Source organism: Desulfofundulus sp. TPOSR, from assembly GCF_011393055.1.
Taxonomy (GTDB): Bacteria; Bacillota; Desulfotomaculia; order Desulfotomaculales; family Desulfovirgulaceae; genus Desulfofundulus; species Desulfofundulus kuznetsovii.
In genome coordinates this window covers 518,649-562,040 of sequence record NZ_JAAOEF010000004.1, presented here as the reverse complement: position 1 = coordinate 562,040, position 43,392 = coordinate 518,649, and the positions used below count along the sequence as shown (strand labels likewise).

General features: G+C 53.8%; 48 protein-coding genes and 1 pseudogene (1 of these 49 cut by a window edge). 34 read left to right on the top strand and 15 right to left on the bottom strand.

The genetic code is table 11. The annotated features are described in order from the left end of the window. Nucleotides 1-384 precede the first annotated feature (384 nt). Nucleotides 385-1,509: a hypothetical protein gene (locus G7K71_RS18455; RefSeq protein WP_166349565.1), complete on the top strand. Its 1,125-nt coding sequence runs from the start codon at nt 385-387 to the stop codon at nt 1,507-1,509. After that, a complete protein-coding gene (locus tag G7K71_RS18450; protein ID WP_166349562.1) occupies nt 1,506-2,363 on the top strand; it encodes a DNA double-strand break repair nuclease NurA in 858 nt (285 codons plus the stop codon). Before G7K71_RS18455 ends, G7K71_RS18450 begins: the two co-directional genes overlap by 4 nt. 36 nt (nt 2,364-2,399) lie before the next feature. On the opposite strand, the gene tnpC is transcribed toward G7K71_RS18450, so the two are convergent. The 3 genes from tnpC to tnpA form a co-directional block, all read right to left on the bottom strand. Beyond that, nucleotides 2,400-3,968 carry an IS66 family transposase gene (gene tnpC / locus G7K71_RS18445; protein ID WP_166349647.1) on the bottom strand — a complete coding sequence of 523 codons (1,569 nt, stop codon included), beginning with the start codon at nt 3,966-3,968 and terminating at the stop codon, nt 2,400-2,402. 109 nt (nt 3,969-4,077) lie between these two features. Further along, the gene (gene tnpB, locus G7K71_RS18440) at nt 4,078-4,434 is read right to left on the bottom strand and encodes an IS66 family insertion sequence element accessory protein TnpB (protein ID WP_013821897.1); all 357 of its coding nucleotides are present in this window, start codon (nt 4,432-4,434) and stop codon (nt 4,078-4,080) included. Beyond that, complete coding sequence (tnpA, locus tag G7K71_RS18435; RefSeq protein ID WP_166349559.1) at nt 4,428-4,754, bottom strand: IS66 family insertion sequence element accessory protein TnpA; 327 nt, start codon at nt 4,752-4,754, stop codon at nt 4,428-4,430. Before tnpA ends, tnpB begins: the two co-directional genes overlap by 7 nt. A gap of 133 nt (nt 4,755-4,887) precedes the next feature. Between tnpA and G7K71_RS18430 the strand changes: the two genes are divergently transcribed. The 5 genes from G7K71_RS18430 to recA all read left to right on the top strand — a co-directional run bounded on the left by G7K71_RS18430 (nt 4,888) and on the right by recA (nt 12,941). Next, nucleotides 4,888-6,171 (top strand): IS110 family transposase, encoded by a 1,284-nt coding sequence (locus tag G7K71_RS18430; protein ID WP_166343398.1) that lies wholly within the window; start codon nt 4,888-4,890, stop codon nt 6,169-6,171. A 743-nt stretch (nt 6,172-6,914) separates the two neighbouring features. Next, nucleotides 6,915-8,630, top strand: coding sequence for an ATP-binding protein (locus tag G7K71_RS18425; RefSeq protein WP_166349556.1), 1,716 nt, complete (start codon nt 6,915-6,917; stop codon nt 8,628-8,630). Nucleotides 8,631-9,245: 615 nt separating this feature from the next. After that, nucleotides 9,246-10,505: a group II intron reverse transcriptase/maturase gene (ltrA, locus tag G7K71_RS18420; RefSeq protein ID WP_166349644.1), complete on the top strand. Its 1,260-nt coding sequence runs from the start codon at nt 9,246-9,248 to the stop codon at nt 10,503-10,505. 152 nt (nt 10,506-10,657) lie between these two features. Next, nucleotides 10,658-11,728: a helix-turn-helix domain-containing protein gene (locus tag G7K71_RS18415; RefSeq protein ID WP_166349553.1), complete on the top strand. Its 1,071-nt coding sequence runs from the start codon at nt 10,658-10,660 to the stop codon at nt 11,726-11,728. A 136-nt stretch (nt 11,729-11,864) separates the two neighbouring features. Then, nucleotides 11,865-12,941: a recombinase RecA gene (recA, locus tag G7K71_RS18410; protein WP_166349550.1), complete on the top strand. Its 1,077-nt coding sequence runs from the start codon at nt 11,865-11,867 to the stop codon at nt 12,939-12,941. Nucleotides 12,942-12,955: 14 nt separating this feature from the next. Here the strand turns inward: recA and G7K71_RS18405 are convergent, their stop codons facing one another. Then, nucleotides 12,956-13,594: a LexA family transcriptional regulator gene (locus G7K71_RS18405; RefSeq protein ID WP_165859269.1), complete on the bottom strand. Its 639-nt coding sequence runs from the start codon at nt 13,592-13,594 to the stop codon at nt 12,956-12,958. Between the two features lie 165 nt (nt 13,595-13,759). Between G7K71_RS18405 and G7K71_RS18400 the strand changes: the two genes are divergently transcribed. Next, nucleotides 13,760-13,987: a helix-turn-helix transcriptional regulator gene (locus G7K71_RS18400; protein WP_166349547.1), complete on the top strand. Its 228-nt coding sequence runs from the start codon at nt 13,760-13,762 to the stop codon at nt 13,985-13,987. A gap of 290 nt (nt 13,988-14,277) precedes the next feature. Here the strand turns inward: G7K71_RS18400 and G7K71_RS18395 are convergent, their stop codons facing one another. Then, nucleotides 14,278-14,592 carry a hypothetical protein gene (locus tag G7K71_RS18395; RefSeq protein ID WP_121450786.1) on the bottom strand — a complete coding sequence of 105 codons (315 nt, stop codon included), beginning with the start codon at nt 14,590-14,592 and terminating at the stop codon, nt 14,278-14,280. A gap of 17 nt (nt 14,593-14,609) precedes the next feature. Next, nucleotides 14,610-14,840, bottom strand: coding sequence for a helix-turn-helix domain-containing protein (locus G7K71_RS18390; RefSeq protein WP_121450787.1), 231 nt, complete (start codon nt 14,838-14,840; stop codon nt 14,610-14,612). Between the two features lie 85 nt (nt 14,841-14,925). On the opposite strand from G7K71_RS18390, the gene G7K71_RS18385 reads away from it, so the two are divergent. Continuing rightward, nucleotides 14,926-15,150: a helix-turn-helix transcriptional regulator gene (locus tag G7K71_RS18385; protein WP_166349544.1), complete on the top strand. Its 225-nt coding sequence runs from the start codon at nt 14,926-14,928 to the stop codon at nt 15,148-15,150. Between the two features lie 7 nt (nt 15,151-15,157). Here G7K71_RS18385 and G7K71_RS18380 read toward each other — a convergent pair whose 3' ends face one another. Together G7K71_RS18380 and G7K71_RS18375 are read right to left on the bottom strand one after the other, a co-directional pair. Then, nucleotides 15,158-15,592, bottom strand: coding sequence for a hypothetical protein (locus tag G7K71_RS18380; RefSeq protein WP_166349541.1), 435 nt, complete (start codon nt 15,590-15,592; stop codon nt 15,158-15,160). Nucleotides 15,593-15,595: 3 nt separating this feature from the next. Beyond that, on the bottom strand, nt 15,596-15,844 hold the full coding sequence (locus G7K71_RS18375; RefSeq protein WP_166349538.1) for a helix-turn-helix domain-containing protein: 249 nt from the start codon (nt 15,842-15,844) through the stop codon (nt 15,596-15,598). A gap of 36 nt (nt 15,845-15,880) precedes the next feature. On the opposite strand from G7K71_RS18375, the pseudogene G7K71_RS18370 reads away from it, so the two are divergent. Next, nucleotides 15,881-16,054, top strand: a pseudogene (locus G7K71_RS18370) (helix-turn-helix domain-containing protein); the annotation flags it as partial. 7 nt (nt 16,055-16,061) lie between these two features. On the opposite strand, the gene G7K71_RS18365 reads toward G7K71_RS18370, so the two are convergent. Together G7K71_RS18365 and G7K71_RS18360 are read right to left on the bottom strand one after the other, a co-directional pair. Beyond that, nucleotides 16,062-16,454 carry a hypothetical protein gene (locus G7K71_RS18365; protein WP_166349532.1) on the bottom strand — a complete coding sequence of 131 codons (393 nt, stop codon included), beginning with the start codon at nt 16,452-16,454 and terminating at the stop codon, nt 16,062-16,064. A gap of 3 nt (nt 16,455-16,457) precedes the next feature. Continuing rightward, nucleotides 16,458-16,781, bottom strand: a complete 324-nt coding sequence (locus G7K71_RS18360) for a helix-turn-helix domain-containing protein (protein ID WP_166349529.1) — start codon at nt 16,779-16,781, stop codon at nt 16,458-16,460. 162 nt (nt 16,782-16,943) lie between these two features. On the opposite strand from G7K71_RS18360, the gene G7K71_RS18355 reads away from it, so the two are divergent. Further along, nucleotides 16,944-17,156 (top strand): helix-turn-helix domain-containing protein, encoded by a 213-nt coding sequence (locus G7K71_RS18355; protein WP_243175099.1) that lies wholly within the window; start codon nt 16,944-16,946, stop codon nt 17,154-17,156. Between the two features lie 143 nt (nt 17,157-17,299). Here G7K71_RS18355 and G7K71_RS18350 read toward each other — a convergent pair whose 3' ends face one another. Continuing rightward, nucleotides 17,300-17,611 carry a helix-turn-helix domain-containing protein gene (locus G7K71_RS18350; RefSeq protein WP_121450792.1) on the bottom strand — a complete coding sequence of 104 codons (312 nt, stop codon included), beginning with the start codon at nt 17,609-17,611 and terminating at the stop codon, nt 17,300-17,302. 152 nt (nt 17,612-17,763) lie between these two features. Here G7K71_RS18350 and G7K71_RS18345 point away from each other — a divergent pair, with 152 nt between their 5' ends. After that, nucleotides 17,764-17,979 carry a helix-turn-helix domain-containing protein gene (locus tag G7K71_RS18345; RefSeq protein ID WP_121450793.1) on the top strand — a complete coding sequence of 72 codons (216 nt, stop codon included), beginning with the start codon at nt 17,764-17,766 and terminating at the stop codon, nt 17,977-17,979. A 91-nt stretch (nt 17,980-18,070) separates the two neighbouring features. On the opposite strand, the gene G7K71_RS18340 is transcribed toward G7K71_RS18345, so the two are convergent. Then, nucleotides 18,071-18,439: a hypothetical protein gene (locus G7K71_RS18340; protein ID WP_166349520.1), complete on the bottom strand. Its 369-nt coding sequence runs from the start codon at nt 18,437-18,439 to the stop codon at nt 18,071-18,073. A gap of 232 nt (nt 18,440-18,671) precedes the next feature. Here G7K71_RS18340 and G7K71_RS18335 point away from each other — a divergent pair, with 232 nt between their 5' ends. The 3 genes from G7K71_RS18335 to G7K71_RS18325 all read left to right on the top strand — a co-directional run bounded on the left by G7K71_RS18335 (nt 18,672) and on the right by G7K71_RS18325 (nt 21,256). After that, a complete protein-coding gene (locus G7K71_RS18335) occupies nt 18,672-19,199 on the top strand; it encodes a hypothetical protein (protein ID WP_166349517.1) in 528 nt (175 codons plus the stop codon). Nucleotides 19,200-19,415: 216 nt separating this feature from the next. Beyond that, nucleotides 19,416-19,604 (top strand): hypothetical protein, encoded by a 189-nt coding sequence (locus tag G7K71_RS18330; protein WP_166349514.1) that lies wholly within the window; start codon nt 19,416-19,418, stop codon nt 19,602-19,604. A 2-nt stretch (nt 19,605-19,606) separates the two neighbouring features. Beyond that, complete coding sequence (locus tag G7K71_RS18325) at nt 19,607-21,256, top strand: recombinase family protein (RefSeq protein ID WP_166349511.1); 1,650 nt, start codon at nt 19,607-19,609, stop codon at nt 21,254-21,256. A gap of 253 nt (nt 21,257-21,509) precedes the next feature. On the opposite strand, the gene G7K71_RS18320 is transcribed toward G7K71_RS18325, so the two are convergent. Both G7K71_RS18320 and G7K71_RS18315 read right to left on the bottom strand, forming a co-directional pair. Beyond that, on the bottom strand, nt 21,510-21,743 hold the full coding sequence (locus G7K71_RS18320) for a DUF2922 domain-containing protein (RefSeq protein WP_013824350.1): 234 nt from the start codon (nt 21,741-21,743) through the stop codon (nt 21,510-21,512). A 445-nt stretch (nt 21,744-22,188) separates the two neighbouring features. Next, nucleotides 22,189-22,413 (bottom strand): DUF1659 domain-containing protein, encoded by a 225-nt coding sequence (locus G7K71_RS18315; protein ID WP_013824349.1) that lies wholly within the window; start codon nt 22,411-22,413, stop codon nt 22,189-22,191. A 274-nt stretch (nt 22,414-22,687) separates the two neighbouring features. On the opposite strand from G7K71_RS18315, the gene metK reads away from it, so the two are divergent. From metK to G7K71_RS18220, 19 genes are all read left to right on the top strand, one after another. Continuing rightward, a complete protein-coding gene (gene metK / locus G7K71_RS18310) occupies nt 22,688-23,878 on the top strand; it encodes a methionine adenosyltransferase (RefSeq protein WP_166349508.1) in 1,191 nt (396 codons plus the stop codon). Nucleotides 23,879-23,981: 103 nt separating this feature from the next. Further along, complete coding sequence (locus tag G7K71_RS18305) at nt 23,982-24,470, top strand: hypothetical protein (protein WP_166349505.1); 489 nt, start codon at nt 23,982-23,984, stop codon at nt 24,468-24,470. Nucleotides 24,471-24,538: 68 nt separating this feature from the next. Further along, nucleotides 24,539-26,227, top strand: a complete 1,689-nt coding sequence (locus tag G7K71_RS18300) for a diguanylate cyclase (RefSeq protein ID WP_243175169.1) — start codon at nt 24,539-24,541, stop codon at nt 26,225-26,227. A 20-nt stretch (nt 26,228-26,247) separates the two neighbouring features. After that, nucleotides 26,248-27,150, top strand: a complete 903-nt coding sequence (locus tag G7K71_RS18295) for a ComF family protein (RefSeq protein ID WP_166349499.1) — start codon at nt 26,248-26,250, stop codon at nt 27,148-27,150. A gap of 365 nt (nt 27,151-27,515) precedes the next feature. Then, nucleotides 27,516-27,854 (top strand): P-II family nitrogen regulator, encoded by a 339-nt coding sequence (locus G7K71_RS18290; RefSeq protein ID WP_166349496.1) that lies wholly within the window; start codon nt 27,516-27,518, stop codon nt 27,852-27,854. A 294-nt stretch (nt 27,855-28,148) separates the two neighbouring features. Next, on the top strand, nt 28,149-28,949 hold the full coding sequence (gene modA, locus G7K71_RS18285; RefSeq protein WP_313885029.1) for a molybdate ABC transporter substrate-binding protein: 801 nt from the start codon (nt 28,149-28,151) through the stop codon (nt 28,947-28,949). A gap of 37 nt (nt 28,950-28,986) precedes the next feature. Next, nucleotides 28,987-29,667, top strand: coding sequence for a molybdate ABC transporter permease subunit (modB, locus tag G7K71_RS18280; protein WP_166349490.1), 681 nt, complete (start codon nt 28,987-28,989; stop codon nt 29,665-29,667). A 2-nt stretch (nt 29,668-29,669) separates the two neighbouring features. Continuing rightward, nucleotides 29,670-30,338: an ATP-binding cassette domain-containing protein gene (locus tag G7K71_RS18275; RefSeq protein ID WP_166349487.1), complete on the top strand. Its 669-nt coding sequence runs from the start codon at nt 29,670-29,672 to the stop codon at nt 30,336-30,338. A gap of 524 nt (nt 30,339-30,862) precedes the next feature. Further along, nucleotides 30,863-32,245, top strand: coding sequence for an ammonium transporter (locus G7K71_RS18270; protein ID WP_166349641.1), 1,383 nt, complete (start codon nt 30,863-30,865; stop codon nt 32,243-32,245). A gap of 60 nt (nt 32,246-32,305) precedes the next feature. After that, nucleotides 32,306-32,644 (top strand): P-II family nitrogen regulator, encoded by a 339-nt coding sequence (locus G7K71_RS18265; RefSeq protein WP_166349484.1) that lies wholly within the window; start codon nt 32,306-32,308, stop codon nt 32,642-32,644. 235 nt (nt 32,645-32,879) lie between these two features. Continuing rightward, nucleotides 32,880-33,707, top strand: a complete 828-nt coding sequence (nifH, locus tag G7K71_RS18260; RefSeq protein ID WP_072867214.1) for a nitrogenase iron protein — start codon at nt 32,880-32,882, stop codon at nt 33,705-33,707. A 394-nt stretch (nt 33,708-34,101) separates the two neighbouring features. Further along, nucleotides 34,102-34,419: a P-II family nitrogen regulator gene (locus G7K71_RS18255; protein ID WP_013824335.1), complete on the top strand. Its 318-nt coding sequence runs from the start codon at nt 34,102-34,104 to the stop codon at nt 34,417-34,419. Nucleotides 34,420-34,512: 93 nt separating this feature from the next. After that, nucleotides 34,513-34,875 carry a P-II family nitrogen regulator gene (locus G7K71_RS18250; protein WP_013824334.1) on the top strand — a complete coding sequence of 121 codons (363 nt, stop codon included), beginning with the start codon at nt 34,513-34,515 and terminating at the stop codon, nt 34,873-34,875. A 113-nt stretch (nt 34,876-34,988) separates the two neighbouring features. Then, the gene (locus tag G7K71_RS18245) at nt 34,989-36,449 is read left to right on the top strand and encodes a nitrogenase component I subunit alpha (RefSeq protein WP_013824333.1); all 1,461 of its coding nucleotides are present in this window, start codon (nt 34,989-34,991) and stop codon (nt 36,447-36,449) included. After that, the gene (locus tag G7K71_RS18240) at nt 36,440-37,918 is read left to right on the top strand and encodes a nitrogenase component 1 (RefSeq protein ID WP_166349481.1); all 1,479 of its coding nucleotides are present in this window, start codon (nt 36,440-36,442) and stop codon (nt 37,916-37,918) included. The genes G7K71_RS18245 and G7K71_RS18240 overlap by 10 nt, the downstream gene beginning before the upstream one ends. Nucleotides 37,919-38,142: 224 nt before the next feature. Next, the gene (locus G7K71_RS18235) at nt 38,143-39,501 is read left to right on the top strand and encodes a nitrogenase component 1 (protein ID WP_166349479.1); all 1,359 of its coding nucleotides are present in this window, start codon (nt 38,143-38,145) and stop codon (nt 39,499-39,501) included. 125 nt (nt 39,502-39,626) lie between these two features. Then, nucleotides 39,627-40,442: a radical SAM protein gene (locus tag G7K71_RS18230; RefSeq protein WP_166349476.1), complete on the top strand. Its 816-nt coding sequence runs from the start codon at nt 39,627-39,629 to the stop codon at nt 40,440-40,442. A gap of 88 nt (nt 40,443-40,530) precedes the next feature. Further along, complete coding sequence (locus G7K71_RS18225; RefSeq protein WP_243175097.1) at nt 40,531-41,370, top strand: homocitrate synthase; 840 nt, start codon at nt 40,531-40,533, stop codon at nt 41,368-41,370. Between the two features lie 129 nt (nt 41,371-41,499). After that, a complete protein-coding gene (locus tag G7K71_RS18220) occupies nt 41,500-42,984 on the top strand; it encodes a methyl-accepting chemotaxis protein (RefSeq protein ID WP_166349474.1) in 1,485 nt (494 codons plus the stop codon). Between the two features lie 79 nt (nt 42,985-43,063). On the opposite strand, the gene G7K71_RS18215 is transcribed toward G7K71_RS18220, so the two are convergent. Next, on the bottom strand, nt 43,064-43,392 hold the 3' portion of the coding sequence (locus tag G7K71_RS18215) for a Uma2 family endonuclease (RefSeq protein ID WP_166349471.1). 244 nt of this gene lie beyond the right edge of the window; 329 of the gene's 573 nt are visible here — the last part of the coding sequence; its start codon lies off the right edge, out of view; it ends in the stop codon at nt 43,064-43,066.

Genomic DNA, 43,392 nt, shown 5'->3' with positions numbered 1-43,392 from the left:
ATTTGTCAAAATTGCCCGGGAAGGTTTTAATTTTTATGCAACACTAGTGCCCCCGTGCATTTATGCTAGATCTTCAGATAGGGAACAACGCTTTAGTGAGGTTTTGTCCTGGGATGAGGACAGAGACAGTTGGCGGAACCTGGCGGCAGCACAAGCTTTATTGCTACCGGAGGGTTACCGAACTACTTTCGGTTGTATTCAGACAATATCCTGTTAGCGTGTGAAATGACAAGCGGTGGGCTGCCATGCCGGCCGCTTTCTTTTTTGGCTTTTGAAAAATCATAAAAGTCTCCTTGGAGGAAAATTTATGTTTTTGACGAATTATTCCAGAAAGGGGGTTGCGGCGGTTTTTGCCGAGCGTTCATGAAAAAGGTTTCTCCAGTTTTGTTGAAAGCAGAAAACTCTTTGGCGGAAATCCTTCCATGTCAAAAAAGACTTTCGGTTCTTCTTGTATGGCCTCGATTTTATAGCCAGTTCCCCCCTTTAGGACTTCTAAAACTTGCGAGTTACCATCGATCTCGCGGGGACATAGTAGTTCTTGTGCGCCCCCCAGAAAAGGCGGGAATCGATCCAGATATTGTATATGTGACATCGCTTTTTACTTACGGGTGGAAAGCTGTAAAGGAGGCTGTTACGTTCTACCGTAGACAGCATCCTAAAGCTCTTTTTGTTTTGGGCGGTATTTACGCTTCATTACTTTCCGATCATGCTGCTGAAGAGATTCGCCCGGACGTAATTTGGAAAGGTATCATCCCGGAAGTGGAAGACCTTCTTCCAGATTATAGCTTGATCGAAGGATGGACTGCAAGCCTGGTCTTCAGTTCGCGGGGTTGTATCAGGCGGTGTCCTTTTTGTGCGGTTCCTATTTTGGAACCAGATTTTGAGGCGAAACCGTCAGTAAAACATCTTGTGTTGCCGGAGCACAAATCAATTATTCTACTGGATAACAACTTTCTAGCCTCTTCCTATTCGGGTAAAATTTTAAATGAATTGGCAGAACTGAGAAACTCTAAAAAATATCGCTATAAAATAGATTTTAACCAGGGCATTGATGCTCGTCTTATAACTTCTGATGTTGCTCTAGCTTTGGCAAAATTGAACATTCCCTTAATACGTCTTGCCTACGATAGTATTGTTCAGAAGGAAGCGGTGGGCCAGGCAATTAAATTGCTTACAAATGCGGGGATAAGAAAGCGCAACATCCTCGTTTATGTAATGTTTAATTATATGGATACTCCCGACGATTTTTTCTGTCGTATTAAACATCTATTTGACTGGGGCGTGGTGGTTTATCCAATGCGTTATCAGCCTCTAGATGCTCTTGAAAAAGATAGCTACGTTGCGCCGGAATGGACACCGGAACTCCTGGAGATGGTAGCTGATGCCAGACGGGTTTTGGGTGTTAACGGTACTTGGCCTCCTTATGAGGGGCTTAAACGAAAATTTTTGAACGCGAAAGACCTTTTTATCGCCCTCGAACTTAGAGCACAGAAAGGAGTGGTTGTTTGATTGACAGCGTTTTCGTCAAACTTCAGGATTCTGCAAAGATTTTAGTGGAGCGCCTGGAAGGGGGAGGGCTTAATTTCGTTTCTGCATCTCTTACGGATGAACCTTCCATTGAAGCGGAACCGCCGGACCCGGACAGGATGCGTGATGATGTTATTTTTTCTGACGGAAGACATGAATGTTGTAATGTTGAACGATCTTACGAGCCGTACATAGAAGTGGGACCACCTCTTTACGCTGATGAGGAGAGTGTTTTTGTCTATTTCTTGGATGGTTCTCTTCAGACATGTTATTGGGGAGATATTATTGCACAAGGATATTCATACCCTGTTGTAGCTTCCCAGATGGCCGTTGGCGTAGTTTCTCGTGATGGGAAGGCACTGAAAAGTGTCGCTCTTGAATATCGATTTTTTGCTATATTTCCATTTACAGAATCATACCCGGTTTGGAGTGACCTGGTTTCTGTTCCGAGCTTTTTGGAACCTGTGTGTCTTGAAAGAGACCCAGGCCCCTCTAGGGACCTCAGAAGTGTACTGGCAGGAAAAGCCCGGGAGCGCCTTCACCACATAGAAGCAGAATTGGCTTCAATACTTGCGCGTGCTGATGATGGGTGGTTGGTAATAGACGGCGATCTAAGGGATAGGCGTTTCCAGAAGATACCTAATGTCATAGGTCTTGCAAAGTCCTTTAGCTTAAGGCCAGTTGTGACTCTTCGGGAGATGGCAAAAACTTACAATCTTCCGAGGTTACTGCGTGAACTTCCTGTTGGATGGAGAACTCCTGTGCTGGTTCAGCAGAAGGGAGACTATCGGGATCTGGTATTTTGGTACCTTCGTCTATGGGTAAGCGTAAAATAAACCCCACCTTGCAATCAGGTGGGGACATAATCTGGCTTATTTATTAACCCTGCAGACAGGGGGTAATGAATCGGACCAGGGGAGCAACTGATCCAGGGCGTTACTGTCTTTAGGGTCCAGGTTGGGAAGTTTTTCAAAAAGATAACTGAGGTACTGGAAAGGATTCAACCCATTCTCCTTTGCCGTTTCTATGATGCTGTAAGTAATAGCGCTGGCCCGGGCACCCCGCGGAGTATTGGCAAACAACCAGTTCTTGCGGCCAATGACAAAGGGTTTGATCGACCGCTCACTCCGGTTGTTATCCAGTTCCAGGCGTCCATCCTGCAAAAAGGCAATGAGTTTATCCCACTGGCTCAGGCAATAGTTAACTGCCTGACCAAAGGAACTTTTGGGCAGTACCTGTGTTTTCTGGGTTTTAAGCCATGCCCGAAAAGCATCCAGCACGGGGCGGCTGCGCACCTGGCGGGCCTGATAACGCTCCTGGGGCGTTGCATCTTTCAAGTCGCGCTCAATGGCAAAAAGTTGGTTACAAAATTCCAGCCCCACCTGGGCGGCCACTGCTTTATTGCGTTTATCTTCCGGCAGGGCCTTTAACGCTTCATCAAACTTGCGCCGGGCATGGGCCCAGCAGCCCACCAGGGTGACATCCGGCAGTTCGTTGTAGCCGGCGTAACCGTCAACGTGCAAGTAGCCTTTAAAACCTGCCAGGAACCGGCGGGGGTGCTTGCTGGCCCGGGTGGTCTGGTAGTCGTAGAGAATAATGGGAGGACCGTCCCGCCCGGTGCGGTAGAGCCAGAGGTACGATTGGGTTTCAGCAGCCCGGCCCGGCTCGCGGAGGACCTGCAGGGTTGTCTCATCGGCATGCAGGATATCCCGCTCAAGCAGGTGTTCATGCAGGCGATCGTAGATCAGGGCCAACCAGTTGTTCGCCCCGTACAGCACCCAGTTGGCAAGCGTCTGCCGGGACAGCTCCACCCCCAGGTGGGCAAACTGCTGCTCCTGGCGGTACAGCGGCAGACCTTCCCCGTATTTCTGGTTCATGATGTAAGCCATAAGCGAGGGGGAAACCATACTTCCGGGAAATACAGGAGCCGGCATGGGAGCGGTAACAATGGGGGTGGTTAGCTCGTTGCGCTCGCAATGGCGGCAGGAATAAACGTAACGCACATGCTTGACCACTTTTACCTGGGCCGGGATGATCTGCAGTTCCTGTCGTACTTCGGTGCTCATTTCATGTAAAGGACCACCGCAGCACGAACAGACCCGCTCTTCTTCCGGCAGGCGGTACTCAACCGTTTCCACCGGCAGGTTATCGAGCACCATCTCCCGGCGGCCACGCTGTTTGCGGCGCTGGTAGGTGATGGTTTCGACAGCCGGTTCGGGTGAAGCCGGCTGGGCTTCCACTTCCGCCTCATTAAAAAGCGAAAGCTGCTGGTAGCCAGAAGCGGTCCGTTCGCTGGAAACACCGAATTGCCGGTGTTTGCTCAAGCGAAGCTGCTCCATAAACCAATTCAGTTTAGCGGTCAGCTCGGCATTCTGTTGTTCCAACCATCTGCACTGCTCTTCCAGCTGTAGACAGCGGCTTTGCAGCTCTTCTATATTCATGGCAGCGATAGATTGCGAAGTAGTGTTCATGAATAAAAGATTCGACGAAACCCGTCGAATCCCTCTAGAATCAACCACAAAGTGAAAATATTTCTTTCTGCTGCTTTATTTATATTACAGTGCGTGCTTTTACCTCGGGATGAGCTTTAGGCTGTTCTATCGATAGGCCGTCGAGCAGCCAGCGCAGTTCCCGGCGGCTAATGGCAATAGTTGAAGAAGTGCTTCTTTCCGGCCAGGGGAATTTACCTTTCTCCAGCCGGCGGTAATAGAGCCAAAACCCATTGTGGTCCCAGTGGAGAATTTTAATTTTGTCCCGCTGCCGGTTACAGAAGACGAAAAGGCAGGAAGAGAAGGGGTCCAGCTCAAACCCTTCCTTGACCAGCACGGCCAGCCCGTCGATGGACTTGCGCAAATCGGTGGCACCGCAGGCGAGGTAAACCCGGTTGATACTAAATTCATTTAGCATAACGCTACCAGCACCTTAACTACCTGAGAAAGCAAGGCTGGATCAAAGCCGGGTTTTACCTCGATGTTGGCCGGTCCTATTTTGACCAGTAAAGTATGGTCCTCTTCTATAAATGACTGGTTGCTTATTTCCACCGGCAGCCACCGGTTTGATTTTCCTGGGGTAACTCCGTTCCGGTCTTTAAACTTTCGCAGCCAGTACCATAACTGCCTGGGGCTGATGCCTTCATGGGCGGCGCACCATTCTCTGACGCTTTGCCCACTCATCTTGTATTCGGCTATTCGGGTTTCCCATAGCGCTTCCCGTTCGGCTTTGGTCATAAGAAAAAATCCTCCTCATCGAGCTTATTTTCTGAGCATTCCTGTAATCCTTATCAAAGGGGTTGATCAACAAAAAGACCTCCTGGTACAACAAGGTTAGAGCAAACACCAAAAGTACCGGAGGTCGAGGTTAATGACGAAACGAAACAAAAACCTAAAAGAAATTCGTAGCGTCCACACCCTCATCGTGGGCGTCGACATCGCCAAAAGGACCCACTGGGCCCGCACGCTGGACGGGTCAACAGGCATCGAAGTGGGCAGCGCCTTCTCTTTTCAGAATAGCATAAACGGCTTTTCCCGTCTACTGGGTAGAATGCACCGGGTCAAAGAACAAATCGGCGCGCAAAACATCGTCGTGGCCATGGAGCCTTCCGGCCATTACTGGAAACCCCTGGCCAGCTACCTGGTCAATGCCGGCATCCCAGTAGTTATCGTCAATCCTTACCACGTCAAAAAGCAAAAAGAACTCGACGATAACTCGCCCACCAAAAACGACCGGAAAGACGCCCTGATCATCGCCACTTTAACCTGGGAAGGACGCTTTTTCCACTGCTATCTACCCAAAGGGATCTGGGCGGAACTCCGGGGGTACACCCAAAACCGCCACCAGCAAAAGGCCAAACTAAACGCCGCCCAGAACAACCTGGTGGCGATCCTGGACGAGCGCTTTCCCGAATATCCGCAGGTTTTTAAGAACCTTCTAGGGAAAGCCTCCCTGTACATCCTGACCCACCGGCCCTTCCCGGCCGACCTAAAACAGCTCACGACAGAAGAGCTGACCGCTGAACTTAAGGCAGCCAGCGGCGGGAAAGTGGGTCAAAAACGGGCCGTTCTTTTACTGGCTGCCGCCAATGAATCCATCGGCGTGCCGGAAGGTTTAGATGCTGCCCGTCTGCGCCTGACCCAGTGCCTGGAAGAAATCTTCTTCTGGCAAAAGCAATTGCTCCAAACCGAAGCGGCCATGGAAAAGGCCCTGGCCAAAACCGGCTTAGCCGAGTACCTTTTGAGCATCCCCGGGATCGGAGTCGTCACTGCCGCCAGCTTCTTAGGGGAAGTGGGGGATTTCACCCGGTACGAAGACTGGCGCCAGATCCGCAAACTGGCCGGTTACAACCTGACTATCAACCAATCCGGGGATTCCAAAAAAGGGGTTACAAAGATCTCCAAGCGGGGCCGGGCGGGGTTGCGGAGCATCCTCTACCAGGCTGCCCTGGTCCTGGTGGCCAAAAACCCTCAGTTTAAAGCGCTCTACCGTTACCTGGTGACCCGGCCGCAAAACCCGCTGAAAAGCAAGCAGGCCCTGGTAGTGATCGCCTGCAAACTCCTCCGGGTAATGTTCACCTTAGCTAAAGAAAAACGCCTGTACGACCCGGAGAAGGTTTTGGGTAGCTACCGCCGGCAGCAACTGGCGGCCTAGAAGGCTTGTGGATATGCCGCTCGTATGGACTTGCGGGAGGCCTCCTGCCACTTAAGAGGAGCCTGGAGGTTTAGGCATGGTTTATCTTCCGCCTGTCCACAGGGTCCACACTCGCTTGGACAACGCTAAAGCGTTGCCCACATATCCACAAGCCCGACGGCGTAAAGGAATCATCATGAGGCAAAAATCTTGGGTGGGGGAAACCGAAAAAACCTCCGTTAGGGCATGACCCTGCTTCTGAGTAACGGTGCCCCACCCGCCCCCATTATGCTGAACGAAGGAATGTAAGGGCATTGACCCCGGGAGACATGATAGGGTAAGCAGGGGGCGAACAGGTGGGTTAGACCACCCAAGATAAATTTTAAAAATGGCAGATTGAGTAAGCTTTTTAAAGTATCAATGAAAAATATTGAGATAGGAAGATTATCCCTTAAACTTGGGTATTGTGCCAAGGTGGGTTGTGTTTGACGCTTACGTCTATGGCCTGTAGAGTGTCTTGATAATTATATCCAAGGTGTAGTGAAAGTGGAAACTGTTCTGCCAGGACCATGGGATGAATCAAAAAGTTTACTAGTTCAGAGATTAAGCCGGGCTCTTCTCGCAGAAAGACTTCCTTGCCTTTACCCGGAGAAGAGGTGGCATTCACATATTTATCCAATTCGCGCTGCGGAAATGTTAGTGAAGAATTCATTACTGCCGCCTTTGGTTATTCGACAGCTACTTCAAGTAAGGGGGTAGGAATTTTGGCAGAGCGAGAATCCATTGGTAAGGTTTCTTCCATCGAAAGAGACCCAAGTACTTCGTCATCGTTTTCTTTTTGGGTTAAAAACGGTGTTCTGATTAACCCGTTTGACTATGTTTCTGTTAAAAACCACGAAGATTCCCGTACCATTGGGGTCGTTAAGGAAATCTCTGCTCCTACCGATGCTCAGACGCACCTTTCCAATTTTGTTGGTTCCAATTTTGGGGACCCTGGTGCGGAAGGCAATACTAGAAGAATCACGACCATTGTTGCAACTGCCCATGTGGTGGCTAATACTGGTGTAAACACTCCTTATTCTAGGACCGGCGCAAAGCCTGTGTGGTATCCGGTGCTCAACGATACGCCCGTTTCTTTCGCTACTGAAGAGGAGATAATGTTTGCTCTTGGTATGCATGACATCCCTTCCGAAGTTATTCTTCCGGCTGGTGCAATTGTTCGTTCAAGTGGAGACCCCCTGCCTCTATTCCTCGACGGGCGCTACGTTCTAGGTCCTGAAGCTGCTCACGTCAACGTTTCAGGAACATCAGGTCTTGCTGCTAAAACTTCCTACCTTATGTTTCTTCTTAAAGCGGTTATACACCGTTTCGGGAAAAACACCGCTGCGGTAATTTTTAATGTTAAACAGCGTGACCTTCTTTACATTGATGAACCGCCAGCTTCTGGTTTTTTAGAAGAATACGACAATAAGCTTTATGAATTACTAAAGGTGTCGCCGGAGCCCTTTAGTGACGTAATTTATTATCTTCCTTGGGGTCATCGTAAGGCTTCCGATGTTTATGAAGATCCATCTAAGAAGAAAGTATTTTACTATGCTTATACCCTGAAAGACGTTTATGATGAACTTAACTTGCTTTTTTCCGATATCGATGATCCCCAGTATACTTTGGAAAGCATTACAAGCTATATTGCTTCGAGTTATCCTGACAAAAAGTTAAAATTCCTTAAGGATGTCTGTGATTATGATGGAAAGCCGATTTATAAAAAAGATACAATAGTTGAAACTTGGAATCAGTTGAAATGGTTTGGAGGCTATCCTGCAGAAACAGTAGGCTCTCAGCGTGAGAACGTTATAAAACGCTTTAAGCGGCACTTGAGTCGTTGTACTAACGCTGATATCTTTGTTGAGAAGAGAGAAGCGATTGCTCTTCGTTCCGAACTCGAAGTAAAGTACCTTGGTGAGGAAGTCAAGACATTGCTTATACCCGGACGAATTCTTGTCATTGACATTGAACCCTTTGAGGGAAATTTAGGTGTCCAGGGTTTCATAATAGGTGATGTGGTACATAGGTTAAAAGAGGCATGTAGGGAAAATAGGGATGCGATCCCTGAGCACGTTATTATCCTCGTTGATGAGCTTAATCGCTATGTACCTACAGGTTCAAAACTCAGTGCTCTGGGAAGGGAAATTGTCGATCTGGCTCGGGTTGGTCGCGCCGAAGGAATAACCCTTTTCACCGCCCAACAATTTAGATCCGATATTCATCATCAGGTTTATGAAAATTGTTCGACGAGTTTGGTGGGTATAACCGGTACGACAGAACTTTCACGTCCTGCTTACGAAATTTTTGATAAGCAAACTAAAGCAGTTATCACCAACCTGTTTCCTGGGGAAATGATTCTGGCGAACCGAAGACTAAAGCAGCCTGTTAGAATTGATTTCCCCAAGCCGCCATACAGGCGCCAGGATACGAGGTAAGCCACTTTCCATTTTAAGTAAAACCCTGCGTGATAATCACGCGGGGTTTTTTTGTGTGCGCCCGGCATGGGCGTTAACTTGGTGGTGAAAGTCCACTGCAGGCGAGGCAGCACGAGTCTGCTAGCCAAAGGCAAGGGTGTCCATCGCGAGGTGGAATCCGAAGGAAGCCGGCGGCAAAACCACGGCCCGATGAACAAGAACCCCATAAGAGGCTAAGCCGTTCGGATGAGCTGGCACAACACAGCGAAATCCCAGGCTGCCAAGGGACGGCGGAGTATATGGGGCGGGCGCGGGGTGAAGGTTAACGCTCTTACCCGGGGAGGCCTGCCGGATAAGCCAGGTAGAGCTGGTAACCCGTGTCGAGAGGCACGGCTGAACCGGCAGGAGTCAGCAGAGGGCATAGTACCCTGGGGGTCATGAACTCCAGGGGAAGGCCCGAACATCAAGTCAGAGGTGAGACCGGTGCGTTCGCGAGAAGGGCGAAGACAGCAGAAAACCCCGGAAGGGGCCTGCCCGCGGGAGGAAGTGGTGAAGCCACGGGGGACCGCGGGAGGGCCGAGTCCTTCTCCGGCACAAGGCGGGGCGACACCTCGCGGGGGTCAGGATAGCGGCCTGATGGAACAGGTGGTGGCCAGGGAGAACATGCTGGCCGCCCTGAAGCGGGTAGAGAGAAACGGAGGCGCGCCCGGCGTAGATGGCATCCCGACCGAACGGCTTCGGGACCAAATTCGTGCCGAATGGCCGCGCATCCGGGAGGAACTGCTCACAGGTACCTATAGACCGATGCCCGTGCGCCGGGTCGAAATCCCGAAACCCGGGGGAGGCAAACGGCTATTAGGGATACCTACCGCAATGGACCGCCTGATCCAGCAGGCTCTCCTGCAAGTATTGACGCCCATTTTCGACCCGCAATTTTCAGAGGCCAGTTACGGGTTTCGGCCCGGAAGGAGAGCCCATGACGCGGTAAGGAAAGCGCGTCAATACGTGGAAGAGGGATACGAATGGGCCGTGGACCTGGACATAGAGAAATTCTTTGACCGGGTAAACCACGACATTCTCATGGCCCGAGTGGCCCGGAAAGTGACGGATAAGAGGATACTTATACTTATTCGCCGTTATCTCCAGGCAGGTGTCATGATGAACGGAGTGGTCATAGAGACGGCGGAAGGGACGCCGCAGGGTGGACCCTTAAGCCCGCTCCTGGCCAACATCCTGCTGGACGACCTGGACAAAGAACTGGAAAAGAGGGGCCACAAGTTTGTCCGTTATGCAGACGACTGTAACATCTACGTCAAAAGCAAGCGGGCGGGAGAAAGGGTCATGGCCAGTATTCGTAAGTTCCTGCAGGAGCGGTTGAAGCTCAAAATCAACGAACAAAAGAGCGCGGTAGACCGGCCGTGGAAACTGAAATTCCTGGGGTTTAGCATGTACAAGGCCAAGGCAGGGCGAATCCTTATCCGCCTGGCACCGCAAACCATCAAACGGGTGAAGATGAAAATCCGGGAGATAACTTCCCGGAATAAGCCCGTAAGCATGGCCGAGCGCATAGAGCGGCTAAACGCCTACTTGGGCGGATGGATGGGCTACTTTGCCCTGGCCGAAACGCCCAGCATTTTCAGGAACCTGGAAGGCTGGATGCGGAGGAGGCTGCGCATGTGCCTCTGGAAGCAGTGGAAGCGAGTGCGGACAAGGTACCGCGAGCTGCGTGCACTGGGACTGCCTGAATGGGTGGTACATGGATTCGCCAACGCTCGCAAAGGGCCATGGCGGATGGCCTACGGGCCAATGAATAGAGCCCTGGGCAACGCCTACTGGCAGTCCCAGGGCCTGATGAGCTTAACCGAACGCTATTCTTATCTTCGTCAAGCTTGGTGAACCGCCGGATGCGGACCCGCATGTCCGGTGGTGTGAGAGGACGGGGGCTAGCCGCCCCCTCCTACTCGATGGGCTTCCGGGAGGGAGGTCCAAAACAAAAATGCCATGCGCTCCTGCAAGCGTATGGCAAAAGAAAGGAGTTTCTTAAGGCTATGATAGTGGAAACCCCGGGCGTTGTCAAGCAGGAAAATGGAAATCCGAACCGTTTTTACGAACTTTACGGCAGGACAATTGCCGAGCAGGGTGTGGCTCCCATTCCCACCGCTTTGTTCCGTTACCAGAGGGAATTGGGACTTTCCTTCCAGGAGGTGGCTTTTATCTGCCACCTTTTGAGCTACCGGTGGACCGTTAAGGATCCTTATCCCTCCATCAGGGAACTCAGCAAGTTAACCGGCGTGAGTGAAAAGACCCTGCATTCCTATAAAAAAAGCCTGGTTGAAAAGGGACTGATCGTTGTCCGCAACAGGTACGATTCCAGCAACGGCCAGCTGAGCAATGAATATGACCTGGCACCTGTTTTTGAAAAACTGCAGCAGATTATTCAAAACGAGGGGGAAGAAACTCCTGATTCCGGACAGGGGTGTGTAAAAAATACAGACCCCCCTCTTACCCGGGTGGATCATGCCGGGGGGTGTGAAAAAATTTCACACCCCCCACTTTCCGAATTTCAGAGGGGGGTCTGTAAAAATTTCACCCCCCCTCTTACCATGGGTTCAGACGAATTAAATAATAATATATTTGTTGTTGTTGATGTTGATCATGGTACCATTGATGAAGACCAAAAACCGGGAGATAATGTGCCCGCAGACAACCGCGGCGAAACGCCGGGTGAACCTGTAACGAGTACCCATCCCTGCCTTAACGCCGCTGTTCTGGGGGAGTTGCAGGCGGCAGTGCTGGTGGCCACCGGTGCCCGGGTGCCTTCAGAGTTCCTGGAAGAACTCCTGCTGGAGTTTCCAAAAGAAAAGATCAGGGAGAAAATCAAACTTATCAGTGAAATGGGTAGCGGTACGGAAATCAGGAACGTCCCCGGCCTGCTGGTTGCCGCACTCAGGGAAGATTACAGGCACGAACCCGGGCGGCCGCAGGGCCGTGTCGAAAAGAATAAATCAAAAATAAAGAAAGCGGAAAGTAAAACGGAGAAAGCGGAAACTAAAATGGATCCCGAGGAACACGAGAAGCTGAAAAAACGGGAATTGCTGAAATCCCTTTATCTCTCTTGAGTTATCTGGTTTTTCGTTAGTTTATGGATTTTTCCATGTGCTACCGTAACTTATCACCCCCATGGCAACATTTTCCTTGCATCAGAACGGGCTTTGTTTTATAATCCAGTAAAACATATGTTTGGGGGTGCGCGAAATGGCAAGAGCGGAGAAAGATAAGCCGGCCACCAGGGAGGAAGTGCTTGAAAACGCTTTAAAGGGGATCAGGCAGAAATATGGTGATGGGTCCATCATGCGCCTCGGTGAAAACCCGAGAATGAACGTGGAAGCGATACCCACCGGAATACTGTCTTTGGACATTGCAACCGGCATTGGTGGCCTGCCGCGCGGACGCATTGTTGAATTGTTCGGACCGGAGTCCTCGGGTAAGACCACCGTTGCCCTGCATGCCATAGCCGAAGCGCAGAAAGCGGGAGGTACCGCGGTATTTATAGACGCGGAACATTCGCTTGACCCGCTGTACGCCAAGAAACTCGGGGTGGACATTGAGAACTTGCTCGTTTCACAGCCCGATTATGGGGAGCAGGCTCTGAACATTTGCGAGGATCTCATCGAAAGCGGCGCGATAGACGTGATAGCGATAGATTCCGTGGCGGCCCTGGTGCCAAAGGCGGAAATAGAAGGGGAAATGGGTGAACTCCAGGTCGGCCTGCAAGCCCGTCTGATGTCTCAGGCATTGCGCAAACTCGCCGCCATTGTCAACAAAACGAGGACTTTGGTTATATTCATCAATCAGTTGCGGGAAAAAGTGGGCGGGGGACACGGCAACTTCAACTCCATTCAGGAGACAACACCAGGCGGCAGGGCGCTCAAATTTTACGCCTCCATGCGCCTGGAGGTGAGGAAGAAGGAAAACATCAAAGACAAGGAAGGAATAATCGGGAGCAGAACCTTGATCAGGGTGGTCAAAAACAAACTTGCGCCGCCATTTAAGGAAACGACCGTAAGCATGATCCATGGTGAAGGGATTTCCAGGGAGTGGGATGTGCTGGAAATGGGGGAAAAGTTGCACATCATACAGAAATCCGGCACGTGGTACTCTTTCAACGGCGAGCAACTGGGCCAGGGCATGGAGAACGCGAGGAAGTTCTTAAAATCGTACCCGGAAGTAACGGCCCAGATAGTTGAAAAAATAAAAGCCGCTATTGCCGGCGGTAATGAAATGAAGCCTTTAGAAAACAAGGTTATCCCGTTGGTAAAAGACCCGGAGTAGCTCCGGGTTCCTTTTTACGGTTCAAATTCCACTTTTATCACCCTTCCGAGTATTCGTACCTCATCAATCCGGTATATCTGCGGCTGATATTTGGGATTATCCGGGTAAAGAATGACGGCTTCCTCAAGAAATTTTACCCGCTTAAGGGTGGCTTCCTCATCGTTCACAAGGACAACGGCTATCTGGCCGTTGTCCACCGTTTCCTGGCGGCGTACCAGCACTATGTCTCCGGGATAGATGCGGCTGCCGATCATACTGTCTCCTTTAACCCGGAGATAAAAATATTCCCCGTTTTTTACTTCTTCGGCCGGCACTTCCACCCAGTCGATAATGTTCTCGTCTGCATATATGGGCTCCCCGGCCCGGATAACACCGAGGATGGGTATTGATACCGTAGGGCCACGAGGCCAGCCATCTATGTCTTCGATGATTTTATCCACCGGCCGGGGGTCATTGGTTCTTCCGAGCAAGTAATCAATAGATACACCGAAAAAATCGGCCATCTGTCTTAGGGTCTGTTGACTGGGCTGCTTTCGCCCTGCTTCGTAATGAGCGATCATACTTTGGCTTAAATGAAAAAGCTTTCCTAATGCTTCTTGAGAAAGGTTTTTTTTCTCTCGAAGCTCTCTTAACCTCTTACCAAAAATGGTCACAATAATCACCTATACAAATTCTAGTATTACCATTCGTCATGGTAAAGTCATATTACCATTAGAAATATTATTGTAAAAAGGCATTGACTAAATTACCCAAGGTAATTATAATTAAGACCAAGAGAGGCATTACCTTGAGTCATAACAAAGGCAGGTGAAAAGATTTTGAAAAATGAACGATTGATAGATTTAAGAGTAAAAGCTGGTCTCACACAAGAACAAGTGGCTGAAGCGATAGGCATTTCTCAAAGTATGATTGCTCACATTGAGGCCGGAAGACGGGAACCAAGGAAACATATCAAAGTTAGACTGGCAAAATTTTTCGGAGTGTCCGTGGAATGGCTTTTTTATGAGCAGTTTGATTACCTTAAGTCATGTTCAGCGGGCACGTAAGTAATACTTCTGCGAAAACATGGAATGACCTTCCAGAGAGCAAATAAATATAGTCTCCTGTCCCCGGCCGCTGTAAAGATGGCGGCAAGGGAGAGGGGATTACCCTGACCCAGGAGCGCAGTGCAACGCAGTTAACCAGTTAACTAGACCCGGCGGAGGGAAAACGCCGGGAGGATGCACCAGCTAAAAATTATCGCTGAGGAGCCTAAACAACCTGCATCGCAGTGAATAAGAGGTGGACATGACCGGGGTGAATAAGAGGTGGACATGACCGGGCAGGAAACACGCACCTACTTCGCCAGCTTCTCCAGCCTTGCGACCCTGGCAACGAGATAACGGGTGTCTGTTTCGATGCTGTCCAGGCGTTCATCGAGGTGTTTTTGCAGTCGTTCGATCTGGTCGCCCCTCAATGCGAAACCGTCAAAGAGGGCACGCACCTTGTCGATAACTTCGTTTTCGAGGCGAAGCCCTAGCTTGTCCACCTTGTTGTCCACGTTGTCGAGGCGGGTTGCTAGATGGAGCTGGCCCTCTTCAAGAGAATCGAGACGTTTATTAATCTTTCCAAGCTGCTGAAGCACGAGGCTCTGGAATTCCTCATTGGTCATGGCTATTCTCCTTTCGCTTACGATTTGTGGCTTTTGGGGTTGTCAGTCCGGCCAAGCAAGAAATCGATGCTGACGTCAAAGAAGTCGGCGAGGCGGATGGCCGCGTCAAAGCTGATGGGTTGTTTGCAGTTTTCTATGTCACTCAGCGAACTTTTACGCATACCGATGGCTTGACCAACTTGCTCAAGGGTGAGATTGTTAGCTTTCCTTAATTGCCTGAGTCGCGCCGAAAAAACTTTGGAAATCATGGAACAACCTCTTGACAGTTCGGATATCCCGAACTACAATAAAGTTAGGGTGGTTCGGAATATCCGAACTAACTGGAGTGGTACTATGGGACTTCGTCATAATCTCATTAAAGCTAGAACAAATAAAAATCTAAAACAGGTAGATGTAGCAAGATATCTCGGTTTGGCTAAATCAACTTATTGCGAAATCGAGCATGGCCACCATAATCCCTCCTGGGAGGTGGCCCAGCGCCTGGAGAAATTCTTCGGCATTCCGGCCGGCGAGTTGTTAGCTATAAGCCGGGACGAAGCCGGACCCGGTGGAGAGTGAAACCGACCTATTTGGCCCGCCTTAATTCCTGGATTACAAACTCCTGTTGGGCTGTTTTTCTTACCAAGTAGTTGATGTCCAGGGCCATAACATCAAGGCGTTCGTCGAGGTGTTTCCTTAAGCTCCCAATTTGATCGCCTCTAAGATTGTAACCGTCAAATAGGGCGCGGATCTTGTCGATGATTTCTTCCTCGATACGAAGTTCAAGCCTGTTTAAATGGGAACCAAGTTTGTCCATCCGCGTTTCTATCCTTTCCATGCGTCCGGCAAAGTTACGCTGGCCTTCTTCCAGGTTGCCGACACGCCTGGCAAGTTCCTGCTGGCCTTCTTCCAGGCCGGCGACACGCTTGACAAGTTCCTGCTGGCCTTCTTCCAGGCTGCCGATACGCTGGTTAAGAACCTTAAGTTCGCCCAGGATTTCTTTAAGTAGCTGTTCGGGCATGGATCATTCTCCTTTCCAGGATTTATGGCTGTGCGGATTATCGGTGCGGCCAAGCAAGAAATCGATGCTGACGTCAAAGAAGTCGGCGAGAGCGACAAGAGTATCAAGTGACGGGAGATTAACGCAATTCTCAAACTGACTTATGGCCGCTTTACTTTTTAAGTTGAGCGCTTCAGCCAGCTTTTGCATAGAAACATTGTTTTGTTTACGGAGTTGCTTCAAGCGAATGGCAAATGTTTGTCGGTTGAACATTAAAAACCCTCTTGACAGTTAAGTGTTGGGCTATCTGCAGAAAAATTGGCACAGCTACTTGGCGTCAGCAAAGCAATGATAAGTCACTACGAAAACTGCCGGCATGACCCTTCTGCTGAAGTAATTATCCGTATGGAGAAATTCTTCGGCATTCCCGCCAGTGAGTTGCTGGTTATAAGCCGGGACGAACCCGGACCCGGTGGAGAATGAAACCGACTTATTTGGCCCGCCTTAATTCCTGGATTACAAACTCCTGCTGAGCTGTTTTTCTCACCAGGTAGTTGATGTCCAGAGCCATAGCATCCAGGCGTTCGTCGAGATGTTTCCTCAAGTTTCCAATTTCATCGCCTCTAAGATTGTAACCGTCGAAGAGAGCGCGGATCTTGTCGATGATTTCTTCCTCGATACGAAGTTCAAGCCTATTTAGACGTGAATCCAATTTGTTTATCCGGGTTTCCATTCTTTCCATGTGCCCGGCGAGTTCCTGCTGGCCCTGTTTCAGGTCGCCGATACGCTGCTCCATGTTGCCGACGCGTTGCTCTATATTGCCGACACGCTGATTCAGGGCCTTCAGTTCACCGAGGATTTCTTTCAGCAGTTGCCCTGACACGGATTATTCCCCTTCCGTTTGATTATCTTTCGCCATTTCCTTCATGACGGAGATGATCAACTCGCGTTGCAAAGGGGTAAGTTTTCGGGCTACGTCTATCATCTGACGGATGTCCGGCGGCAGCTCCGGGGCCTGGTCGGCAAAAAACTCGGCCAGGGTGATGCCCAGGGCGGAGCAAATGCGTTTGAGGGAATCGACATCAGCAGCCCTGGTATTATTCTCAAGCCGATTTATAACAGGCTGGGAGATGGATGTCAGATCGGCAAGTTCTCTTTGGGAAAGCTTTTTAGCTTTACGAAGTTGTTTGATACGTGCACCGACATTCATTTTGCACCTATTCCAAAAAAGAATATCTGTTTAATCCTATCTTACGGGCTTGCATGGTGCAAGCCAATATGTAGAAAAATATTATTCTAAATTAGAATCATCAGCATTGACATAAGAGGCAATATATTCTATATTAGAATCAAAAGGAAGGTGGACGTTTTGTTGAAGCATCAACTTCGTTATTTGAGAAACAAAAAAGGGCTTTCGCAAAAGGAACTGGCAGTGCTTACAGGTCTTCACCAATCCCAGGTAAGCAAAATTGAAAGCGGCAATCGTAAGGTAACCGCTGAAGAACTACAAAAACTTGCGGCCGCCCTGGGGGTAACCGTAGCCGAATTGCTGGACGAGCAACAGGCAAAGGCAGCGGGAGAGTGACTCAAAACAATATTTCTGTGAAAACATGGAATAACCTTCCAGAGAGCAAAACAAATTCTTGGCTCTCGAAAGAAGCGTTATCTCCTGTCCCGGACCGCCGGCAATGTGGCGGCGCGGGAGAGGGGATGGTGCGGCTACGATAACTACTTAGCCCTTAATTTTACGATCATATTGGCCAGGGCCTCCACCTGCTCCCGGTTCAGGTCCCGGGCGGCATCAATCAAGGGGCGAAGGTGGGGAGGGATCGGCGTGACGAAAGCACCCTCTGCAAAAAACTCGGGTAAGGTTATCCCCAGAATGGTACAAAATCGTTCAAGGGTTGAAAGGGGAATCTCGTTCTGACCCTTTTCGTAACGGGACACCTGGGCCTGGCTTACGCCAAGCAGTTCGCCGAGCTCACTGGCCGTCAGGCCGTACCTTTTTCGAAGCTCTCTAATCCTTTCTCCTACATTCATGAATTCTACCTCGGGATGATATACGGATTACGTATAATATTATCTCTGAAATATTATCGCCTAATAGTTGAATTTGCAAACACGCAATTCGTATAAAATATGTTGACTAAAATACGTATAACGAATATAATAAATCTGGAGGTTAAAATGCCATGGTCCCGGTAGGAAGCAAAATACGTATGTTGCGCCAAAAAAGCAAGCTGACCCAGGCGGAACTGGCTGCCAAACTGGGCATTTCCCAGGCCGAGGTAAGCCGTATGGAGCGCGGACGTACTGCCGTAACGGTTCAAGACCTTTATAAAATTTCCTCAGCACTTGACGTACCCGTAACCGCCCTGTTGGACGAAGCTGACTTCCATAAAGCTTGATTACTTTTAGTTCTCCCGGTAAACAGATTTTTCCTGCAGACACGAAATTGTAAAGTTATGAGGAAATGTCTCTGTTTTCATTAATTACGCATTATCTCCTGTCCCTGGCCGTCAAGCTCTTGACGGCATGGGAGAGGGGATAATCCGGAAGCCCCTCTGCAAGTCCTGCCGCATCGCCTCCTGATACAGTGGCCCGTAGGGGCGTGGGAGAGTGGTTGCGGCAGTAAAACCAGGGGTGCAGCGCAACGCAGTCCACTTGACCCGGCCGGCGGGGGGTGAAACCGCCGGGAGGACGACGACGGTCCGGGAAACAGTCGTACCCGCCAGCGAGGGTTAAACCTGGGGGAAGGCGGCCGCCCGGAAGAGCCGCACCCGCGGCGGGGATGGCGTCCCGTCCGGGTAAAGCCCTCCACAGACGTGCAGGCTGGTGCGCGAATTCTGTGGCGATGTTCCTTGACATAGCCCTTCCCCCCAGCGGCGGTCCGGCCCTGCCGGGCAGGCGCCGCGGCGCAGTCGGTTGCCGCCGGGCCACCGGACCGGAAAACGGGGACCCCTGAGGGGATAACTGGGAGTGTTCTGCGCGACGGTGCATCCCGTAACCCTGAAACCAGGGAGCCGTGCGAGGGGGCTGCTTTCACTTTTCCCGTTTGGCGCACCCCGGGCGGGAAAGTGTGAGGGTGGTCTGCTCCACGGTGCGTGAGCGCAGCTCCGGGCAAGGTACCGTACCGGCGCGAATTACCGCTGCCTCCACGTGGCGCGCCGGGGGCGCACGCATGCTCTCTTTCTGCGTGCGGCGAAAAGCGGGAGAAAGGGTGGGTCTTTTGTCTTTGAGCGAATTGAGAAGATATGCCTGGGAATACCGGCGGCAGTCAACCCCGGGAGCCAGGCGAGAAATCATAAGGATAGTGTGGAGACATGAGAAGGCGGAAGGGTTGAGACTGCTGGCCAGAATGCTGGGTGTTACATATGATTCTTTATACAATGAAGGGGACATAAGGGAATTCAAGAGGCAACGGAATATGGCACGGCGGCAACGATCAGCCAGGAAAGCCGGGAACATAAATGCTAAGGACGTTTCAAGACTGGCCGCGGCGGAGGCCGGCGGGGGTACAATCGCGAATTGTGGTGGAAAGCGGACGAAGTGGAAGAACAGCTCCGGCCGCATAAAGAGTGCAGCCGTAGGGCAGGCATGGAACGCAAAGATGGGGGGACTGGGTTAGGGAGTGCACCTACTGCCTCTGCCAGGCTGCCGGGGAGGATGCCGAGGCTCTGCTGTGCCTGGGCGATAAGGTTGGCCAGGGAAGCGGTACTGGGAGCCGGGTTTACGAACCCGTTTGTTATCTTGTTAGCTGAAGGTTGCTCGGGTATGTAGCTACCCGGCTTTTTTGTTTTTTACTGAATTCATTCGGGGGGAGGACGTCAAGGGGGTGTTGAATGTGGGAAGAATAAAGGAGAACACAACAGACTCATCGAAAATAATGGTAGAGCATAAAAAAAGCGAGTATACGGTGGTGCATGTTTTTCCGGCCAATACCGAAGATAGTGATGAACGCCTGAAAAAATTCAAGCGACAAGTTGTAGAGCTAATTCTGGCCAGTGCACCATATGTTTCAAGGGGTCACTAATTATGCGGGCTGCTGCTTTATATCGCGTATCGACTTTGAAACAGGTGAAGAATAATCAAGAAGAAACCATTCCGTTGCAACAGCACGCTGTATACGCTTTTGTTGCCCAGAAGGGCTGGGAACTGGCCGCGGAGTATTTCGAGTCGGGCGTATCCGCATACAAGAAATCCTTCAAAAACAGGGATGTTATACAGGATATCATCAAGGACGCGGCCGCCGGTAAATTCGACGTCCTGCTGGTGTTTAAAGCCGACAGGCTTAGCAGGAACAGTTTCGAATATCCCCTGGTTCTCTGGGAACTGAGCAAGCTCGGTATCACAGTGATCAGTGTGGCAGACGAAAAAGTCCTCAACATCGAAGATCAGGCCGAGAAGCTTATCAGGTTTATCGAGGGGTGGCAGGCCGAAACGGAGTCCCGGAACACGTCTATCCGGGTATCTCGGGCCATGATAGACATGGCGAGAAAAGGCAAATGGTCCGGGGGGAGGCCTCCGTACGGATTCAGGTATTCGCAAAAGAAGAATGTAAGCATAGAAATTGATCCCGAGGAGGCCCGGGTAATTCAGATTATGTTTGAAATGGCCGAAGACGGTGCGGGGGGAAATAAAATCGCCAAATGGCTCAACCAGCAAGGTTACCGGACGAAAAACGGTCGTTTATGGACAGGTTATACCGTTAGAAGGGTCATGCAAAACCCTATTGTGGCGGGATTACCTGCCTACAACCGTTCAACCAGGCGCGATAAATCTTCTTGTTCTTATGATCTTAACAATCCTGAGATCATAATACCCCGGGATGAAAACGGGAACCCCTTGCCTATTCCCGAGTTGCAGATAATACCGCTCGAAACCTGGCTTAAGGTAACGCGGAATATGAGACAAATTGCCGAACACAGCAAAATAAGTGGAAGAGCGATAGAAAGCACATCTCTGCTGACAGGCTTTTTAAAGTGCGGTTCATGCGGGCGGGGTTTCCTTTCATCTACAAGGCGCCTGCCAAACGGAAAGATCAGGAGGGCCTACGTTTGCTCTACGAAAAACCGGCGGGGGTCTCAGTTCTGCAACGGGCAAACCCAATATGAACAGCATATTATCGATAAAATTTTTATGGACGAACTTGAGCAGTTTTTGCAAAAAATAGATCTTGGTGATTTAGCGGAATACCTGAGGGGAAAGCAGGCAGCCTCTCTTTCTATCGCTCAAAAAAGAGAAAGAGAACTGAACCGCGAAATCTCAAAGGCCAAGCGCATACTGGACTCATGGGTTGAGCGCCTGAACATGTATTTTGCGGACCCCCACAGCAGTCTATACTCTGAAGAACGTATTGCCACAGAAATCTCCAAATGGGAGAAAAATATCCGGGAATTAGAGGAATCCCTCTCTGCTGTGAGAAACGAGTTGCAAACGGCAGTATGCGAGCAGGATAAGGTTAAGGCTTTTATGCGGGTCGCGCCCCGTTGGTTGGAGCTGTTTAAATCATCTCCTGTGCCCGTTAAAAAGAAAATGCTGGCACAGATTATAGATAGGGTGGTTTTATCTGGAAAACAAATCGAGATATATTATAACGTGAACCTTCTGGAAGTAGAGCGCACTGTCGGCGCGAGCGAGCAACAGCAAGGGGAGATTAAATTGAAGGTAATACGTTCAATTTAATACATGTGTTCGGTCGTGACTAGGGAACAATGGGAAAGCCCAGGTTACCTACAGCCTGCAAAATGGTTTCCACAAGGCAGCACCTCCGGATATGAGAAGTGAGAAGTGAGAGGTGAGAAGTGGGATTAAGAAGGCATTCGGCTAAAGCCGAATACCAACCTTGGAATCCCTTCTTACGTCTTCCAAAGTTTGTGGCTCGGGGAGGCCGGCCCCCGGCAGTGTTGCCGGGGGCCGGGATGTTGAAGGGGATGGTTTAGGCCGGGTCGTACAGGTCGTTGGTGGTGCGGTCGACGATCTGTACATCCTGCTTGGATACCAGGGCGCCGCCGCCGGTGAGAAAGACGTTCCTGCTGATGATCAGGTCCATTACGGCTTCGATTTCAGCGGCGGTAACGTTATCCCGGGGGTTGTCCAGGCTGATGGTGAAGTTGGAGCCGCTTTGATTTTTAAAAACCATGCGCAGGGTCTGGGTGGTGGTGACAGCCATAAAAATGCACCTCCTTATTGTTTTGGCGTAAATATTCAGTGAACCTGGTTAGATGCGGCGCTGTCCCCCGCTCACTCCGGTGCTCCGCGCCGACAGCACCGCGGCTCGCTTCGGGCCGGCTCTGGCTCTCTGCGGATTGCCCGCTACTAATCATTCTTCGTTGTTACCTCTTGAAACAGTATGTCTTAAAAGGTCTTCTTCCGGGTAGTTCATCATGCGTCCTCGAGAGCCGAGCCGGCAGCCTCGCTTCACCGGGTGCTGTTACCGGCGCTTCGCAAGTCGTTCGCTCCGGACAGCGCCGCATCCTCCTCATAACGGTTTTACTGAATATTTACGTTTGGGCCGGCTTTTAGTCGTGCCAGGGGAACCTGCTTTCTAATCGACAGGGGGGATCAACAGGCGGGGCCTGTATCCAAACCGGCCCCGCCTCCCTATGCGTTAACCATTACACCTGCACCAGGCGGGCGCTGTCAATCCGGTTCACGCCGGCCAGGGGGTATTCCTGCAGGCCGGCCAGGGCCTGGGCTACATCAAAGAGATCCTGGTCGGCGGCATCGGGGCGCACGTTGTTCAGGTTTTTGTTGCGGTAGACCGGGTTGCCCTCCCCGTCAACGCCGGTTTGCAGCACCAGCCGCAGGACCGTGGTGCTGGGAACCCTGCTCACTGCCATAACGTGAAACACCTCCTTGAGCTTTGACCGAACACGTGTTCGTCTTGTGGTTTTATTATACCCCGGGCAGGGGGTACCGTCAAGGCCAGAATTTGTCAGTTCATGTCTAATTTTGGAGCAGTTCTATTTCAGGCGCTTGCTGTATGCCAGAATATGGTTGGCCCGTGCTGTTGCCGATTTTCAAGATTGATGTTGATTTAATTTGACACTATTCGGGCTATTTGCTAGAATAGTCGTGGCAGTTTTTGCCCGCAGGACATGGAGGTGGGTTGTCATGGCCAGGAGGCTGTTTACTTCAGAATCAGTTACCGAAGGCCACCCGGATAAGGTGGCCGATCAGATTTCCGATGCCATTCTGGATGAGATTATTGCCCGGGACCCGGACGCCCGGGTGGCCTGCGAAACGCTGGTCACCACCGGTTTGATTCTCGTGGCCGGCGAGATTACCACCAAATGTTATGTAGACATCCCCCGCATTGCCCGGGAAACGGTGCGGGAGATTGGCTATACCCGGGCCAAATACGGCTTTGACTGCGACACCTGTGCGGTGGTCACTTCCATTGACGAGCAATCGCCGGATATTGCCATGGGCGTGGATAGGGCCCTGGAGGCCCGCTCCGGGGAGATGACCGATTCGGAAATTGAAGCCATTGGTGCGGGGGACCAGGGCATGATGTTTGGCTTTGCCACCAATGAAACAAAAGAGTTTATGCCTCTTCCCATTGCCCTGGCCCACCGGCTGGCCCGCCGGCTGGCCACGGTCAGGAAGACCCGGGAACTGCCCTATCTGCGCCCGGACGGCAAGGTGCAGGTGACGGTGGAATATGAAGACGACCGGCCGGTGCGCATTGATACGGTGGTCATTTCGGCCCAGCATCACCCCCGTGTGCCCCTGGACCAGATCCGGGAAGACCTGATCGAAAAAGTTGTCCGGCCGATCATACCGCCGGAACTGCTCAACTCCACCACCCGTTACTTCATTAACCCCACCGGCCGTTTTGTCATTGGCGGTCCCCAGGGGGATACTGGTCTGACCGGGCGCAAAATTATTGTGGATACCTACGGCGGTATGGCCCGGCACGGCGGCGGCTGTTTTTCCGGTAAAGATCCCACCAAGGTGGACCGTTCCGCCAGCTATGCCGCCCGCTATGTGGCCAAGAACATCGTAGCCGCCGGGCTGGCCGATAAGTGCGAGGTGCAGCTGGCCTACGCCATCGGTGTGGCCCGTCCGGTGTCCATAATGGTGGATACCTTCGGTACCGGCAGGGTCGGTGATGAACTTCTGGTCAAACTGATCCGGGAACATTTTGACCTGCGCCCGGCCGGAATCATCAAAGCTCTGGATTTGCGCCGGCCCATCTACCGCCGTACTGCTGCCTACGGCCACTTCGGCCGCACCGACATCGACCTCCCCTGGGAGCGCACCGACAAGGCCGAGATTTTGCGCAAGGAAGCGGGAGCGTAGGAGACCAGGCACATAGAATTGAGTTAAGCAATTTAAAACGCCGGGTAATCCTTTCACCCCCGTTCGCGGTCCTGCATATGGTGGAGCAGGGGCGAATACGGGGGTGATTGACTTGCTGGTGCAGTTTCTCCTGGCGCTCTGGCTGGTGTGGCTCGTTCTGGTAGTGGTGAAGGTGTGCCGCCTGGTTCTGGTTTACCGCCGTTATGCCGGGCAGAGCCGGGGAAAACTGGTGTTGCTCCTGAGCAACCAGGATCAGGCCTGCGAAGGTTTTTTGCGCCGTCTGGCCCTTGGGTGTGAACTTTTGTTGCCCCGGGTGGAAATGGCCGTGGTGGTGGATGAGCACAGTTGCGACGATACCTTTGACATTGCCCGCATCCTTGGCCGCAGACTGGGCTTCAGCGCCCTGCGGGCGAGGGAAACCAGCGGTGAGGAAAAGACAGCCCTTTCGGCCATGCTGGTGCGCCTGCCGGGAGAGCCCCGGAACGGCCTGGTTGGTGGGAAAAGACCCACCTGGTATTACGATGCCCGGGGTTTGCAGGACCGGAGTCTTTTACGCATACCCGTTCTGCGGCAGATGGGCCTGGCGGCCTGAAGAACGATAAGGAGGTAATCGATCCTTTTTGTCGAAATAAACCCTTGAGGTGAGGAATTTTGAAGGGCATGCGTCGCATTACCCACGTTGCCTACACCTGGCTGGTCATCGGCCTGGGTGCGTGGGGCCTGGCGCGCCTTTTTTCTTTTCTGGACCTGGATTACGGCAGGCATTTTCTGGCTTTCATCGTCCTGGGGGTGGCCGCCGAGTGGCTGGCGGTCAACTTTCCCCACGGCCAGCTGTCGGGGGGTTTTGCTCTGGTTCTGGCTACCTTTATCCTTTTCGATGCGCCGGCAGCTGCCTGGACCGGGGCCCTGGCCACCCTGATCAGCCAGGGGTTTTTGCCCCGGGGCAATCCCCTGCGGACCGTTTTTTTCAATGCCGCCCAGCATGTGCTGGCGGTGATGGCCGGAAACTACGTTTTTCTCCGGGTTGCCGGTGCGGCCGGCAACCGGCTTACGGTGGAACTGGCCGCCGGCCTCCTTGCCTTTTCGGGGACCTACTTTCTGGTGAATCACCTGCTGGTCTCTTTGTACGTTGCCCCCAAGAGATCCCTTTACCCCCTGCTTTCCTGGTGGGATGCCCTGCGCTGGGACGGGTTTACCTGCCTGTTCAGCATCCCCATAGGGTTGCTCATGGCCCTTTTATACCGCGAAGCAGGGTTGTCCGGTGTTGTTCTCCTTTTCCTGCCCGTTCTGGTGGTACAGTTTGTCTTGCGGTTGTACGTGCATATGGAGCTGACCAACAGGGAATTGCTGGCCCTCTACCATGTGGCCCGGGGATTGAGCCAGAGGCTTGATGTGCAGGAAATCCTGGATCTGGTGCTCAAGGAGACCCGCCGGGTGGTATCTTATCATAGCGGGGTAATTTACCTGTGGTCTGAGGAAAAGCGATATTTTAAGGCCCGGGCGGCTGCCGGTCCTTTCAGGGAAAAATTATGTAAGAGCGTGGTTTTTTCGGGGGAAGGTTTTATCGGCTGGGTCATAGAAAACGGTGAGCCGGAAATTATTCACGATGTGCGGGAAGATCCCCGGGTTCGGCAGGAACCGGGATTGTTCCAGGTGCTGCGTTCTTTAATGGTTATTCCCCTTTTGGCCGATACAAGGACGGTGGGTGCTCTGGTCATCGGGGATAAACGCCCCTTTGCCTTTAATGAAAACCACCTGCACACCATCTCCGTCATTTGCGGCCAGGTGGCGGTGGCCATTGCCAACACCATTTTAATGAAGCGCCTGGCGGAAAGCGCCAATACCGACGGCCTGACGGGCATTTACAATCACCGTTATTTCACTTACCGGGCCGATGTCGAGTACCGGCGCACCCGGGATGCCGGTCTGCCCCTGGCGCTGATCATGCTGGATGTGGATAATTTCAAGCTGATCAACGACCGCTTCGGGCACGTGGCCGGGGATGCAGTGCTGGTGGAGCTGGCCAGGCTCCTGCGGGATGCCGTGGGTGAGGCGGGGGTGGTTTGCCGGTACGGTGGGGAAGAATTTGCCATCCTCCTGCCCGGCTGTGATGCCGCCCGGGCCGGTGCCCTGGCCGGGGAGCTGAGGCGGCTGGTGCGGGAACATCATTTTGCGGTAGAGGGCATGCCCCGGCAGGTACGGATCAGCCTGGGGGTAGCGGCCTGCCCCCAGGATGCGGTGGATGTAACCACGCTGGTGCAACGGGCCGACCAGGCACTTTACGGGGCCAAAAAAGCAGGCAAAGATCGCGTGGTGTTGTACGAGCAGTTAGCCGAACTGCCGCGGTAGTGAGAAGTGGGAGGTGAGAAGTGGGAAGTGGGAAGTGGGAGCTGATCGGGATGCGCCGTCTCTTAAACCCCTTGCGGGTACTGTGGAGCGATTTTCTGGATTTGCTATTTCCCCCGTCCCGGGGGTGTCCCCTCTGTGGTGCCGCGGCGGAAGATGGAGAGCTTTGCTCCAGGTGCCGGGAGATGTTCCTGGACAACAGAATGCCGGTTGGCTGTACTATTTGCGGCTGCTTTCAGATGCCGTCAGGAAAAAGAACCGGCACCCCTGGTGAGGAACCCGGAGAGTCTGGCGGTGGGGGTCTTGTTACAACTTCCCGGTCCACCGGCCGGGGCGGTGCTCCTTTCCCGCACCCGCCCTGCCCCCGGTGTGGGGTCGAGCGCCCTCCCTTTAACGCAGCCCGGGCCATCGGTCCCTACGAAGGCGTGTTGAAGGAAGCTGTCCTGCGCCTGAAGTTTCGCCGGGAGCGGGGACTGGCACGCCCCCTGGGACATCTGCTGGCCGCGGTGGCCCGGGAATTGGTTCCCCCTGGAACGCTTCCCCTTGTGGTACCGGTGCCCCTTTCCCGGAAACGCTTACAGGCCCGGGGGTTTAATCAGGCCGAATTGCTGGCCCGGGAGCTGTCCCTGACGCTGGGCTGGTCCCTTGTGCCGGCCCTGCGCAAGGTGCGGGAAACTCCTCCCCAGACCGGGCTGTCCCGCGCAAACCGTTTAAGCAATCTGTCAGGCTGCTTTGCTGTTGCGGCGGATGTTCTGCTGCCGGGGCGGGTGGTGCTCCTGGTGGATGATGTTATCACCACCGGCTCGACCGTCCGGGAATGTACCAGTACCCTTCTTGCGGCGGGTGCGGCGGGGGTCTACGTGGTCACCGTGGCTGCCCCTTTTTGTTTGCGGAATTCGACAGCGGGTCCGCCGGGGGATGCATAAATGTAACCCAATGTGACAAAATTTACGCTTACCAACAGTTTATCCAAATCCGAAAGGGTTATCCGGCTGGTTATTAACAGGCTTATCCACATTATCCACAGCTTTTTCATCCACAGGAGACTTTTCCACAGGCGTTTTTCGACATGGCGATCCCGGTTGGACGGTGCCGGGTGCCGTCCGTGCGCAGTATTTGTATATCGTGCTGTCCCACCTTGTAATATGTCCCTTAATGGTTTAAAATATATGGTGGAATAATGATACAATGCTGTATCAACCGGGCCGATGAAGTCCCAGGACAGTGTATTTTTACGTCTTGGGGCTTTCTTTTTTCCGTGATGCAGTGTCAATCGAGGGGGATTGTGCTGGTGAAAAAGATTGAAGCCATCATTCGACCGGCCAAACTGGAAGCGGTCAAGGAAGCCCTGGGGCGTTTTGGTATTCACGGTATGACGGTCAGCCAGGTGCTGGGTTGCGGGCTGCAGCGGGGGCGGGTGAGCATTTACCGGGGCCATGAGTATAGCATTAACCTGTTGCCCAAAGTAAAAATAGAGATTGCCGTTCCCGACCGGTGGGTGGATGAAGTGGTCCGGATTATTTCCGGTGCCGCCCGGACGGGCGAAATAGGCGACGGCAAGATTTTTATCTACCCGCTGGAAAATGCCCTGCGCATCAGGACCGGCGAGGAAGGAGAAGAAGCATTGTGAAGCCCGTCGTTAAAAACAGCAGGGCTTTCCACTCCTGGTTCAGTTTCTTAAAAAAAGTATTGACGCCCGGTTCCGTCCCGATTATACTGTGATCAACTAAAGGTACAGGGGGTATCGACCGGGCAGGGGCGCTTTTTGACGGGATCCCGTTAAAAGCCGTTTTGTCATGGACAACAGGTCATCCAAAGGTGGAAAGCAGGCAAAGGCGCTTTTCGAAAAGAGCGGTCTTTTCGAAAAGCGCCTTTTTGGTTTACCGTATCCTGTGGTTAAAAAATGAATGGAGGGCGGATAAAAGTGAAGAAGCCAGGTGGCATATTGCTGTTAGTGGCTGGTTTGTTGATCGGCGTGGTTTCCGGGTGTGGTACCCCCGGGGCTGAGCAAAAGACTTCACCTGCCCCGGAACTCATGGTTTTTGCCGGCGCGGGCCTGAAGGATGCCCTTCCGGAGGTGGCGAACCTCTACCTTCAGAGCCACCCGGGAATAAAAATCTCCTTTAACTTTGCCGGGTCCGGGACGTTACAGAAGCAAATTGAACAGGGGGCGCCGGCCGACATCGTTATTTTTCCCGGCGAAAAGCAGATGGATACCCTGGAAAAGGAAAGTTTAATCGACAAAGCCACCCGCAGAAAAATCCTGGCCGATAAACTGGTGATCATTACGCCGAAAGAAAGTGGAAAGGTGAAGGATTTTGCCGGCCTCGCTTCTCCTGGCGTCGGCAAGGTAAGCATTGGTGATCCGGCCATCGTCCCGGCAGGAGAGTGGGCGAAGGAAACGCTGGTTAACCTGGGGTTGTGGGATAAGGTGAACGTGAAACTGGTTCTGGCTAAAGACGTGCAGCAGGTAAAAACGTACGTGGAAACGGGAAACGTGGACGCGGGCCTGGTTTGGCGGTCTACCGCCGCAACTTCGTCCAAAATAAGGATTGCCGCCGAAGCGCCGGAGGAAGCCTGCCGCCCGGTTTTCTTTACCGGGGCTGTAGCCGGCAACAGCAAGGAAAAAGAAACCGCCCTTGATTTTCTTAACTATCTTGCGGGGCCGGAGGCGGCCGGAGTTTTTGCCAGATATGGTTTCACGCCGCTTTCGGATGTGCAGTAACCAGTTTAAACGGGAGTTCGTGGAAAGGAGGACGGTTATGTCGGACGAAGCGCTGGCCGCTTTACTTCTATCCTTGCGCGTGGCTCTTCTGGCCACGGCGGTGGCGTCTGTAAGCGGGGTAGCATGTGCCCGCCTGCTTACCCGCGCTCATTTTCCGGGAAAAGATACGTTGGAAGCCGTTTTGCTTCTCCCCCTGGTACTTCCTCCTACGGTAGTGGGGTTTGGCCTGCTTCTGTTCCTTGGCCGGAACGGCCCGCTGGCCTGGGTTTTTCCGGGCCAGATACTTTTTACCTGGTGGTCAGCGGTGATCGCTTCGGCGGTGGTAGCTTTCCCCTTGATGTACCAGAATGCCAAGGCGGCCTTTGAAAGTGTGGATATCAACCAGGAACGCGCCGCCCGTACCCTTGGGGCCGGAGAGATACGGGTTTTTTTCACGGTGAGCCTGCCCCTGGCCTGGCCGGGGATTATGGCAGGTCTGGTGCTGGCCTTTGCCCGGGCGCTGGGGGAATTCGGCGCCACCCTGATGGTGGCCGGGAATATCCCCGGCAAAACCCAAACCGTTCCCATGGCCATTTACTTTGCCGTCGAAGCAGGTGATTATGGGACGGCCGTGCCCCTGGTGGTCATCGTTTTGCTCTTTTCATTTGCCGTCATTTTCTGGCTGAACTGGTGGTCGAGGAACAGGGTTGCGCGCCATGCGCTGCGGAGGAGGGGATGAGCATGCTCGAAGTTGACTTTCAGAAAAAACTACCGGATTTTATCTTGACGGCCAGGTTTGCTGTCCGTGAGGGAGAAATCCTGGTCCTGTCCGGTCCCTCGGGTTCCGGCAAGACGACCATCCTGGAGTGCCTGGCCGGGTTGCAAAAGCCCGATCTTGGATACATCAATCTGCGGGGGAAAATGCTTTTTAATAAGACAAAAAGAATTAACCTGCCACCGCACAAGAGGGGTATCGGTTTTATTTTTCAGGCGTATGCTCTCTTTGAGCACATGACGGTGAAGGACAATATTTTGTACGGGGCAGCAAGGGTTAATGGAAGAAAGAAGCGGGAACAGATCTTACGGGAAGTTTTGGAACTGCTGGGTATAAGCCACCTTCAGGACCGTTATCCCGCCCAGCTATCAGGCGGGGAAAAACAGCGGGTGGCCCTGGCCAGGGCGCTGGTGAGCGAACCGGCTCTTTTGCTACTGGACGAGCCCCTGTCGGCGCTGGATAGAAACCTGCGGGAGAGACTCCGCGGGGAATTAAAACAACTGCACAGGCAGTGGGGGATTCCCTTTGTGCTGGTAACCCACTGCCGGTGTGAGGAGGAACTGGCGGACAGGGTTTTGCGACCGGTGGCGAACATAAATGAGAAGGGCGAACAGGCCATTTGCTTTAGTACGTAATAAGCCCCGGCATATACTGGCTGATCCTGGGTTATGAGAAAGTCTGGATAAGAGAGTGCCTTCCAGCCGTTTTCTTTAAACTTTAAAAAAGTGTTGACAACAAATTCTCCCTGACTTATAATCTGAACAGAGGCAGATACAGGGGAGTATCTAAGGAGGCAAGGGCGCCTTCTAAGGGAGGGTTCCGTTAGGAGGCGTTTTATCCCGTACAAACGGTATATCCAATGGCGGAGATCAAGCAAAGGCGCTTTTTCAGAAGGTGTTTCTTCTGAAGGGCGCCTTTTTATCATACCAGCGTGAGCTCAAAGCAAGGGTGCTTTAAAGGGAGCAATGTTGCTCCATTAAAGCACCCTTTTTGCGTTTTGCAGGAAACGTCCGTCCGGTGAATTGGCGCCGTTCACCCCGGGCGATAAGATACAGGCCATCTTCGGCCGTTACAGCAGGATCCGGAGACTGCAGCGGCTGGAGGTGCAGAAACCAGGGTAGGTTTGGATAGGAGGTTGGTGTAAGTGTACAGGCGAATCATGAATGGCCTTTACCTTTTACCCCTGGTATTGCTGGCCGCACCCGGTCTGGCCTGGGCCGGTGAAGCTCAAATTGATACGGGAGATACCGCATTCATACTTATCTCTGCAGCACTGGTGATGCTCATGACCCTGCCCGGAGTGGCCCTGTTTTACGGTGGTATGGTCAGGCGCAAGAATACCCTCAGCACGATCATGCAGAGCCTGTTTATCATGGCCCTGATTTCAGTACAGTGGGTGCTCTGGGGTTACAGCCTGGCTTTTGGTCCCGACCAGGGGGGGTTAATCGGTGACCTTTCCTGGCTTGGCTTAAACGGTGTGGGTCAAGAACCCAATGCCGATTATTCGGCTACCATTCCGCACCTGGCTTTTATGGCCTTCCAGATGATGTTTGCGGTCATTACGGCGGCCCTGATTACCGGGTCCTTTGCTGAGCGCATGCGTTTCCCGGCTTTTGTAGCCTTTACCCTGCTCTGGTCGACTTTCGTTTACGACCCCCTGGCCCACTGGGTATGGGGCGTTGATGGCTGGTTGCGCAACCTGGGCGCCCTGGACTTTGCCGGCGGCACGGTGGTGCACATTTCCTCCGGCGTATCCGGCCTGATCGCGGCCCTGGTGCTGGGCCGGCGCAAGGGTTACGGTTCGGAGCCGATGGTGCCCCATAACCTGCCCCTTACGGTCCTGGGAGCAGCGCTGCTGTGGTTTGGGTGGTTCGGCTTTAACGCCGGCAGCGCCCTTTCGGCCAGCGGCCTGGCGGCCAGCGCTTTTGTGGTGACCAACACGGCCGCTGCAGCGGCAGCCCTTTCCTGGGTCTTTGCCGAGTGGATCCGTCACGGCAAGCCTACCGTGCTTGGCGGTGCCAGCGGCCTGGTGGCCGGTCTGGTGGCCATCACCCCCGCTTCCGGCTTTGTCGGTCCCATTCCTGCCGTAATCATCGGCCTGGTGGCCGGCGTGGTCTGCTACCTGGCGGTGAGTGTGGTCAAGACCCGGCTGGGTTATGATGATTCACTTGACGCTTTCGGCGTGCACGGTATCGGCGGTACGTGGGGCGCGCTGGCCACCGGCCTGTTTGCTTCCAGGGCTGTTAACCCTGCCGGTGTTGACGGGCTGCTCTTTGGCAACCCCCATCAGCTGTGGATCCAGTTTATCAGCGTACTGGCCAGCTGGCTGTTTGCCGCCGTTATGACTTTCGTCATCCTCAAGGTGGTGGGATTGTTCTTCAAGTTGCGGGCCAGCGAAGATGAAGAGGTACAGGGTCTGGATATCACCCAGCATGGTGAGGATGCCTATTCGGATATGGTGCTGGGCGCACCGGTGAGCCGCATTCAAAGCTTATCGGGTTCTCATTCTACCGTGGTCACTACCAGGGAAGCCGGTGTGTAAGATAAATTAAAGCTGCTTTTTCCCGGGACATGGACTACGTGAAGTAAAGGGGGAACCTCAATGACCAAAATTGAATGCATCATCCGCCCCGGTAAGTTGGAAGACGTTAAAGATGCTTTGGGAAGATTCGGCATACATGGTATGACCGTATCGCAGGTAATCGGCTGTGGCCTGCAAAAGGGTCGCACCGAGGTTTACCGGGGTACGGAATACAGCATTAACCTGCTGCCCAAAATCAAAGTGGAAATTGTCATTGCCGATAAATTTGTAGATGAGGTGGTAAAGCTGATTACCGAAGCCGCACGTACCGGTGAAATCGGCGACGGCAAGATCTTTACCTATCCGGTGGAAAACGCCATTCGCATTCGTACCGGTGAAACCGGTGAAAGCGCCATCTGATGATTCCCTGGAAAAGGCAATTGCTACTCGCAGGTGAGGTTTTCCTGGCGTTAAAACAAAGATGTTTGAGAACTGGCATTGGCGCCTCGGGTTTAAAGGATTTACCCTCCTTCCTCTAATCCCGTGGCGCCTCTTTAATTTAGTGAACAGTGAAGTTGTTGCGGGCAAAGGTGCCGGTATCCCCCCGGGGAAACGGCACCTTTTTACATTGAATAAAAGATATGGAGGGCTGATCATGACCAGAAAAATTGCCATTTACGGAAAGGGTGGTATTGGCAAATCCACCACCCAGCAAAATACCGCTGCCGCCCTGGCCCATTTCTACGGGAAAAAAGTTTTGATCCATGGCTGCGATCCCAAGGCGGACTGCACGCGGTTAATTCTTGGCGGCAAGCCGCAGGAGACGGTGATGGATACCCTGCGGGAATTCGGAGAGGACGCGGTGACCATCGACCGGGTGGTAAAGACCGGGTTTTGCGGGATCAAGTGTGTCGAGTCCGGGGGGCCGGAACCGGGTGTTGGTTGTGCCGGTAGGGGTGTGATCACGGCCATCAGTTTGATGGAAGAGCTGGGTGCTTATACGCCGGACCTGGATTTCATCTTTTTCGACGTGCTGGGTGACGTTGTCTGCGGTGGTTTTGCCATGCCGGTGCGTGAAGGCAAGGCCCAGGAGATCTACATTGTGGCTTCGGGGGAAATGATGGCTCTTTATGCCGCCAATAACATCTGCCGCGGTATGGTCAAGTATGCCGAACAGAGCGGCGTCAGGCTGGGGGGTATTATCTGCAACAGCCGTAACGTTGATGGGGAGAGGGAATTGATGGAAGAGTTTTGCTCCAGAATCGGTACCCAGATGATTCACTTTATCCCGCGGGACAATATCGTCCAAAAAGCGGAATTTAACCGCCAGACGGTGACCCAGTTCGATCCGAATTGCAACCAGGCCCGGGAGTACAGGGAGCTGGCCAGAAAAATTATTGATAACGATATGTTCGTCATTCCGCAACCCATGACCATGGACGAGATGGAGAGCCTGGTGGTCAAATACGGCCTGCTGGAGTAACGGTATCCCCACTTTTTCGCCAGGCGTGATTTAGCTCCCGCTCGCTTAAATTTCGCCTCGCGGACCAAACTAGCGCTCAATTTTCGGACTCCGGCGGGGTTCCCGGCAAATTTGGAAATCAGATGTCAGAGGTTGGAACTGATGTTGGAATCCGCTGCGCGAATTCCCTTCCTCTGTTCCGACTTCTAACTTCCGACCTCTAATCTCCATTCCGGCCATCCAGGGCCTCGGCTCCGCCTCCGTCCTCAATTTCGCTAAGTTTGGTCTTCCGCTTGGCTCAAGTCGCTCGCTTTCGAGCTAAATCACGCTCTTAAAACTGGGGATAACTCAGGGCATATGTAACTGAAGCCTCAGAGGAATGAGGAAAAAATTGTTACACCGGGGAGGTTATAGTATGAAAATGATCAGGGCCATCATCCGTCCCGAAAAAAGTGAGGAAGTGGTGGACGCCCTGGCTGAAGCTGGATACGTAGCCCTGACCAAAATGGATGTGGTTGGGCGGGGCAAGCAAAAGGGCATTCATGTGGGCAGCATATACTACGACGAGCTGCCCAAGGTGATGATCATGCTGGTGGTAGAGGACGATAAGGCGGCGGAAGTGGTGGAAATCGTTACCAGAGCTGCTTATACCGGAAACTTCGGTGACGGGAAAATCTTCATCACCCCGGTTGATGAGGCCTACACTGTACGCACCGGTGCTGCGGGGCTGTAACCCGCGGGAGGTTAACGGATTCTTGCCGGAGGCCGGTAAAACGCCGCTGGCACCGGCACTCTCCGGTGGATTTTGCGCGGGGGTGAATATGCCATGAAGGAAGTAGTTGCCATTATCAGGCCCAATAAAATTAACGCCACTAAAGAAGCCCTGGCCGTGCTGGGTTTTCCGGGTCTGAACGCCTGCAAGGTGGTGGGGCGGGGCAAGCAGAAGGGAATCACGGGTGAAGTGACCTTTGCCGTCAACCCCGAACTGGAAAAGCAGGAGGGCGGGATGAAATACGTGCCCAAACGGATGATTTCCCTGGTGGTGGACGACCGGGACGTGTCCCTGGTCGTGGCTGCAATCATCAAAATCAACCGTACCGGCCGGATAGGAGACGGACGTATCTTTGTCTGCCCTGTAGAAGAGGTAGTCCGGGTACGCACGGGGGAAAAAGGCCCGGCAGCCATCTGATAACAGAACGGGTCATAAAGTGTCCGGGAATTGCACGCTTAAATGAAGTGTGGCAATAGTCCTCCGGCCGGGGGGACGGCTGTCGCGAAAGACGTGAGGGGAGGAATGAAATCATGCCTGTGGTAAGAATGAAGTGCAACGAAACGATTCCCGAGCGGGATAAGCATATTTACCGCACAGAAAAGGAGAAATCCATAATTCCCGCCTGTAATATCGCCACCATTCCGGGAGATATGACCGAGCGCGGGTGAGCTTTTGCCGGTGCCCGCGGGGTCGTGGGCGGACCAATTTCCGACGTCATTCAATTGGTTCACGCGCCGGCAGGTTGCGCCTGGTACACGTGGGGTACGCGGCGGCATCTATCCGACTTTTATCCCTGGGCTACGCCCACCCGCCTGACCAATGTCGCCTTCAACCGCCGCTACTGCATGTGTACCGACATGCAGGAAAAAGATGTTGTCTTCGGGGGCATGAAAAAGCTGGAACAGGCCTGCCTGGAAGCCATCCGGCTGTTCCCTGAGGCAAAGGGATTGATCATCTTCACCACCTGCACCACGGGCCTGATCGGCGACGACGTGCAGGCGATAGCCCGGCAGGTGGAAAAGAAAACCGGCAAGCTGATCTTCACTTCCGAATCACCGGGTTGTTCCGGGGTGAGCCAGTCCAGGGGGCACCACGACTTTAACACCCAGTTTTACCGGCAGATACGGCAGTTGAGGGAGCGCCGGCCGGAGCTGAAAATGTCTGAAGAAGAGAAAACTCCCTATGACATCTGCTTGATTGGCGAGTACAACATGGACTGGGATTTAAAGATAGTCAGGCCGCTCTTTGAGAAAATCGGCGTGCGTATTGCAGCCGTTTTCAGCGGTAACGAGCGCATCGAAAACCTGGTCAAGATGCCCGATGTGAAATTAAACGTGGTGCACTGCCAGCGTTCCGCCGAATATATCGCCCACATGATCAAAGACGGGTTTAACATTCCATTTATCCGCGTCTCGCTCTTCGGGATTAAGCAGACTGCAGAAGCGCTGCGGAAAACTGCCGCCTTCTTTGGCCTGGAGGAGCGGGCCGAAAAGGTGATTGCCGGGGAAATGAAGCGGGTGGAAAAGAGCCTGGCTTTCTACCGGGAAAAGTTAAAGGGCAAGCGGGTGGCCATTTACGTCGGCGGCCCCCGGGTATGGCACTGGATCAAGCTGATGGAGGAACTGGGGATGACCGTGGTGGCCGTCGCCTGCACCTTTGCCCACGAAGACGACTATGAAAAGATCAACGCCCGGGCGCCGGAGGGAATGCTGGTTATTGACAACCCCAACGAGTTTGAGATCGAAGAGATGCTTAAGACCGAAAAGCCGGACCTGTTTTTAACCGGGCTGAAAGAAAAATATATCGCGCGCAAGATGGGCATTCCCACGGTAAACTCCCACTCCTACGAAAAAGGTCCTTATGCCGGCTTTGTCGGTATGGTTAATTTCGCCCGGGATATCTACCAGGCTCTTTATGCACCGGTTTGGAAATACCAGTGGGGCATTGATGGTGCTCCGGCAAAAGACGAGGAGGAAGGGTCATGCAGCTAAAGGAAATTCCCGTTACGGGCATACCTTACGATCAGATAAAAATCGAAAAAGTCCCGGCGGCGCCGGAGTATTGTGAGCGGCCGGCGGAGCTGATTCCCTCCGCGAACAGGGCTGTGGTGATCAATCCCAACCGCACCTGTATGCCCCTGGGAGCCATGTGGGCGGTGCTGGGAGTAAGGAAGGCGATCCCTTTTGTCCAGGGTGCCCAGGGCTGTACCACTTACGTACGGTATACGTTCTGCCGTATTTTTAAAGAACCGGCCGTTATCGCCACCGCCTCTTTCCATGAGGATGCGGCGGTTTTTGGCGGCCGGCGCAACCTGGTGGAGGGCATTCGCAACCTGGTGGTGCGTTACTGGCCGGAGCTGATTGGTGTGGTGACCACCTGTTCCAGTGAAATTATCGGCGACGATATGGTCAGCTTTATTAAAATGGCCAGGGCCAACCTGCGTAAAGAGATCGGACCTGAGAAAGCGGACCGGATCCCCATAGTGCTGGTCAACACCCCCAGCTTTGCCGGGTCCCATGTGGAAGGTTATGACCGGGCCTCCCGTGCCTTTGTGGAGACCCTGGCCACCACTAAGGGCGAACCCAACGGCAAGGTGAACATCATTCCGGGTCTATTTTACCCGGGCGACATCCGGGAAATCAAGCACCTGCTGCGCCACATGGGTGTGGAGGCGATAGTGCTCTTTGACATTTCCGATACCCTGGACGCTCCCCTGGAGCCGCCAATGTCCGTCCCCTACTATCCTCCTGGGGGTACTGCGGTGGGGGAAATCAGAGACATGGCCAATTCGCTGGCCACCTTTGCCCTGCAGCCCCACGCCGGCCAGGCCGGCGCCCGCTACCTGGAGCGCAAATACGGCGTGCGTGCCGTGGTTGGTCCACCGCCGGTTGGGGTACAGGGTACCGATGCCTTTTTAAAGGCGCTGCGGGAGATAACCGGAAAACCCATCCCCGAAAGCCTCTTGCGGGAAAGGGGACGGCTAGTCGATTCCCTGGCCGACACCCTGCACCACACCATGATGAAAAAGGTGGCTATCATGGGGGATCCCGATATAGTGCTCGGTGTCACCCGCTTCGTGCTGGAAATGGGGATGGAGCCGGTGGCCCTGGCCGGTGGTACGGCCAGCAAGACCTTCGTCCACGATGTGGAGGCCATCCTGGCCGAAGCGGGCTACGGAGGCGAACCGCCGCTGATCATCAATGGCGGCGACCTGTTTGAGTTTGAGGAGTACCTGAAAAAACAACCGCGCCTGGACCTGATTATCGGTAATTCCCGGGCAGTGGACATCTCCCGTGAGCTGCAGGTACCGCTGGTGCGGGTAGGTTTCCCCATCTACGACCGCTTCGGTTATCAAAAACGTCCCATTGTGGGTTACCGGGGCGGGGAAATGCTGCTTGCGGAAATTGTAAACAGCATGCTGGATTACCAGTACCCCGATGACCGTACCCAGCAGTTGTAGGGACTTTTATGGAATTCCGGGTGATAGTTGCCACGATTCATTCCTTAAATATTGTCAGGAAACGCCAGGTTTGGGTCGGGCCGGCCAGTGGGGGGCGTGAAAGCTCCCCAGGGCGTCCGGCCGGTCCCGGCTCAATTAATAAACAACACAAAGCAACGGGTGGTTTTGAGAAGAGGCCCGTTGGGCTCAAGAGGGGATGCTTTTCGATTAAGGAGAGGATAACTATGAAAATACCCATTGATGTAATACCTGAACGGGCCGGGCACCTGGAAGTGGTGGAGATACCCGCATGTGACCGGCGTACCCTCCCCGGGGTAGTTTCCCAGCGGGCCTGCCTGCTTTACGGAGCCCGCTGGATGCTGGCAGCCATCAGGGACGCGGTTCACCTTATCCACGGGCCGGTGGGTTGTGCTTACTACAGCGGGACGGTGCGTAAAAAGAACTACAGGGTGTTTTCCACTGCCCTGGGTGAAAAGGAGATTGTCTTTGGTGCCGGGCAAAAACTGGAAGATGCCATCAGGGAAGCAGTAAGTTTGCGTCCCCGGTCTTCTGCCGTGCTGGTTTACACTACCTGCGCGGTAGGACTGATCGGTGAAGACGTGGAGGCAATCTGCAAACGGGCATCGGCCTCCCTGGGCCTGCCGGTGGTGCCGGTCAACTGTCCCGGTTTCGGCGGGGTGAGCCAGGGTAAAGGGCACGATGTCGCCGCGGCAGCCCTGCTCGAGCATTTTATCGGGCGTGCTCCGGCCGGGCCGCCCCTGGAGAACAGTGTAAACATACTTGGTGAGTTTGACGTTCAGGGGGATTTGAAGGAAATTGAGCAGTTGTTGCAGCGTCTCGGTTTAAATATTATCTGTGCCGTGTCCGGCCGGGCGACGGTAGAAAATATGGCCCGGGCTCACCGGGCCGGGCTCAATATCGTGCACTGCGGGCGTACCGGGCGCTGGCTGGCCCGGAAGATGGAAGAGCGCTTCGGCATTCCCTGGCGGAAGGTTTCCTTTTTTGGTTTGGCCGAAACCGCGGCGGCACTGCAGGCCATTGCTGCTTTCTTCAACCGCCCGGGGGAGGCGGCGTGGGTGGAAAAGGAGGCGGAAGCCGCCAGGCAGAGGGCGCTTCCTTACCTGAGACGCCTGGCAGGCAGGCGGGTGGCCCTGTTTTTTGGCGCTTCACGCATGGGTTCCATGGCCAGGGCCTTTGGCGAACTGGGCATGGAGGTGGTTTTGTGCGGCTCCCAGTTCGGCTGCCGGGAAGATTATACCGAGTCCCGCCGCTGCCTGGGCCGGGGAACGCCGATGATTGATGATGCCCACCAGCGGGAGCTGGAGGAATTTTTGCACCGGTACCGGCCGGACCTGCTGGTGGGGGGCACCAGGGAAAGATTCATGGCCCATAAGATGGGCATACCCTTCCTGGTCTTTCCCCAGGAAACAAGCCCTTACGCCGGCTTCAACGGTTTTGTGAACCTGGCCCGGGAAGTGGCGGCCCTGGTGGGAGCCCCGGTGTGGCGGCTGGGTAATAGCGGGTTCATGCGTGAGGAAGGCGAAGAAATGGTGGCCAGTAAATATTCAGTAAAACCGTTATGACGGAGATGCGGTGCTGTCGGCGCGGAGCACTGGAGTGAGCGGGGACAGCGCCGCATCCAACCAGGTTCACCGAATATTTACGGTGGCCAGACACGTGCGGTATATGGAGAGGGGGATAAACGAGAATGAGAGATCCAGCCTGTGAGGAAATAACCAGGGAACATCCCTGCTATAATAAAGCCGCCGCCAGGTGGTTCGGGCGCGTACACCTGCCGGTGGCGCCGGACTGCAACATAAAGTGTCGTTATTGTACCCGGCTCTATGATTGCGCTAATGAAAACCGCCCCGGCGTGACCAGCCGCCTGATGACCCCGGGGGAAGCCCTGCAATACGTGAAACGGGTAGTGGAAAGGGACGGGCGCATCCGGGTGGTAGGCGTTGCGGGTCCCGGGGAGCCCCTGGCCAATAAAGCCACTATGTATACCTTGCGGCTGGTGCATCACCGTTTTCCGGAGCTGATCAAATGTATCAGCACCAACGGCCTGCTGCTGGCTGAAAAGCTGCCGGGGTTGTGGGAAGCGGGGGTGCGGGCGGTGACGGTGACGGTGAACGCTGTTTCACCGGCGGTGGGCAGCCGGATTTACGATTACGTATCTTACCGGGGGCGGGTATATAAGGGGAATGCCGGGGCGGAACTGCTGTGGCGGGCCCAGCATGCGGGCATCCGCCTGGCCCGGGAACTGGGCATGGTCGTTAAAGTAAACAGCGTGCTTATTCCCGGAGTCAATGACCATCACCTGGAAGAGGTGGCCCGGGCGGTGAAGGCGGCCGGGGCGCATGTCATGAACATTATCCCCCTGATTCCCCAGGGGAAGTTTGCCGGCCTGCTTCCACCGCCGCCGGAGCGGGTCAACCTGTTGCGTCAAAAACTGTCTCCCATTATTGAACAGGTGACCCACTGCCGGCGCTGCCGGGCAGATGCGGTGGGGATGCTGTCATGAGATTTTAAATTGTGCGGGCGGCAGGGTAGATTTGCCCTGCCGTTTCTCTACCCCGTACCACCAGTCATTTTATCCGGAGGTGAAACTGATGCAGGTGCATATTGTGGATACGACCCTGAGGGATGGAGAGCAGGCGCCGGGGGTGGCTTTCAACCTGCAGGAAAAGGTGACCATCGCCAGGATGCTGGATCGCCTGGGGGTGGCCCAGATCGAGGCGGGTACCCCGGCCATGGGGGAAGTGGAGCAGCAGGCCATTGCGGCCATTGTCCGTTTGGGTTTGAGGAGCCGGGTGAGCACCTGGAACAGGGTGGTGCCGGCGGATATTCGTGCCTCCCTGGCCTGCGGGGCGCGGCACGTGCACATTTCTGCGCCCGTTTCGGACATTCAAATTAAGTACAAGCTGGGGCAGAACAGACAGTGGGTGCTACAGCGTTTGAAGCAGGCCTGCCTTTACGCCGCAGGGTACGGGCTGCCGGTAACGGTGGGAGCGGAGGACGCCTCCAGGGCGGACCCGGAATTCGTACTGGAATTTGCCTTACTGGCCCGGGAGCTGGGCGCGGAGCGTCTGCGGTACTGCGACACCGTGGGCGTCCTGGACCCGTTTACCACCTTTGAACGCCTCATCTGGCTGAAGGAGCGGGTGGATCTGGAGCTGGAATTCCACGGGCACAACGACTTCGGCCTGGCCACGGCCAACGCCCTGGCGGCCATAAAGGCGGGCGTGGAATGGGTGGATGTTACCGTCGGCGGGGTGGGGGAAAGGGCGGGGAATACTTCCCTGGAGGAACTATACCGGGTACTTGCCGGACTTTACGGTCTGGACCCTGGACTGGACACCCGTTATCTCCCCCTTCTGGGCCGCTTTGTTGCCCGTGCCGCCGGGCGGCCCTCCCCGGAACACGGGGGAAAACAGGGATGTTACGCTTGAAAACAGTATCCGGGTGGTAGATTTCCCTTCGCCGTGGTGCTAAAATAATCGGAGAAGGGCAAAGGCGCTCTTTCCCGCTTCTTTCAACGAAGAAAGATTTTTTATGATCAGAGAAAGGGGCAGGAGGGAATGGAGAGGAAGACGGGATCTGCGGTGACGCGCTTTGTCCTTCCGGTTATCTTTGGCGGGTTGGCCGGAATCATTCCGGGCTGGTGGTGGCCGCTTCCGGTGGCCGTACCGGTTGGCGCATTTCTGGGGGCACTGGTGGCTACGGCAGTGGTTACTTCTTATTGCAGGCGGGAAAACAGGAGGTTATTAGGCAAACTAGCGGCCGGGATCAAAAGCCGAAGGGCCGGTAAAGAGGCGGAAGTGGATCTTCCGGCTGTACATGATTTATGGCAGGAGATAAAGGAGCAGGAGGACAGGGCACGCATCCTGTCCAGGGATTACCGGGTGACGGCGGAACAGGTTTCCGCCGCCGTGGAACAGATGTCCCTGGTCAGCCGGAACGCCCGGCAGGCCGTGGCAACCTTTCAAAAACTGCAGGAGGCCGCCAGGGCCATCTCCGGACTCGGTCAGGAACTGGGCCGGGAGGCAGAGGCAAACCGGCGGCTGGTGGAAAAGTGCCGGGAAGTCCTCCAAAGGGTGCTGGAGGCCGTCAACCGCATCCGTTCCGATTCCTCCCGGGTGGCCGGCGAGATCGGCACGTTGAGCCAGGCAGTGAACCAGGTGGACGAAATTGTGGCCAGCATCGGGCAGATATCCCAGCACACCCGGCTCCTTTCCCTGAACGCCGCCATAGAAGCGGCCCGGGCCGGCGAGCACGGCCGGGGTTTTACCATTGTGGCCGGAGAGGTGAAAAAGCTATCCGACCGTACCCAGCAGGCCGTGGAAAGGACCGGTGCCATCCTGGAAGGGATTAAAGAAAAGGTGGTCCAGGTGGCGCTCCAGATTAGGGCCGGAGAAGAGGGGATTACGGCCGGTGTGGAGGAAGCCGGGCACATCAGGGAGAGCATTGCCGACATTGAGCGTGGTGTGGCCGGTATGAGCCGGCGGGTCGGGGAGGCTTACCAGGAAATCGATAGTTACCTGCAGCAAATGGGTGCTGCGGTGGAGGTGCTGGAAAACAGCTTTGCCAGCATTCAGAGCGTGAGCGAGCTGCTGGCCGGGGTGGCCGCACTGGTGGAGAAAAACGCGGCTGCCGGCGACCCGGAAGAAGAGGCTGGTAAGCTGAATGAATCGGAAAAAATGCACATGGAACAGGTGATGGAAGCTTTGCGGGAACTGGCCGCCCGCCCGGAAATACAGACCCTGGACCCGGCGGCTCACGGCGCCCTCCTGCATGACTGGCTGGCCCCGCAGACCGGCATTGAAGCGGTTTATTCCAACCGCGGCGACGGCACCTTTATTTTCTCCCAGCCGCCGGCCGCCCTGGCCAACGCGCGTATCCGCCCCTGGTGGCAAAAGGCCATGGCGGGGGAGGAATACTTTTCTCCGGTTTATATTTCGGCCATCACCCGGCAGCCCTGCCGGACCCTGTCTTTGCCCATACGGGATGAGGCGGGTCAGGTAATAGGGGTGCTGGCTGCGGATATCACCTTGAACAACCGGTAAGATCCGGCACGGAAATTAAATGAACCCCCATGAGGGGGGGAATGTCTTGCAGGGATGAGAATTCTTGTGCGGATCAACATTAAGGCATTTGCACAAGTAGCTCTGCTACCTCTACTTTAAATCCGTCGAGAATAGCGGAGGTCACCACTCCCTGGCGCCTCACTTGCTGGTGCAGTATGAACCGGCCATCCTTGTTCAGGTATATTTCCACCGTTTCATCTTCCGGGTCCACGATCCAGTATTCCTTTACCCCGTATCTTTCGTAAACCCTGTATTTTTTCCGCAGGTCATAATAGGCGGTGGAGGGGGAGAGAATTTCCACCACCAGGTCGGGGGCGCCGTTAATTTTATTGTGTTCGATAATATGGGTTCTTTCTCTGGATATAAAGATGATATCCGGCTGGAAGG

What these genes read in the sequence shown, in the direction of transcription:
- tnpC (WP_166349647.1), bottom strand. Translation starts at nt 3,968, where the DNA reads ATGAATATAGAAGAGCTGCAAAGCCGCTGTCTACAGCTGGAAGAGCAG.
- tnpB (WP_013821897.1), bottom strand. Translation starts at nt 4,434, where the DNA reads ATGCTAAATGAATTTAGTATCAACCGGGTTTACCTCGCCTGCGGTGCC.
- tnpA (WP_166349559.1), bottom strand. Translation starts at nt 4,754, where the DNA reads ATGACCAAAGCCGAACGGGAAGCGCTATGGGAAACCCGAATAGCCGAA.
- G7K71_RS18430 (WP_166343398.1), top strand. Translation starts at nt 4,888, where the DNA reads ATGACGAAACGAAACAAAAACCTAAAAGAAATTCGTAGCGTCCACACC.
- ltrA (WP_166349644.1), top strand. Translation starts at nt 9,246, where the DNA reads ATGGAACAGGTGGTGGCCAGGGAGAACATGCTGGCCGCCCTGAAGCGG.
- G7K71_RS18415 (WP_166349553.1), top strand. Translation starts at nt 10,658, where the DNA reads ATGATAGTGGAAACCCCGGGCGTTGTCAAGCAGGAAAATGGAAATCCG.
- recA (WP_166349550.1), top strand. Translation starts at nt 11,865, where the DNA reads ATGGCAAGAGCGGAGAAAGATAAGCCGGCCACCAGGGAGGAAGTGCTT.
- G7K71_RS18395 (WP_121450786.1), bottom strand. Translation starts at nt 14,592, where the DNA reads ATGACCAATGAGGAATTCCAGAGCCTCGTGCTTCAGCAGCTTGGAAAG.
- G7K71_RS18390 (WP_121450787.1), bottom strand. Translation starts at nt 14,840, where the DNA reads ATGATTTCCAAAGTTTTTTCGGCGCGACTCAGGCAATTAAGGAAAGCT.
- G7K71_RS18385 (WP_166349544.1), top strand. Translation starts at nt 14,926, where the DNA reads ATGGGACTTCGTCATAATCTCATTAAAGCTAGAACAAATAAAAATCTA.
- G7K71_RS18380 (WP_166349541.1), bottom strand. Translation starts at nt 15,592, where the DNA reads ATGCCCGAACAGCTACTTAAAGAAATCCTGGGCGAACTTAAGGTTCTT.
- G7K71_RS18375 (WP_166349538.1), bottom strand. Translation starts at nt 15,844, where the DNA reads ATGTTCAACCGACAAACATTTGCCATTCGCTTGAAGCAACTCCGTAAA.
- G7K71_RS18360 (WP_166349529.1), bottom strand. Translation starts at nt 16,781, where the DNA reads ATGAATGTCGGTGCACGTATCAAACAACTTCGTAAAGCTAAAAAGCTT.
- G7K71_RS18350 (WP_121450792.1), bottom strand. Translation starts at nt 17,611, where the DNA reads ATGAATGTAGGAGAAAGGATTAGAGAGCTTCGAAAAAGGTACGGCCTG.
- G7K71_RS18345 (WP_121450793.1), top strand. Translation starts at nt 17,764, where the DNA reads ATGGTCCCGGTAGGAAGCAAAATACGTATGTTGCGCCAAAAAAGCAAG.
- G7K71_RS18340 (WP_166349520.1), bottom strand. Translation starts at nt 18,439, where the DNA reads ATGTCAAGGAACATCGCCACAGAATTCGCGCACCAGCCTGCACGTCTG.
- G7K71_RS18325 (WP_166349511.1), top strand. Translation starts at nt 19,607, where the DNA reads ATGCGGGCTGCTGCTTTATATCGCGTATCGACTTTGAAACAGGTGAAG.
- G7K71_RS18320 (WP_013824350.1), bottom strand. Translation starts at nt 21,743, where the DNA reads ATGGCTGTCACCACCACCCAGACCCTGCGCATGGTTTTTAAAAATCAA.
- G7K71_RS18315 (WP_013824349.1), bottom strand. Translation starts at nt 22,413, where the DNA reads ATGGCAGTGAGCAGGGTTCCCAGCACCACGGTCCTGCGGCTGGTGCTG.
- metK (WP_166349508.1), top strand. Translation starts at nt 22,688, where the DNA reads ATGGCCAGGAGGCTGTTTACTTCAGAATCAGTTACCGAAGGCCACCCG.
- G7K71_RS18300 (WP_243175169.1), top strand. Translation starts at nt 24,539, where the DNA reads ATGCGTCGCATTACCCACGTTGCCTACACCTGGCTGGTCATCGGCCTG.
- modB (WP_166349490.1), top strand. Translation starts at nt 28,987, where the DNA reads ATGTCGGACGAAGCGCTGGCCGCTTTACTTCTATCCTTGCGCGTGGCT.
- G7K71_RS18275 (WP_166349487.1), top strand. Translation starts at nt 29,670, where the DNA reads ATGCTCGAAGTTGACTTTCAGAAAAAACTACCGGATTTTATCTTGACG.
- G7K71_RS18270 (WP_166349641.1), top strand. Translation starts at nt 30,863, where the DNA reads ATGAATGGCCTTTACCTTTTACCCCTGGTATTGCTGGCCGCACCCGGT.
- G7K71_RS18265 (WP_166349484.1), top strand. Translation starts at nt 32,306, where the DNA reads ATGACCAAAATTGAATGCATCATCCGCCCCGGTAAGTTGGAAGACGTT.
- nifH (WP_072867214.1), top strand. Translation starts at nt 32,880, where the DNA reads ATGACCAGAAAAATTGCCATTTACGGAAAGGGTGGTATTGGCAAATCC.
- G7K71_RS18255 (WP_013824335.1), top strand. Translation starts at nt 34,102, where the DNA reads ATGAAAATGATCAGGGCCATCATCCGTCCCGAAAAAAGTGAGGAAGTG.
- G7K71_RS18250 (WP_013824334.1), top strand. Translation starts at nt 34,513, where the DNA reads ATGAAGGAAGTAGTTGCCATTATCAGGCCCAATAAAATTAACGCCACT.
- G7K71_RS18240 (WP_166349481.1), top strand. Translation starts at nt 36,440, where the DNA reads ATGCAGCTAAAGGAAATTCCCGTTACGGGCATACCTTACGATCAGATA.
- G7K71_RS18235 (WP_166349479.1), top strand. Translation starts at nt 38,143, where the DNA reads ATGAAAATACCCATTGATGTAATACCTGAACGGGCCGGGCACCTGGAA.
- G7K71_RS18230 (WP_166349476.1), top strand. Translation starts at nt 39,627, where the DNA reads ATGAGAGATCCAGCCTGTGAGGAAATAACCAGGGAACATCCCTGCTAT.
- G7K71_RS18225 (WP_243175097.1), top strand. Translation starts at nt 40,531, where the DNA reads ATGCAGGTGCATATTGTGGATACGACCCTGAGGGATGGAGAGCAGGCG.
- G7K71_RS18220 (WP_166349474.1), top strand. Translation starts at nt 41,500, where the DNA reads ATGGAGAGGAAGACGGGATCTGCGGTGACGCGCTTTGTCCTTCCGGTT.